Below are 56,372 nucleotides of genomic sequence, written 5' to 3' on the forward strand. Positions count from 1 at the left end.
TCGGTGGGCAGATAGCGGCCTTCGGTGGCGTTGCTCTGCACCAGATAAGCCTGCGCCACGCGCTGTACGTCCGCCAGCTTGGCCTCGCGCACGCGGTCGCGTTGCAGGAAGAACAGACGCCAGTCGCCCGATGCGATCGCCTCGGACAATGCGACGCCGACTTTCTCGGGATCGCTGTATGTCTGTTGCCAGCCGGTGAGCCACTTGTTGCGGGCGCGCTCGAGTTCTTCGGCGGTGAAGGGCTTTTTGTCGAGCGTATGCAGCGTGGTGGTGAGGGCCTCGAGTGCCTTGTCGGTGTCCATGCCGGGCTGCAGCTGCGCGCCGAACATGGCGACGCCCGGATCGAGCTGATCCATGGTGAAGCCGAAGACGCCGGCGGCGAGCTTGTTGGGGACGAGCGCGTGATAGAGGCGACCCGACGGCGTATCGGCCAGGATGGTGGCGGCCAGATCCATCGACACGAAGTCGGCGCTGCCGGCGGGCGGGACGTGATACATCGCGGCGACCAGCGGCGTGCCGCCCGCGCGGCGCAGCGTCACGGCGCGCTCGCCGTCCTGCGCGGGCTCGACGGTGTATTCGTTGCGCAGGGTGCGTTTGGGCTTGGGCAGCTTGCCCAGCGTGGCCTGGATATCGGACAGCGCGACCTTGGGATCGAATTTGCCGGCCACGATCAGCACGGCGTTATCGGGCTGGTAATACTCGTGATAGAAGGCGCGCAGTTGGCCGACGTCGACATTCTCGACATCGGAGCGGGCGCCGATGGTGCTCTTGCCGTAGTTGTGCCACTGGAAGGCAGCGGCCAGCATCTTCTGCATGAGCACGCGGAACGGATTGTTCTCGCCGCTCTCCATTTCGTTGCGCACCACCGTCATCTCGGAATCGAGATCTTCTTTGGCGATCAGCGAGTTGACCATCGCGTCGGCCTGCCAGCCGAGATACCAGCGCAGGGTGTCGGGATTGGCGGCGAAGCTGGCGAAGTAATTGGTGCGGTCGGCCGACGTCGAACCGTTGGCCTGCAGGCCGCGCCGCGAGAATTCGCCCAGCGCGTTGCGAATGGAGGGCGTGCCCTTGAAGAGCATGTGCTCGAGCAGGTGAGCCATGCCGGTCTGGCCGTAGTTTTCGTTGCGCGAGCCGACGAGGTAGGTCATGTTGACCGTGGTCGTGGGCTTGGATGCATCGGGAACCAGCAGCACGCGCAGCCCGTTGGCCAGGCGGTACTCGGTAATGCCCTCGACCGAGCTGACCTCGGACACGCCACTGGGCAACGCGGCACCTGCCTGGAAGGCAAGGAACGACGTAACAACGAGCGTGCCCAGCCTGCCGGACCACCTCATGAGCGAAAGTCGCATGGTGAAAATTCCCGTGATAGCGAAAGTTTTTGGAGTGTATCCGCAGTGATAGGTTCCGCCCACCGAACTGTTCAACAGACCGTATCAGTCCAATTCACTGTTTCACTGACGGTACCTTTAAAGCCCGCCGATTTGATATCGGGTAAAGGGCGGAGGTACCATGGTCATGTGGCTGCGCGCCACCGGGCAAGCCCTCCTGCGGCTGCCCTCGTTACGGGGATGCGCGAGCGCTCCGGCCTCCTGACCGCGAGTTTTCCCGTTCTATACCCGGCCTCGCCTGGGAAGCCCAGGCCCTGCCAGGTAAAGTCTGCCCGCGCCTTCGACGCCGGCCTCCTGTCGGCGTACCTACCCGGAGGAACGATCCATGCTGACCCATACCGTCACGCGCGCCTTGACCCATCTGCTTGGCCGCCCCCTGGCCGAAGACCGCATCAAGGGACATTTCCGTTATGCCTATGCCAGTGACGATGGCCGTTACGTCGCCATCTACGGACACGACACCACCACTTATGTCGTCGACGTCGAAGACGGCCGCTATTGTGCCGAGCGCGGGGTGCAACCCTGCGGATTCGCCGGTCACATCCTCGAAGTAGAAGCACAGCGCCGCGCCAGCGCCAAGGCGGCGAACGAGCAGTTCGACCTGGACCTCGATGCCGGCGAAGTCCGCTGGCAAGGCTGCCCCGGACCCGGCGGCTTGCTCGAGCGCTCTGCGTAATGCGCAGCACCCGGAATCGGTGAGGGCGCCGCGCCCCTCCTGATTCCGCGCCGGCGTCGTGTGCCGCTCGCTACAATGCGGCGCATGACGCCCGCCCACACTCCCCACGAAATCACGTCCGAAGTCAGCCTGCCACCCGGCGTGCGCCTGGTGGCCTGCACGCATGCGCTTCATGCCCAGGCGATTCTCGACATCCTGAACGACGCGATCATCAACACCACCGCGCTCTACGACTATCAGCCGCGACCGTTGACGGCCATGGAGCCGTGGTTCGCGACCAAAGTGTCGAACGGTTTTCCGGTCGTGGGCCTCGAGGATGACGAGGGGCGGCTGCTCGGGTTCGCCAGCTACGGCACGTTCCGCAACTTCCCCGCCTTTAAATACTCGGTCGAGCATTCGGTGTATGTCGCGCCGGCCGCGCGCGGCAGGGGACTGGGAGAGCTGCTGCTGCGACTCATCGTGGAGCAGGCCCGGGCGCGCCAGGTGCATGTGGTGATCGGCGCGATCGACGCGAGCAACGCGGCCAGTATCGCCTTGCATCGCAAGGTCGGATTCGAGGCATCCGGTCTCATCCGGCAGGCGGGATTCAAGTTCGGCCGCTGGCTCGATCTGGCGTTTTATCAGCGCACGCTGGACACGCCGGCCGACCCGGTGGACGGCTGACGGCCGCAGCGTACCGTTTACTTCGCGAGCAGGCGCATCGCCTGTTCGAGGCCCGCCACGGTCACCGGGAACATGCGCTCCTGCATGATGTCGCGCATGAGGGCGATGGACTGCCGGTATTGCCAATATGCCGAAGGCTCGGGGTTGAGCCACACGGCCTTGGGCCAGGCGTCGAGCAGGCGCCGCATCCACACGGCGCCCGTCTCCTTGTTGTAGTGCTCGACGGAGCCGCCTGGCTGCAGGATTTCGTAGGGGCTCATGGTGGCGTCGCCCACGATGATGAGACGCCAGTCGGCATTGAAGCGGCGCAACACATCCCAGGTGTCGAAGCGCTCGTCACGCCGGCGCCGGTTGTTCTGCCAGAGGCTTTCGTACGGGCAGTTGTGGAAGTAATACACCTCGAGATGGCGGAACTCGCTGCGTGCCGCGGAGAACAGCTCTTCGACGCGTGAGATGTGGTCGTCCATGCTGCCGCCGACATCGAGCAGCATCAGCACCTTCACGGTGTTGCGCCGCTCGGGCACCATGCGCAGATCGAGGTGGCCGGCGTTGCGCGCGGTGCTCGTGATGGTGTCGTCGAGATCGAGTTCGAGGTCGGCGCCCTGGCGCGCGAAGCGGCGCAGGCGCCGCAACGCCACCTTGAAGTTGCGCGTGCCGAGTTCGAGCTGATCGTCGTAGTCGCGGAACTGCCGCATGTCCCACACCTTCACGCCGGTGCGGTTGCCGGCCGACTCGCCGCCGACCCGGATACCTTCGGGGTGAAAGCCGCCATTGCCGAAGGCCGAGCTGCCGCCCGTGCCGATCCATTTGTTGCCGCCGGCGTGGCGCTCCTTCTGCTCTTCCAGCCGTTGCTTGAATAGCTCCATGAGCTTGTCCCAGCCGTGCGCCTTGATGGCGGCGCGCTCTTCGTCGCTCAGGGTTTTTTCGAACTCTTTGATGAGCCAGTCCAGCGGCAGCTCCTTGCCCTCGGGTAGTTGCACCTGCAACTTTTTATAGTAGGCGCCGAAAGCCTGGTCATAGCGGTCGTAGAGCGTCTCGTCCTTGATGAGCGTGGCGCGCGCGAGGAAATAGAAGTCGTCGAGCGTGGGGGCCATGACCTGCGTGCGCAGCGCATCGAGCAGGGTCAGGTACTCGTTGACCGAGACCGGCAGGCGGTGCGCGCGCAGGTGATAGAAGAAGCCCGTGAGCATGGCAGGCTCAACGCTTGCCGCGCGTCATGGACGAGAGGCGTTCGAGCAGATGCACGTCCTGCTCGTTTTTCAAGAGCGCGCCGGCCAGGATCGGCACGGCGGTCGCCGCGTGCGCTTCGATCTCGGCGGCGCTGATGTCTTCGGCCAGCAGCAGGCGCAGCCAGTCGAGCAGCTCCGAGGTCGACGGCTTTTTCTTAAGGCCCGGCGCGTCGCGCAGGGCAAAGAAGGTGTCGAGCGCGGCGCGCAGCACGTCGGCGCGCAGCTCGGGGAAGTGCACGCCAACGATGTCGCGCATCGTTTCGCGTTCGGGGAAGCGGATGTAGTGGAAGAAGCAGCGCCGCAGGAAGGCGTCGGGCAGATCCTTCTCGTTGTTCGACGTGATGATGACCAGCGGGCGATGACGCGCGGCGATGGTCTGGCGCGTCTCGTACACATGGAACTCCATGCGGTCGATCTCGCGCAGCAGGTCGTTCGGGAATTCGATGTCGGCCTTGTCGATCTCGTCGATCAGAAGCACCACCGGCTCGTCGCTTTCGAAGGCCTGCCACAGCGTGCCCTGCACGATGTAGTTGCGGATGTCGCGGACCTTTTCGTCGCCGAGCTGCGAGTCGCGCAGGCGCGAAACGGCATCGTATTCGTAGAGCCCCTGATGCGCCTTGGTGGTCGACTTGATGTGCCACTGCAGCAGCGGGCGGCCCAGGGCGCGCGCCACTTCTTCGGCCAGCATGGTCTTGCCCGTGCCGGGCTCGCCCTTGATGAGCAGCGGACGCTGCAGCGTCAGCGCGGCGTTCACGGCGAGCTTGAGGTCGTCGGTGGCGACGTAGCGGTCAGTGCCCTCGAAACGGGCGGGTGAACGATCGGCTTGCGTGGAAAATGACATGGAAAATCCGATGCAAGCGCCCGATGCGGACGCGGTTCATGAGGGTAAGCACCCCCGCAGTGCAGCATAAAAGCGGGGTCGGCGTTGAAACAATTATCGTACAATCGCAGGGTTTTGCGGCCCGGCCTGGCCCGGAGCCTTCCACAGCGTCGTTTCAGCCACCAAGAGTCACTCCAATGAAGTTTCATACCTCTATGAAGTGCAAGCTGTATGTGCTGTTTTACCTCCTGGCTTCCTGTTCGATCAGCGGCCAGGCCCTGGCCGCCGATGCCGCCGCCGGCAACGTGCAGAACGCCAGGGACAAGGTCTCGATGTGCATCGGGTGCCACGGCATTCCGGGCTACAAGGCCTCTTTCCCCGAGATGTATCACGTGCCCAAGATCGCGGGCCAGAACGCCAAGTATCTGGAAGCCGCGCTCAACGAATACAAGAAGGGTAGTCGCAGCCATCCCACGATGGACGCCATCGCCGGCAGTCTGTCCGACCAGGACATTGCCGACCTGGCGGCGTACTACGCCAATCTCAAATAAGCCCGGGGGCAAATCATGAATCGTTCGATGCTTGCCCTTGCGGGGGCTTCCCTGTTGCTGGCCGGTGCTGCACAGGCCCAGGACATCTCGGCCGGCAAGGCGCTGTTCGAGAAAACCTGCGTGTCGTGCCATGGCGCCGATGCCAAGACCTCCACCGAGCCCGCCTATCCCATTCTGGCGGGTCAGCATGCCGATTACCTGGCGCATGCGCTGAAGGCCTACCGCCGCGGCGCGAGCGGCAGCGCGGCTACGGCAAACGTGCGCAAGAACCCCATCATGGGCGCGTTTGCCGCGCAGCTGTCGGATCAGGATATCGCCAACGTGTCCGCCTGGCTGGCCACCTTGCCCAGCGATCTGGGCACGCGGCGTTAAGGCCGCGGCGCGGGGCGCAAGCGGCATCAGGCAGGGGCAGGGCGCTGGTCGCGGGTCGTCGGTTCGCCGCCCGTCGGCCCGCCCGTGGCGCGGGCTCAGCGCAGGGCGCGCTGGCGGATGAGGTCGATGTAGACGTCGCTGTCGAGCGGGGTGCCCAGTCGCTGAGCTTCCCACACCACCTGTCCCAGGCATTCCATGATCTCGTGCGCGGCGTGGTGCGCATCGCTGCGGCTCACCATGCGCTGGTAGGCGTCCCGGATCCCGCGCGGATGGTCGATCGACAGCTGCTCGGCGATGGCGAGGTGCATCGACATGTGCAGAAAGGGATTGGTGCGACCGTTCTCCACGGAATATTCCGCGGTCATGGCATCCGGGCTTTCGAGGTCGCCGTGGTATTCGGGGTGCTCGATCATCCAGTCCAGCGCCATCGATTCGAGCGGCGTCAGGACTTCGTTGGCGCGATGCTTGCGCCAGGTTTCGATGAAGAATTCGCGAACTTGGTCGCGCGAGGGGTTGAACATGCGAGAGCGCCAGGAGTGCAGCGGAAAACCCTATTTTACCGCTCTCGCAGGCGCTGGCCGCCGTGGCTTGGGGCCGGCGGGATAGAATGGCTCGTATCCGGCCCCGACTGGCCGCCGCGCGGCTGTCCGCGCGGGTCACGGCGGGGCACGACGCAAGAACAATGGCCGCATCGCGGGCGGCCGTCCGGACCGCATCGGCCCGGGCGGAGACGCGGCGCGCCGCAAGAATCCACCCGGAGTCATCGGAGCAGTCATGTCCTACCAACACATCAAGGTGCCCCCCGAGGGTCAGAAGATCACGGTCAACGCCGATCACACGCTCAACGTGCCCGATCAGGTGGTGATTCCCTATATCGAGGGTGACGGGACCGGCGCGGACATCACGCCCGTGATGATCCGCGTCGTGGATGCGGCGGTCGAGAAGGCCTACGAGGGCAAGCGCAAGATCCACTGGATGGAAGTCTACGGCGGCGAGAAGGCCACGCGCGTGTACGGCCCGGATGTCTGGCTGCCCGACGAGACCCTCGATGTCGTGAAGGACTACGTGGTGTCGATCAAGGGGCCCATGACCACGCCGGTGGGCGGCGGCATGCGCTCGCTGAACGTGGCGCTGCGCCAGAAGCTCGACCTGTATGTGTGCCTGCGTCCGGTGCGCTATTTCAAGGGGGTGCCGTCGCCGGTGCGCGAGCCCGAGAAGACCGACATGGTCATCTTCCGCGAAAACTCCGAAGACATCTACGCCGGCATCGAGTATCCGGCCGAGTCGTCCGAGGCGCGCGAGCTCATCGACTTTCTGCAGAACCGCCTGGGCGTGAACAAGATCCGCTTCCCGGCGACGTCGGCCATCGGCATCAAGCCGGTGTCGCGCGAGGGCACCGAGCGGCTGGTGCGCAAGGCGATCCAATACGCGATCGACAACGACCGCGCCTCGGTCACCCTGGTGCACAAGGGCAACATCATGAAGTTCACCGAAGGGGGCTTCCGTGATTGGGGCTACGCGCTGGCGCGCAATGAGTTTGGCGCCCAGCAGATCGACGGCGGCCCGTGGTGCAAGATCAAAAACCCGCGCACCGGCCGCGACATCGTGGTCAAGGATTCGATCGCCGATTCCTTCCTGCAGCAGGTGCTGCTGCGGCCGGCCGAATACGACGTGATCGCCACGCTCAACCTGAACGGCGATTACATCTCCGACGCCGTGTCGGCGCAGGTGGGTGGCATCGGCATCGCGCCGGGCGGCAACATCTCCGACTCGGTGGCGATGTTCGAGGCGACGCACGGTTCGGCGCCGAAGTACGCGGGCAAGGACTACGTCAATCCCGGGTCCGAAATTCTTTCGGCCGAGATGATGTTGCGCCACATGGGCTGGGTCGAGGCGGCCGACCGCATCGTGGCCAGCATGGAAAAGTCGATCCAGTCCAAGAAGGTGACGTACGACTTCGCGCGCCTGCTGCCGGGCGCCGAGCAGGTGTCCTGCTCCGGCTTCGGTCAGGTCATGATCGACAACATGTAGCCTCGCCGCCACGCGCAGGCGTCCTATAAAAGCCGGCCCTCGGGCCGGCTTTTTTGCATCTCGCGCTTTGCTTGATCTCGATCAAGGTGCGGCGCCGAGACGGTCGTCTCGGTGCCGCGAATCCCGATACGCTGACGACTATACAAAAAGAAATATTAAGTTGTTTGTGGAAGCGTTTGGCGGCTCGAGCCTTCGTGCCAGCGCTTCGGGTTTCTTGCGAAAGAGGTGTCTTGTGCGATTGTCGAGTCTGCGTACGCAGTTGTGGTTGTTCATGGCGGCAACGGGGTTGCTGCTGGTGGCGTTGGGAAGCTGGGATGCCGTCATGCGGCGCGCGGATCTGCTCCACGAGCGGGAGGCGGCGCTGCATCACGCGCTGCAACTGGCGCAATCCACCATCGATCGGGCCCGCGCGGATGTGGCGGCCGGCATGCCGCTCGCGCAGGCGCGCGCCGACGCGGCCAGGCGGCTGGCGGCGCTGCGCTTCGGCGAGGATGGCTACGTCGGCGTCATGGACGATCGCTACGTGGTGCAGGCGCACCCCGACGCCGCGCTCGTCGGTCGCGAGGTGCGCTCGGTGACCGACGCCGACGGCGTGCCGATCTTCGAGGCGCTGCTGCGTGCCGGCAAGGCGGGCGGTGGCGCCGTGAGCTACCGTTTCCCGCGGCCGGGCAGCGACCTGCCGCTGGCCAAGGTGAGTTATGCGACGTACGACCCGCAATGGAACTGGCTGCTTTACACCGGGCTGTATGTCGACGACGTGAATCAGGCCTTCTACGCCACGCTGCTGCGCCAGGGTCTGGTGGCGGGGGGCTTGTTGCTGCTGCTGGCCTGCGGTGCGCTGCGGTTCTTCAACCGGCGCATCCTCACACCGATCGATGCCCTGGTCGAGGTGTGCGAGCGGGTGGCGAGCGGCGATCTCGGGGTGTCGATCCCCGTGGGGCAGCGCAGCGAAATCGGCCGTCTGTTCGAGGCGATGGAGCGCATGCGCCACCGGCTCGAAGACGCGGTCAGCGGCATCGTGCAGGCCACGGGTTCGATCGCCTCGGCCGCGCGGCAGATCGCGGCGGGCAGCATGGACCTGTCCGACCGCACCGAAAAGCAGGCGGCGGCGCTGGAACAGACCGCCGCGAGCGTTGAGCAGATCGCCGCGACCGTGAAGGAGAGCGCGGACTCGGTGGCCGAGGTGAGCCGGCTCGCGCATGACGCGGCGCAACTGGCATCCCAGGGTGGCACGCAGGCCGATCAGGCGCGCGACGCGATGCGCGATATCGCGGCCGGATCGCGCCGCATCAGCGAGATCACCACGCTGATCGACGCGATCGCGTTTCAGACCAATATTCTCGCGCTCAACGCCGCGGTCGAAGCGGCCCGCGCCGGGGAAGAAGGCCGGGGATTCGCCGTGGTGGCGGGCGAGGTGCGGGCCCTGGCCCAACGCTCGGCGAGCGCCGCGCGCGAGATCACGCAACTGATCGAGGCGAACACGGCCTCCATCGATAGCGGCAGCGCGCGCGTGGAAGAAGCGAGCGAGACCATGGCGCGCGTGTCCGACTCCGCCGGCACGAGCGCGCCGCTGATGAGCGAGATCGCGACGGCGTCCGTGGAGCAGAGCCAGGGCATCGAGCAGATCAACCGCGCCGTCACGCACCTGGATGGCGTGACCCAGCAGAATGCCTCGCTCGTCGAGGAGTTCGCCGCGTCGGCCGGCATGCTGCAGGATCAGGCCCAGACCCTGGCGCGGCTGGTGTCGACGTTCAGGCTGCGGGGCGCAGTCTAGGATTGCGCTGCAGGCCGTGCGGGGTGCGCCTCGGCCGCGCAGCGAGTCCTGGGGCGGTCCCGCGCGCCGCGCGGGACGAGACGTTGGCGGAAAGAGGCATCCTTCCGGGGGATCTCGTAAACGTTCCGCCAACGCGTGCGATCAGAAGGTGCGCGTCAGGGTGGCCAGCACGGCGCCCCGGCCCATGTCGCGGCCGTCGGAGTTGGTGTAGACCCGGGGCTCGGCGTTTGTGTCGATGTAGGAAACCGTGGCGGTCCAGCCCGTGCCGAAGGTTTTGGTCACGCCCGCTTTCCAGTCCCAGTACGAGGCGTCTTCCACGTTGCGCACGTACTGATAGCCAGCGTGCAGATTGAGCGTGAGACCCCACACGCCCGTGTCGAAGTTGCCGCTGAGGTCGTAGTACTGGCTGTTGCGGCTGTGGGCAAAGCCGAACAGATTCGTCAGGCTGTGCGACACCTTGAACATGAGAGGGCCATGGCCCAGGCCGGCGTAGACCTCGGTGGTGTGCGGGCGCGTGTAGTCGGAAGGATAGTCACCGGGGTAGTAGTACTGCAGCACGCCCAGGTCGAGGTCGAGATGTTCGCCGAGCGTGCGCTTGTAGCCGGCGTAGAAGTCCATCTCGAGCGGTGCGGACACGGCGTCGTTCCCGTCGCCCAGCCAGCTGATGCTGGAGTTCCAGTTGCCGAGATAGAGCCCGCTCGGATGGACGTAGTCGAAGCCGCCCTGCAGCGCGGGCTTATTGTTGGTCTGCATGAGGCCGCGGTAGCGGTATTGGCTCGCGACGGTCAGGTTTGCGCTCACGGCGCCGGCCTGGTCGGCCTCCTGTGCAGCCGCGGGCAAGGCGCCCGTGGCTGCTCCGATAAGCATCGTGATACCGAGGGCGGGGATGAGGGCATGGCGGGAGTTCATGGTGCTCCTGAAGAATGAGATCCGGGGAGCGCCAAGATAGGAGAAGCGGCATAAGGGCCGCGTAAAGACTGCGGGGGTGCGTGTAAAGGCAACGCAAAAGTCGTCTCACCCCGCCGGCGGACGGGACTCGTTCAGCCCGCGAAGCGATATCCCACGCCGACTTCGGTCACGAGGTAGACGGGCTGGGCCGGGTCGGCCTCGAGCTTCTGGCGCAGGTGGCCCATGTAAATGCGCAGGTAATGACTGCTCTCGACGTGCGACGGCCCCCACACTTCGCGCAGCAGCTCGCGATGGGTCATGACCTTGCCGCGCCGCGACAGCAGCGCGGTGAGCAGGCGGTACTCCATGGGCGTGAGATGCACGGGGTCGCCCGAGCGCGTGACCAGGCGCCGCGCCATGTCCACCACGACGTCGCCGAACTGAATCTCGGCGGCGCTGCCGGCGCCGCCGCGCGCATGCCGGCGCAGCAGCACGCGCAGACGCGCCAGCAACTCGCCTACGCCGAACGGCTTGGTGAGGTAGTCGTCGGCGCCGGCATCGAGCGCGGCGATCTTATCGGCCTCGCCGGTGCGCGCGGACAGCACCAGCACGGGCACTTCGGTCCAGCCGCGCAGGTCGCGGATCAGGGTCATGCCGTCGGCATCGGGCAGGCCCAGGTCGAGCACGAGCGCATCGGGCTGGCGTGTGCCGGCCTCGATCAGGCCGCGGCGCACGGTATCGCTTTCGTGGACCACGCAACCCTCGGCCTCGAGCGCGTCGCGCACGAAGCGACGGATGTGCGGATCATCTTCGATGAGCAGGATGGCGGGCTGATACTCAAACACGATAGGTTCCATCGGCGGCCGGGGCGTCGCCGTTCAGGGGTTCGTCGGGCATCGCGGGCGCGCGGCCCAGCGGCAGCGCGAAGATGAAGGAGGCGCCGTGTGCTGGGCGCCCGTCTGCACGGCGCTCGTCATTATTTGCGGCGTCGCGTGGCACGCCCGGCTCGACCCAGATGCGGCCCTGATGCGCGGCGATGATCGCCTCGCACACCGCGAGTCCCAGGCCCACGCCGGGCGTGGCCGACTCGCTGTCGCCGCGCGTGAACTTCTGGAAGATGCGCGCCTCGCTGCCCGCCGGCACGCCGGGGCCCTCGTCGCTCACGCACACGCGCAGCTCGCCCTCGCGGGCCTCGGCGGACACGGTAATGGCGCTGCCGGCGGGCGTGTATTTGGCGGCGTTCTCGAGCAGGTTGCACAGCACGCGCTCGATGAGGACTGCATCGCACTCGATCAGCGGTAGGGCGGAGAGCGGTTCGACCCGCACGGTGTGGCCGGCAAGCGCTTCGCGGGTGCCGGCCAGCGCCGCGCCGACGAGCTCTTCGATCGACTGCCATTCGCGCTGGATTGGGGTGTGGTGCTGCAGACGCGCCATGTCGAGCAGATTGACCACCATGGTGTGCATGCGGCGCGCCTGATCGCGGATGGCGAGCGCCTGACTGGCGGCATGGCCGCTGCCGCGCGACAGCGCTTCGGCCATGCCCATCAGGCTGGTGAGCGGCGTGCGCAGGTCGTGCGACACGGCGGCGAGCAACGAGCCGCGCAGCTTCTCGGACTCGACGTTCACGAGGGCCTGCTGCGCGACCTCGACGTAGTGCTGACGTTCGAGCGCGATCGCGATCAGCGTGGCGTAGGCCTCGGCCTGCCGGCGCGCCTCGGGCCGCGCATACAGCGGTTCGCCGGCCGCCTGCAGCACGAGCACCCCGCGCACGCGCATCGGGCCCTCGAGCGGCAGATACAGCAGCGGGCTGTTGGAGAGCGTGCCGGTGCCCGCGCCGGCAGGTTTGCCGTGGTCGTAGACCCACTGCGCCAGCGCCGGTTCGAGCGTGCCCATCGCGGCGTCCGGCGCGGCGGCCAGATGCAGCCGGTCATCGAGCTTGAGCACGTAGAGCGCGCAGCGCGCGCCGAAGGCGGCGTGCAGAAAGGTGATGGCTGCCTGGAGAATCTGTTCGGGCAGCAGGGCCGACGACAGCTCGCGCGCAAATTCATAAAGACCCCGCGCGTCGGCTTCGCGGCGCGTGGAGGTTTCGGCCTGGGCGCGCAGGCCGGCCGTGAGCTGCCCGATCAGCAGGCCGACGCCGAGCAGGACGGCGAAGGTCAGCAGATACTGCACATCGGTCACGGCGAACGAGCTGTACGGCTGCACGAAAAAGAAGTCGAAAAGGCCCACGCTGACGACCGACGCCAGCGCGGCCGGTCCGCGGCCATGACGCAACGCCACGCCCACGACCGCGAGCAGAAACAGCATCACGATGTTGGTCTGATGCAGCGCCGGAAACGCCAGCATGGACACGCCGGTGGCGACGGCGCAGTACAGCGAGGCCCACACGTAAGGCATGAGGCTACGTGGAGCCGTGTGCGCGGCGTTGTCGCGCCTGCGCGAATCCTGCGCGGGCGCGACGGCCGACGCGGCCGGCGCGGCCACGCGCAGCACGTCCACCTCGGGACAGGCGGCCGCCAGCCGGTCGGCGAAGCTGTGACGATGCCAGAGCCAGCCCGGGGCGAGCATCCGGCCCAGCCAGGCCGCGGCCGAGCCGCCCAGCCGCGCCAGGCCGGCACCTCTGCCACGGCCCAGCACGGCCTTGGTGATGTTGTGACGCCGCAGATAGCGCGTGGCCGCATCGACCATGTCCGGGCCGGCGAGGATTTCGGTGCGCACGGCGAGCTCGTCCGCGAGGGCCATGGCACGTGCCAGGCGCTCGCGCGCGGCCGGCGTCACCGCGCTCACCCGCAACGGTTCCACGCTGATCACATGCAGATCGCAATCGAGCTGCTGCGCCAGGCGAGCGGCCGCGCGCAGGACATGCTGCGCGTCGGGGCCGTCGCCGATGCAGGCGGCCACCGCTTCGCGGGTGCGCCAGACGGGCTCGATGGCGGCGTCGCGGCGGTATTCCTGCACGTCGTCGTCGACATGCTCGGCGGTGCGCCGCAAGGCCAGCTCGCGCAGCGCGATCAGATTGCCCTTGCGAAAGAAGTGGCGCGTGGCGTGGCGCGCCTGCTCGGGCACATAGACTTTTCCGTCCTTGAGCCGGCGCAGCAATTCGTCGGCCGACAGATCGACCAGGATCACCTCGTCCGCGGCATCGAACACGGCGTCGGGCACGGTCTCCCAGACCCGCACGCCGGTGATGCCGCCCACCGCGTCGTTCAGGCTGTCCAGATGCTGCACGTTGAGCGTGGTCCAGACGTCGATGCCGGCGCGCAGCAGCTCCTGCACGTCCTGCCAGCGCTTGGCATGCCGGGCGCCGGGCGCATTCGAATGCGCCAGCTCATCGAGCAGCAGCAGGGCGGGCCGGCGCGCCAGCGCGGCATCGAGATCGAACTCGGCGAGCGTGTGGCCGCGATACGCGAGGCTGGCCCGGGGCAGCGTCTCCAGACCCTGCAGCAGCGCGGCGGTTTCCTTGCGGCCATGGGTCTCGATCAGACCCGCCACGACGGCGACGCCTTGCGCCTGCTGGGCGCGGGCGCCGGCCAGCATGGCGTAGGTCTTGCCCACACCGGCGGAGGCGCCGAAGTAGATGCGCAGCCGGCCCTGGCGGGCCTGGGCCTCGGCCTGGTTCAGCCGCTGCAGAAGTTGGTCCGGGTCGGGGCGCAAGGGGTGGGTGTCGGCCATGGGGCACGGATGAAAGCGTGGGCGGGCGCGTAAGGGCACGCCGCAAAGCCACGGTCCAGACGGCCCCGCAGGGACGGCTGGACTGGGCAGATACTATACGCCCGCGGCAACGCGCGGGGCATACGGGCGGTGGCGTGCCTCAGCGCGTGGTCGTCGCGGCATCCAGCGCGAGGTTCAGCGTCAGCACGTTCACGGCCGGCTCGCCCAGCACGGCGGGCCAGGGCGTGTGCGTGTGCTCGGTCACGAGCGCGCGCACACGTTCAGGCGCAAGCCCGCGTGCACGGGCCACCCGTTCGACCTGATAGGCGGCCGCCGCCGGGCTGATGTGCGGATCCAGACCGCTGCCCGACGCCGTGACCAGGTCCGCCGGAACGGGGGCGCGGTTGTCCGGATCGGCCGCGCGCAACGCCTGCGCGCGCTGCGTGACAGCCTCGCTCAGCGCGGGGTTCGTCGGGCCGAGGTTCGAGCCGCCCGAGGCGGCGGCGTTGTAGGCCATCGGCGCCGTCGCCGACGGCCGGCCCCAGAAATAACCGGGTTCAGAGAAGTGTTGGCCGATCAGGCGCGAGCCCACGGGCTGGCCGTCGCGCGCGATCAGCGAGCCGCTGGCCTGGTCCGGGAACAGCCATCCCGACAGTCCGGTGCTGGCGAGCGGATAAAGCAGGCCGGTCAGCACGGACAAGGCGACGAACAGCGTCAGGGCAGGGCGTAGCAGGCCGCCGCGCGAAGAGGGGTTGGGGAGTACGGGGTTCATGTCGGTTTCCTTGCGGTTGTCGGGTCGGCTCAGACCCAGCCCAGGGCGGCCAGCACCATATCGATCAGCTTGATGCCGGCGAACGGCACGAGCAGTCCGCCCAGGCCATAGATCAGCAGATTGCGCCGCAGCAGCGCGGCCGCGCCGAGCGGGCGATAACGCACGCCGCGCAGGGCCAGCGGGATCAACGCCACGATGATGAGCGCATTGAAGATGACGGCCGACAGGATGGCGGACGCCGGCGTGGTCAGCCCCATCACATTGAGCAGGTTCAGTTGCGGGTACACCGTGGCGAACGCGGCCGGAATGATGGCGAAGTACTTCGCCACGTCGTTGGCCACGCTGAACGTCGTCAGCGCGCCGCGCGTCATCAGCATCTGCTTGCCGATTCCGACGATCTCGATGAGCTTGGTTGGGTTGGAATCCAGGTCGACCATGTTGCCGGCCTCTTTGGCGGCCTGGGTGCCGGAGTTCATCGCCACGGCCACGTCGGCCTGCGCCAGCGCCGGGGCGTCGTTCGTGCCGTCTCCGGTCATCGCGACCAGCCGGCCTTCGGCCTGGTAGGCGCGGATCAGCTTGAGCTTGGCCTCGGGCGTGGCCTGCGCGAGGAAGTCATCGACACCGGCCTCGGCGGCGATCGAGGCCGCGGTGAGGGCGTTGTCGCCGGTAATCATGACGGTCTTGATGCCCATGCGGCGCAGCTCGGCGAAGCGCGGCTGGATCTCGGGCTTGACGATGTCCTTGAGCTCGACGATGCCCAGCGCGCGCGTGCCTTCGCTCACGGCGAGCGGGGTGCTGCCGCGTCGCGCCACATCGTCGCCCGCCCGTTTGACCGAGGCCGGCAGTTCGCCCACCCAGGCCGCCACCGCGTCCAGCGCTCCCTTGCGCAGCCGGACGCCGTGGCTGAGATCCACGCCGCTCATGCGCGTCTGTGCCGTGAAGCCGATGCTGACGCTGCCGCCGTCCAGCGTCGCGGTGTCGCCGAGCACCCGGTCGGCGAGCGCCACGATGCTGCGGCCTTCTGGCGTTTCGTCGGCGAGCGACGCCAGACGCGCGGCGCGCGCCAGCTCGGCTTCGGACACGCCGGTGGCCGGCAGGAACGTCGCCGCCTGGCGGTTGCCGAAGGTGATCGTGCCGGTCTTGTCGAGCAACAGGACGTCCACGTCGCCCGCGGCCTCCACCGCGCGGCCCGAGGTGGCGATCACGTTGGCCTGCATCATGCGGCTCATGCCGGCCACGCCGATCGCGGACAGCAGACCGCCGATCGTGGTCGGGATCAGGCAGACCAGCAGGGCGACCAGCACGGTGACGGACACGACCTCACCGCTGCCCAGCGAAACCGCATAAAGCGAGAAAGGCAGCAGCGTCACGGTGACCAGCAGGAACACGACGGTCAGGCCGACCAGCAGGATCGTGAGCGCGAGTTCGTTGGGCGTTTTCTGACGGCGCGCGCCTTCGACCATGGAGATCATGCGGTCGAGGAAGCTCTCGCCGGGATTGGCGGCGATGCGGACCACGATCCAGTCGGAGAGCACGCGCGTGCCGCCCGTCACGGAGGAGAAGTCGCCACCGGACTCGCGGATCACGGGCGCGGATTCTCCGGTGATGGCGCTCTCGTCGACCGAGGCGATGCCCGCGATCACCTGGCCGTCGCCCGGCACGGTGTCGCCCGGCAGCACCAGCACCACATCGCCCTTGCGCAATGCGCCGGCGGGCCGGGCCTCGGCACGCTCGCGCGCGGCCTGCGGCGTGACGGTGACCAGGTCGGCGTCGCGCCAGTCCGCGAGCAGGCGCGCCGTGATGGTGGTGCGCAGGCCGCGCAGCGCGGCGGCCTGTTGCTTGCCGCGGCCTTCGGCGAGTGCTTCGGCGAAGTTGGCGAACAGCACGGTGAACCAGAGCCAGGCCGCAATGGCGAGCACGAAGCCGGCGGGCGCGTCCGCGACGCCGCCCAGGGCCATCAACCACAGCACGGTGGTCAGGATGCTGCCCGCGTAGACGACGAACATCACGGGGTTGCGCAGCTGTGCCCGCGGCGACAGTTTGCGCACGCACTCGATCAGGGCGGAGCGCAGCAGCGTGGCTGAGCGAGGGCCGGCGGCAGCGGAGAGGCCGGCGCCGGTATCCACGCCGGCGGCCAGGGGTAGGGTTGTCTTGTTCATCACATCCATCCTGCGATCACAGGTGCGCCTGCAGGTGTTCGGCCACGGGGCCAAGCGCCAGCGCGGGTACGTAGGTCAGGGCGCCCACCAGCAGCACGGCGCCGATCAGCAGCACGACGAAGAGCGGGCCGGCGGTGGGCATGGTGCCGGGCCCGTCGGGCAGACGCGGCTTCGCGCCGAGCGAACCCGCCAGGCCGAGGATGGCCACGATCACGGCGAAACGGCCGAACCACATCGCCAGACCCAGCGCCGCGTTGTAGAACGGCGTGTTGGCCGAGAGGCCGGCGAATGCGCTGCCGTTGTTGTTGGCGGCGGAAGAGAAGGCGTAGAGGATTTCCGAGAAGCCGTGCGTGCCGGGATTGAGCACGCCGGCCTGGCCTGCGCCCAGGCTCACCGCCAGCGCGGTGCCCAGCAGCACGAGCAGCGGCGTCGCCAGGATCACGATGGCCACCATCTTCATGTCGTATGCCTCGATCTTCTTGCCGAGATACTCGGGCGTGCGGCCGATCATCAGGCCCGCCAGAAACACCGCCAGCACGGCGAAGGCCAGCATGCCGTACAGGCCCGAGCCCACGCCGCCGAACACCACCTCGCCCAACTGCATCAGCAGCATGGGCGGCAGGCCGCCGAGCGCGGAGAACGAGTCGTGCATGCCGTTCACGGCGCCGCACGACGCGGCGGTGGTGATCGTGGCGAACAAGGTGGTGGCGGCAAGGCCGAAGCGAACCTCCTTGCCCTCGAGATTGCCCGCCAGCGCCAGCGGTACCTGCTGCGCGCTGGCGGCCAGCGCCTGCGTATCGCGCTGCTCCGCATACTGGGTGAGCAGCGCGAACGCGACGAACAGCAGGGTCATGGCCGCCAGTACCGCGATGCCCTGTCTGCGATTGCCGACCATCTCGCCGAAGCTGAAGCACAGCGCGGCCGGGATCAGAAAGATCGCCAGCATTTCGAGAAAGTTGCTGAGCGCGGTGGGGTTCTCGTACGGGTGGGACGAGTTGGCGTTGAAGAAGCCGCCGCCGTTGGTGCCGAGCAGCTTGATCGCTTCTTGCGATGCCACCGGTCCCATTGCGATCGTTTGCCGCTGCGTGGTGACCGAGTCGGTCAGCGGCTTGCCGGCCGCGTCGAGCAGAGGCTGGCCTCGTTCGTCGAGACGCGGCGCGTCGTACTGCTGCGCCTGCAGCGTCTGCACCTCGGCATAGGGCGACAGGTTCTGAATCACGCCCTGGCTTACCAGCGCGAGCGTGAACACCAGCGCGAGCGGCATCAGCACATACAGCGTGCCCCGCACCATATCGGTCCAGAAATTGCCCAGCGTGGCGCTGTTGTGCCGTGCGAGGCCGCGGATGAGCGCGAACAGCACGGCGATGCCCGTCGCGGCCGACAGGAAGTTCTGGACGGTGAGCGCCAGAATCTGCGTCAGATAGCTCATCGTGGCTTCGCCGGCGTAGCCCTGCCAGTTGGTGTTGGAGACGAAGCTGATGGCCGTGTTGAAAGCGGAGTCCGGCGCCACGGCGTCCAGGCCCGCCGGGTTCAGCCCCAGCCCGCCCTGCAGCCGCTGCAGCCCGTACACCGCGATCAGCCCCAGCACGTTGAACAGCACCACGGCGCTGGCATAGCGCCGCCAGCCCATTCCGGCCGCCGGGTCGATGCCGGCGACGCGATAGAGCAGGCGTTCGAGCGGGCGGCCCCACGCGGTGCCCCGGTAGGCGCCGTCCTCGATCGCACGGTGGATATAGCGCCCGAGAAAGGGCGCCAGGCACAGCAGGGCGGCCAGATAGAGCCCCAGCAATCCCAGAAATCCGTTGTCCATCAGAATTTCTCCGGTTTGAAGAGGGCGACCAGCAAGTAGACGAAGAGCAGCGCCGCCACGATGCCGCTCAGGAGGTAGAGCAGGTTCATGGCCGGGCTCCCTCGCGGAGGGCGTCGCAGAAACGGATCAGGCCCCAGGTCAGACCGGCAAGCAGGGCGAGAAGGGCGATATAAAAAATATCCATGCGTTTTCTCCGGGGCCGAGCCCCAACACGGGGTCGGCCGCACAGGCTCGACCCGATGCCGCGCAGCTTAGAAAACGGGGCGTAAAAACGGGATAAACCTTGGCGTGCCGGATATAAACGCCGTATAAAGACGCCGCCTGCGCGGGGCGCGCAGCCTGCGGGTTAAGGGCGGGGCTAGGGGAGGTTTTGCCCCATTTTGGTGCGCCAGCCGGCGGACAGGACTGGGCGAGTCGGCCGCGCGATTTCGGGCCGGTTGTCCCGATAAATGGGGCGGGAGCCGTGTTTTAAGGCGTAAATCACGGACGATTTCAGCGATTTGCCATGAAATGCACCATATCAGTGCAGGCAATAAGTAAATAAATGCGCCGTCTTAGGGCATTCCCCTAGTGTGACAGGCCCGTAGTTGGTGCAGAATCTCTTCCCATGCAGGTGAGGAGACAAACGCTCTGCATGAGCAACACCGGCGGCACCGGTATATAAAAATGAGCAGTACCCAAAAATAAAAAGCAAAACGCACAACGGCTGGCACATCGTGCCAGCCGTTGTCGCTTGCAGATCCGGTAAAGGCGTAGTCCGGCACAGCCCGGCAAAGCATTTCCGGAAGCGCAGGCGGCAAACGCTGCGTTTTCGCGCTATTCAGGTCCTTCATGCCGGAATTTCGCGTCTCGACACAAGCGACTCCCTATTGGCGCCGTAACGTGCGCCTGATCGCGTTGCTGCTCGCGGTCTGGGCCCTCGTCACCTTCGTGCCGGCCTACTTCGCCCGCGAACTCACCTTCTCTTTCATCGGCTGGCCGTTCTCGTTCTGGATGGCCGCTTACGGCGCACCGCTGGCCTACCTGATTCTTATCGGCATCTACGCCTGGGTCATGCGGCGCCAGGACGAGCGTGCCGATGACGAAGCCGCTCAGATCGACGTGCCGGAGGCCTCGCACGGGCCGTTCGACCCACGCACTGCCTCGCGGGAGCGCTGATGCCATTTAGCGGCAACACGCCCAAGGAATTCGAGCGCCGGCTGCGCAGCATCTACGTCCTCTATACGGCAGGGTTTCTGCTGCTGGTGCTGTTTCTCGCCCTGTTCGAAGTGATGGGCATGCCGCGCAACTGGATCGGCTATGTCTTTCTGCTGGTCACGGTGAGCCTCTATGCGGGCATCGGCATTGTGTGCCGCACCTCGGATCAGGTCGAGTACTACGTGGCGGGCCGGCGCGTGCCGGCCTTCTACAACGGCATGGCCACCGCGGCCGACTGGATGTCGGTCGCCTCGTTCATCGGCGTGGCCGGTACGCTCTATCTGTCCGGCTACGGCGGGCTGGCCTACATCATGGGCTGGACCGGCGGCTACGTGCTCGTGGCCTTGCTGCTCGCGCCATATCTGCGCAAGTTCGGCCAGTACACGATCCCGGATTTCATGGGGGTGCGCTACGGCGGCAATCTGCCCCGTCTCGCGGGCGTGGCCTGCGCCATTTTGTGTTCGTTCACGTATCTGGTCGCGCAGATCTACGGCGTGGGCATCATCACCACGCGGCTCACCGGCATCTCGTTCGAGCTCGGCATTTTCGTGGCGCTGGGCGGCATGCTCGTATGTTCATTTCTGGGCGGCATGCGCGCGGTCACCTGGACCCAGGTGGGGCAATACATCATTCTCGTGATCGCTTACCTGGTCCCGGTGATCTGGTTATCGGTCAAGCACACCGATACGCCGGTGCCGCAGATGTCGGCCGGGGTGATCCTGCAGGAGATCACCGAAAAAGAGGTCTATCTGCGCAACGACCTGTCCGAGCTCGAAGTGCGCAGGCTCTGGCGCGAGCGGGCCGCCGAAATGACGCAGCGGCTCGAGGCCCTGCCGGACTCGCTCGGCCGCGAACGCGACCGGCTGCGCAAGCGGCTGGCCGAGCTCACGGCCAGCGACGCGCCGATGGTCGAGATCCGTTCGCTCGAGCGCGAGCTGGCGGGTTATCCAGCCACGGCCGAGGACGCCCGCGTGCTGTGGTCGCAGGCGCGCGCCGCCTACGAGGCGCGCGGGTCGCCCCCCGTGCCGCATGCCGAGCCGTATCCCGCGGCCGATCCGCGCGAGCGCGAGGCCATGCGGACCAACTTCCTGGCACTGGTGCTGTGCCTGATGCTGGGCACGGCGGGCATGCCGCATATCCTGATGCGCTCGTACACCACGCCCTCGGTCGGCGACGCGCGCCGTTCGGTCTGCTGGTCGCTGCTGTTCATTCTGCTGCTCTACTTCATGGCGCCCGCGCTCGCGGTGTTGGTGAAGTACGAGGTCTATACCCAGGTCGTGGGCACCAGCTTTCTGAGTCTGCCGAATTGGGTCCACGCCTGGAGTGCCGTCGACACCAATCTGCTCGAGGTGCTCGACGTCAACCGCGACGGCATCGTGCAGCTGGGCGAAATCAATATGGGCGCCGACGTGGTGGTGCTCGCCATGCCGGAGATCGGCGGGCTGCCCTACGTGATTTCCGGCCTGGTCGCGGCCGGCGGGCTGGCCGCCGCGCTCTCCACCGCCGACGGCCTGCTGCTCACGCTATCGAACTCGCTGTCGCACGATATGGGCTACCGGGTGCTGGCGCCGCGCATGTCGGCCGCGCGCCGGGTGATGGCCTCGAAGATCCTGCTGCTGCTGGTGGCGTTCGGCGCGGCCTGGGTGGCGGCCCGTAAACCGGCCGACATTCTGTTCATGGTGTCCGCGGCATTCTCGTTCGCCGCGTCGTCGTTCTTTCCGGCGCTGGTGATGGGAATCTTCTGGCGCCGGGCCAACAAATGGGGCGCAACGCTGGGCATGGCCGCCGGCCTGCTCACGACCTTCGCCTATATGGCGCACACCCAGCCCTGGCTGCGCGAATGGGTCTTCGGCGTGTCGCGGGCGCAGCCCGTGGAGCTGTGGTGGGGCATTCAGCCGATCGCGGCCGGGGTGTTCGGCGCGCCGGTGGCGTTCCTCACGATCATCGTCGTGTCGCTGCTCACGCCCGCGCCCGACCGGGCCACGCTGGCCCTGGTGGATTATCTGCGCGAGCCGGGCAACGGACGTCCGCCGCGGTGAGGCAGGCCGGCCTTCGAACGCGAAGGCCGGGGCTCAGTGGCCCGCCGTTTTCGAGAACAGGTTGATCACGACCACACCGGCCACGATCAATGCCATGCCGACGATGGCGGCGGCATCGAGCGTCTGGCGAAACAGCACCAGCCCGACCAGCGAGATCAGCACGATGCCCACGCCCGACCAGATCGCGTAGGCCACGCCGACCGGTATTTCGCGCAGCGTGAGCGACAGGAAATAAAAGGCCACCCCGTAGCCGGCCACGGTGAGCACGGACGGCCACAGGCGCGTGAAGCCCTCGGAGGACTTCAGCGCGCTGGTGGCGATGATCTCGGCGATGATGGCCACGCCCAGGTAGACCCACTTCATTGCAATCATCGCTTTCTGCCTAGGCGCGGGGCGCTTCGCCCGACAGGCGCATCAGCACGAGCAGGGCGCCGGCGCCGCCTTCGCGCTCCATGGCCTCGGAGAAGGCCATCACTTCTTTTTTCTGGACCAGCCAGGTGCGGACCTTGTCCTTGAGCACGGGCTCCAGCCCCGACCCATAGCCCTTGCCGTGCACGATGCGCACGCAGCGGATTTCGTGCTCGAGGCATTCGTCGAGGAAGGACAGCACCGCGTGGCGGGCCTGTTCGACGCGCAGGCCGTGCAGGTCGAGCTCGGCGCCGACGCGCCACTGGCCCCGCTTCAGGTTGCGCGCCGTATCGGGGGCGGCGTCGTGCCGCACGAAGGCCGTGCCGTTTTCGCTCAGCAGATGCGCCACGTCGCCGCCGTCGGACACGCCCTGATCGGCCCGCCGCGGGGTTTCGCCCTGGGCATGGGCACGGCGCGAAGCCACGGCCTCGCTCAGCGCATCGGGCTTGCGCTCCGGCGCGGCGCGCCGGCCGCCGTCCTTGATGGGCGTGACCGACTGCATCGCGCGGCGGAACGACGCGAGGTCGTCGGGGGAGGAGAGCCTGGCGCGCTCGGCGGCGGCCACTTTCTCGGCGGCCTCCTTGCGCTGGCGTTCGTCGTTGAGCTGGGTCTGGAGCCGTTTGAGATCGGCCAGCCCAGCCTTATTCCCCCGCATTCTCCAGCCACCGTTGGGCGTCGAGCGCGGCCATGCAGCCGGTGCCGGCGCTGGTGATGGCCTGGCGGTAGACGTGGTCCTGGACGTCGCCGGCGGCGAACACGCCCGGCACGGAGGTCATGGTGGCCATGCCCTGCAGGCCGCTCTTGGTGACGATGTAGCCGTCCTTCATCTCGAGCTGGCCTTCGAAGATGCCGGTGTTGGGCTGGTGGCCGATCGCGATGAAGGCGCCGGTGACGGCCAGGTCTTCGGTTTCGCCGGTGTCGGTGTGGCGCACGCGCACGCCGGTCACGCCGGAGGCGTCGCCGAGCACTTCGTCGAGGGTATGGAACAGCTTGAGCTCCATGTTGCCGTTGGCGACCTTGTCCATCATCTTGTCGACCAGGATCGGCTCGGCGCGGAATTTGTCGCGGCGATGGATCACGGTGACCTTGCGGCAGATATTGGACAGGTACAGGGCTTCTTCGACGGCGGTGTTGCCGCCACCCACCACGACGACGTCCTGGTTGCGGTAGAAGAAGCCGTCGCAGGTGGCGCAGCCGGACACGCCACGGCCCATGAAGCTCTCTTCGGAGGGCAGGCCCAGGTACTTGGCCGAGGCGCCGGTGGAGATGATCAGGGCGTCGCAGGTGTATTGGTTGCCGGTATCGCCCGTGAGGGTGAACGGACGCTTGGAAAAGTCCACGCTGGCGATGTGGTCGAAAATGATCTCGGTGTTGAAGCGCTCGGCGTGCTGCTGGAAGCGCTGCATCAGCTCCGGACCCTGGACGCCGGCCACGTCGGCGGGCCAGTTGTCGACTTCGGTCGTGGTCATGAGCTGGCCGCCTTGGGCCAGGCCGGTGACCAGCACGGGGTTGAGATTGGCGCGGGCGGCGTAGACGGCGGCGGTGTAGCCGGCGGGGCCGGAACCGAGAATCAGTACTTTGGCGTGTTTGGGCGTGGACATGACGAGTATCTTTAGAAGGATGCCCAATTATAATGAGGCGCATGCCCCGTATTTCCAATGCCTCCCCACGCGCCTCGCGCAACACCCGTAACGGGCCCTCTCCCTTGCAGACGCGTATTTCGGCGTTGCTGCGCGAGGCTCGCTGGATCCTGTTCGCCGCGCTGGCCGCCTGGCTCACGCTGGTTCTGGCCACCTGGAACGCCGCCGATCCCGGCTGGTCGCACTCGGTCTCCACCGGCTCGATCCACAACAAGGGCGGCACATTAGGCGCCTATCTCGCCGACATCCTCCTCTATCTGTTCGGATTTTCCGCCTGGTGGTGGGTCGTTCTGCTGCTGCACCGGGTGCGCGCGGGCTACCGGCGCCTGGCGTCGCAGCTGCGCGTGCCGGCCACCGGCAGCGGTCGTCAGCCCGAGGTCCTGCCCCGGGTGCACTGGGAAGAGGGCATCGGTTTCGTGCTGCTGCTGGTGGGTTCGCTGGGCATCGAGGCCCTCCGCTTGTACAGCTGGGGCATGCATCTGCCCGGCGGTACCGACGGCGAGAGCGGCGCGGGCGGCGTGATCGGGCAGATGCTGGCCGGCGCCCTGGCGCGCGGCGTGGGCTTCACCGGCGGCACCCTGGTGCTGCTGGTGATGGTGGCCGTGGGCATGAGCCTCTTTTTCTCGTTCTCCTGGCTGCAGGTCGCCGAACGCGTCGGCGCCTGGATCGAAGGGCTGGTGCGCCAGGCGCGCGAGGCGATCTCGGCACGCCAGGACCGCAAGGTGGGTGAGGTCGCCCAGGCGGAGCGCACCGAGCAGGTCGTGGCTAAACAGGAAAAGCTGGTGCACGAGCAGCCGGTGCGTATCGAGCCCGCCATCACCGTGGTGCCGCGCTCCGACCGGGTCGAAAAAGAAAAGCAGCAAAGCCTCTTCGCCCCGCCGGCGGGCGAGGGCGATCTGCCGACCATCAGCCTGCTCGATCCCCCGCTCGACCAGCAGGAGACGGTGTCGGCCGAGACCATCGAGTTCACCTCGCGCCTCATCGAAAAGAAGCTGGCCGACTTCGGCGTGTCGGTCACGGTGGTGGCGGCGCAGGCCGGTCCGGTCATCACGCGCTACGAGATCGAGCCCGCCACGGGCGTGAAGGGCAGCCAGATCGTGAACCTCGCCAAGGATCTGGCGCGGGCGCTGAGCCTGGTGAGCATCCGCGTGGTCGAGACCATCCCGGGCAAAAACCTGATGGGCCTGGAGCTGCCGAACCCGCGGCGCCAGATGGTGCGGCTCTCCGAGATCCTGGGCTCGCAAACTTATCATTCGAGCCACTCGCCGCTCACGATGGCGCTGGGCAAAGACATCGCCGGCAATCCGGTCGTGGCCGATCTGGCCAAGATGCCGCACGTGCTGGTCGCCGGTACGACCGGCTCGGGCAAGTCGGTCGGGATCAACGCCATGATCCTGTCGCTGCTCTACAAGGCCGATGCCAATCACACCCGCGTGATCCTGATCGACCCCAAGATGCTCGAAATGAGCGTCTACGAGGGCATCCCGCATTTGCTGGCGCCGGTGGTCACCGACATGCGCCACGCCGCCAACGCGCTCAACTGGTGCGTGGGCGAAATGGAAAAGCGCTACCGCCTCATGAGCAAGATGGGCGTGCGCAACCTGGCCGGCTACAACACCAAGATCCGCGACGCCATCAAGCGCGAAGAGCCTATCCCCAACCCATTCTCGCTCACGCCCGACGCGCCCGAGCCGCTCAACACGCTGCCGCACATCGTGGTGGTGATCGACGAGCTGGCCGACCTGATGATGGTGGTCGGCAAGAAGATCGAAGAGCTGATCGCGCGCCTGGCCCAGAAGGCCCGCGCGGCGGGGATCCACCTGGTGCTCGCCACCCAGCGTCCCAGCGTCGACGTGATCACCGGCCTGATCAAGGCCAACATCCCGACCCGGATCGCGTTCCAGGTGTCGTCCAAGATCGACTCGCGCACCATTCTCGATCAGATGGGCGCCGAAACCCTGCTCGGCCAGGGCGACATGCTTTACATGCCGCCCGGCACCGGCCTGCCGGTGCGCGTCCACGGCGCCTTCGTCCACGACGACGAAGTCCATCGCGTGGTCGAGTACCTGAAGGCGCAGGGCGAGCCCAACTATGTCGACGGTCTGCTCGAGGGCGCCGAAGGCGAGACCGGCGAGGGCATGAGTTCGGTCACCGGCATGGGCGACGCCGAGTCGGATCCCATGTATGACCAGGCCTGCGAAGTGGTGCTCAAGCACCGCCGTGCATCCATCTCGCTCGTTCAGCGTCACCTGCGGATTGGTTACAACCGTGCCGCACGGTTACTCGAGCAAATGGAGCAGGCAGGTATGGTGTCTCCCATGCAGTCAAACGGCAACCGGGAGATCCTGGTGCCGGCCCGAGAGGAAGCCTGATGCGCAATCGTATGTCCGCCGCCCTGCGCGGCACCCGTTTCGGCCTGGCGGCGCTGCTCGCCAGCGCAGCCCTGCTGCCGGGCGTCAGCCTGGCCGCCGACGCCCAGGCGCAGTTGCGCGCCTTCGTCGACACCGTCAAGACCGCGACCGGCAACTTTACCCAGTCCACCGTGGGTGCGCAGGGCCGCACGCAGCCTGCCCAGTCGGGCACGTTCGCGTTCCAGCGACCCGGCAAGTTCCGCTGGGCGGTCAAGCAGCCGTACGAGCAACTTATCGTGTCGGATGGCAAGCAGGTCTACCAGTACGACCCCGATCTCGCGCAGGTCACCGAGCGCAAGGTCGACCAGGCCATCGGCACGTCGCCGGCGGCGATTCTGTTCGGGTCGGGCAATCTGGAGCAGGCGTTCAACGTCACGCCGATGCCGGACCGCGATGGCATGCAATGGCTGCGTGCCAAGCCGCGCAACGCCGATGCGGGTTTTTCGCAGGTCGATATCGGCCTGAAAAACAACCTGCCGGCGCGCGTGGAGTTGCTGGATTCGTTCGGCCAGACCACCCGGGTCGAGCTCTCGGGGATTCAGTCCAACGCCACGATTTCGGCGGATACCTTCGCCTTCACCGCGCCCAAGGGCGTGGACGTCGTGAAGATGTGATCTGACCTGCGCGCGCATGCCAGAGGCATGCGCGCCGGGGCTGGCGCGGCCAGCCTCCACCTGCCGGGCGCCGTGTCGATCACGCGCCCGGTTTTTTATACGCCACGCATTCCACTTCAACCTTGGCGTCGATTACCAGGCGCGACTCCACGCAGGCACGCGCGGGGGGATGGTCGCCGAAGTACTCGCGGAACACCTTGTTGAACGCCGCGAAATCGCGCGGATCGTCGAGCCAGACGCCGCAGCGGATCACGTTCTCCGGGCCGTAGCCGGCTTCCTGCAGGATGGCCAGAAGGTTGCGGATGGCCACGTGCGACTGCGTGACCACGCCGCCTTCGACCACCTCGCCGTTTTCCATGGGCACCTGGCCCGACACGTACAGCCAGCCGTCGGCCTGAACCGCGCGTGCGAACGGCATGTTCTGGCCGCCCTGGCCGGTGCCGCCGGACACGCCGTAGCGGATGATGCCGTTGGCGTCGGCGGCGGGAGGGGTATTGCTCATGGAATTCTCCTTCAGGATAAGTCGGGGGCGGCAAAGCCCGCGCGCAGGTCGCCCGCGCGCGGCAGCCAGCGTCCGGCGCGTCGCGGGCCGGGCTGGCCATCACGATACGACAGGACGCCGTTGACCCACACGCCGGCGATGCCGGCGGCGGGCTGCACCGGGGCGCGGAAGGTGGCGGTGTCGCGGATGGTGGCCGGGTCGAACAGCACCAGATCGGCGTGCCAGCCCGCGCGGAGCTCGCCCCGCTCGGCCAGGCCGAAGCGGCGGGCGGACAGGCCCGTCATCTTGTGCACGGCTTCCTCGAGCGGAAACAGGCCGAGGTCGCGGCTGTAATGGCCGAGTACCCGCGGAAATGCGCCCCACAGGCGCGGATGGGGCAACGGATCGTTCGGCAGGCCGTCGGAGCCGACCATGGTCAGGCGGTGGCGCAGGATGCGCTGCACGTCGTCTTCGTGCATGCCGTGGTAGACGGCGCCGGCGGGCTGCAGGCGCCGCGCCGCGTCGAGCAGCGGCAGATCCCACGCGGCTGCGATGTCGGCGAGCGTGCGGCCGGCCATCTCGGGATGCGGCGTCGACCAGGTGATATCGATCTCGAAATCGGTCGTGACCTGTTTGAGGTCCAGCGTGGACGAGCTGGCCGAGTAGGGGTAGCAGTCGCAGCCCACCGCCTGCATCTTGCCGGCGGTGTCCAACAGGGACAGCACTTCCGAGCTGCGGCCCCAGTTGCCCGCCCCGGCGCATTTCAGATGCGACACGATGACGGGCACGCGGGCGTGCACCGCGATGTCGAAGGCCTCCTGCATGGCCTCGAGAATCTCGGCGAACTCGGAGCGCAGATGGGTGGTGTACAGCGCCCCGTGCGCGTCCAGCTCCGTCGCCAGCGCCTTGACCTCGTCGGTGCTCGCTTCGAAGGCCGACGCGTAGGCCAGACCGGTGGAGAGACCGATGGCGCCGTGCTCCAGGGCCTCGCGCAGCTGCGCGCGCATGGCGTCGACCTCGGCGGCGGTGGCGCCCCGGTCGAGGCGATCCATGTGGTTGCTGCGCAGCGCGGTGTGCCCGACCAGCGCGGCCACGTTCACGGCGGGCTGGGCGGCATTCACCGCTTCGGTATAGGCCTTGAAGGTGGGGTAGCGGAAATCCTGCGCGCCGCCCAGCAGATTCATCGGGTCGGGTGGCTCGCCCTTGAGCGTGACGGGCGAGGCGCTGATGCCGCAGTTGCCCACGATCACGGTCGTGACGCCCTGCGTCAGCTTGGGCAGCATCTGCGGCGCGCGGATGACGTTGGTGTCGTCGTGGGTGTGCACATCGATGAAGCCGGGGGCGAGCACGAGGCCCGCCGCGTCGATCTCGTCGCGGGCACGGGCGCCCGATAGATCGCCGATGGCGGCGATACGCCCATCCGCCAGCGCCACGTCGGCGTGGATCGCGGGCGCGCCGGTGCCGTCGAGCACGCGCGCGCCGCGAATCAGGGTGTCGTACATCGTGTCAATCTCCCAGCGGCAGCCGGTTGGGGCCGCCGCGGTATTCGTCGAGCGCCAGCTTGATGCGGCGCAGCCGCTCCTGCGTTTCGTCCTGGCGGGCCAGCGCGAGCTCGGTGGCGAGCAGGTCGATCGCGAGCAGCATGGCGTAGCGCGAGGCGGAAGGCTTGTAGATGAAATCGGTCTCGTCGGCGCGCACCGGCAGTACCACGTCGGCCATGCCTGCCAGCGTGGAGTCGGGGTCGGTCAGCGCCACGACGCGGGCGCGGTACTGCTGCACGATGCGGGCGGCCGCCAGGATCTCGGGCGTGACACCCGATACCGACAGAAAGATCACCGTGTCGCGCTCATCGAGCGTGGACGCGACCATGCGCATCAGCACCGCGTCGCTATAGGCGGCGATCGGATAGCCGAGCCGCACCAGGCGCGACTGCATTTCCTGCGCCAGCACGGCGGACGCGCCGCCCATGCCGAACACGTAGGTCATGCGCGCCGCGCCGATGTGGGCCGCGGCGCGTTCGAACAGCGCTTCGCTGAAGAGCGAGAGATGCGCGCGCAGGGTGGACTCGATGTCGGCGCACAGGCGCGCGTAGAAGGTGCTCTCTTCTTCGGGCGCGGCGCGATCGAGAAAGCGTTCGCCGATGGCGCTCGCCTGCGCGAGCCGCAGCTTCAGGTCGCGGGTGTCGTCGCAGCCGGCGGAGCGCGCGAACCGCGAAATGGTGGCGATGCTCACGCCGGACTTCTGGGCCAACTGGTCTACCGTGGCCGAGGCGGCCCAGGCAATGTCTCCCAGGATCGCGTCGGCCACTTTGCGTTCGGTGGCGCTCAGGCCGTCGCGGCAGCTGCGGATTTGATAGACGATGTCGCGGTGGGAGTTCATGCGTGGGTTTCCGTAATCTTGCGGGCGAGGCTCAGGCACCGATCTGGTCGAGGCGAACGCAGGCCGCATAATGACCCGCGCCCAGATCCTGATCGGGCGGGGGCGCGCTGGCACAGACGTCGGCGGCGTGCGGGCAGCGCGTGCGAAACACGCAACCCGACGGCGGATTGACCGGACTCGGAATTTCGCCCTTCAGGAGAATACGCGAACGCGGTGCGCGGGGATCGGGCACGGGCGCGGCCGACAGCAGGGCCTGGGTGTAGGGATGGCGCGGATTCGCATAGACCTGGCGGGTCGGGCCGCGCTCCATCACATGCCCCAGGTACATCACCACCACCTCGTCGCAGAGGTAGTCGACGACGGCCAGGTCGTGCGCGACGAACAGCATGGTGAGGCCGAGGTCGCGTTGCAGATCTTGCAGCAGATTCAGCACCTGCGCCTGCACCGAGACATCGAGCGCGGACACCGGTTCGTCGGCCACGATGAAGTCGGGTTGCACCGCCAGGGCGCGGGCGATGCCGATGCGCTGACGCTGGCCGCCCGAGAACTCGTGCGGATAGCGGCGGCGGTGCTCGCCGTTCAGGCCCACGCGTTCGAGCAGTTCGCGGATGCGCTCGTCGCGGCGTTCGCGCGCCAGGCCGTGCGTGTCGAGCGCCTCGCCCAGAATCTCGGCCACCGTCATGCGCGGATTCAGACTGGCATACGGATCCTGAAACACGATCTGCATGCGCTTGCGCCACGGCAGCATCTGCTTTTCGGAGAGCTGGGTGATGTCGTGGCCGTCGAACACGATGCGGCCGGCGGTGGGGGCGAACAGCCGCAGCAGCGCGCGGCCGGTCGTGGTCTTGCCCGAGCCGGACTCGCCGACCAGGCCCACGATGCTGTTGCGCGGCACGGAGAAGCTCACGTCGTCGACCGCGCGCACGACCGGGGCGTTGCGGCCCGAACCGGTCGGGAAATGGACCTTCAGGCCCTCGACGCGCAGCAGCGGTTCCTGCGCCTTGGGAGCGTGCGTATCGTTCATGCGGCGGTTACCTTGATGCAGCGGGCGCGGTGCTCGCCCTGAACGCGGATGAGTTCGGGCACGTGCTGCGTGCATTCGCTCGAGGCCAGCGGGCAGCGCGGCGCGAAGGTACAGCCGTCGGGCAGCGCCAGCACGCTGGGCACGTTGCCCGGAATCGGCGCCAGCCGCTGGCGCGAGGCCAGCAAGGCGGCCGTGGGAATGCAGGACAGCAGGCCGCGCGTGTACGGATGGCTGGGGCGGTCGAAGAGCTCGTGCACGCCGGCGTCTTCGACGACGCGGCCGGCATACATCACGGCCACGCGATGCGCGATCTCGGCCACCACGCCGAGGTTGTGCGTGACGAACAGAATGCTCATGCCCGTCTCGGCCTGCAGGCGGCGCAGCAGGTCCAGGATCTGCGCCTGCACCGTCACGTCGAGCGCGGTGGTCGGCTCGTCCGCGATCAGCACCGCCGGATTGCAGGCCAGGGCCAGCGCGATCATCACGCGCTGGCGCATGCCGCCCGACATCTGGTGGGGATACTCGTGCACGCGGCGCGCGGCGGCGGGGATCTCGACCCGCTCCAGCATCTCCTGCGCGCGTGCCATCGCGGCGGCGCGCGTGCCGCCTTCGTGCAGCAGCACGGCCTCGGCGATCTGATCGCCCACCGTGTACAGCGGATTGAGACTGGTCATCGGCTCCTGGAAGATCATGGCGATCTCCGCGCCGCGGATGCGTTGCAGGGTGGCCGCGCTGGCGTGCGCGAGGTCGTGCTCCACGCCGCGCCGATCACGGAAGCGGATCGAACCTCCCTCGATCCGGCCGGCCGGCTTGGGCAGCAGACCCATGATGGACAGGCTGGTCACCGACTTGCCGGAGCCCGATTCGCCCACGATGGCGAGGGTCTCGCCACGGGCGAGGTCGAAGGTCACGCCGTCGACCGACTTGGCCACGCCGTCGCGGCTGTGGAACCAGGTTTGCAGTCCTTGCACGGACAGCACGATATCTCGTTGGCTGGCGCTCATGCTTACAGCTCCTTGCGCAGACGCGGATCCAGCACATCGCGCAGCCCGTCGCCGACGAGTTGCAGCGACAGCACGGACAGCACGATGGCCACGCCGGGGAAGATCATGATCCAGTCGGCCGAGCCCATGTATTGCTGGCCGGCGTTGATCATGGTGCCCCAGGTGGGAATGTCGGGCGAGACGCCCACGCCCAGAAACGACAGACCGGCTTCGGCCAGGATGGCGTAGGCGAAGATGAACGTGCCCTGCACCAGGATGGGCGACACCAGGTTGCGCAGCACGTGCACGGTCACGATGCGCCAGGTCGGCACACCCAGGGCGCGCGCCGCCTCCACGAACGGCAGTTCGCGAATCACCAGTGTGGATGCCCGCACGATACGCGCCAGGCGCGGCGTGTAGACGATGCCCAGCGCGATGACCACGTTGATGAGCGAGGGGCCGAGCGCCGCGACCAGCGCGATGGCCAGCAGGATGTCGGGAAAGGCCATCATGGCGTCGATGAGCCGCGACACGAACTTGTCGGCGCCGCGGAAGAACCCGGCGATCAGGCCCAGCGCGATGCCGAGCACGCTGGACAGCACCACGACCGCGAAGCCCACCGACAGCGAGAGGCGGCCACCGTGCACCACGCGACTGAACACATCGCGGCCGAAGTCGTCGGTGCCGAACCAGTTCGTGGCGCTCGGCGCCTTGAGCCGGTTCATGATCGACAGCTTGAACGGGTCGTGCGGGCTGATCCAGGGCGCGAGCAGGGCGGCCGCGACCAGCACGATCAGTACGATCAGGCTGATGAGCACGGTCTTGCGCGCCACCAGCAGTTTGAGCAGTTGCCAGCGATCGTGACCGGCATCCATGGTTTGCGTTGCGATTGCCATATCAGTAGCGCACCCGGGGGTCGACCACGAGGTACAGCAGGTCGATGAACAAGTTGATGAGCACGTAGATCGCGGCGATCACGAGCAGGGCGCCCTGGATCACCGGGTAGTCGCGGCGCAGCACCGCGGACACCACCAGATTGCCCACGCCCGGCAGGCCGAACACCGTCTCGGTGACCACCGCGCCGCTGATGAGCAGCGCGGTGGTCAGGCCCAGCACGGTGAGGATCGGAATCAGGGCGTTGCGCACGGCGTGCTTTAGCACGACGCGATGCTCGGGCAGGCCCTTGGCGCGCGCCGTGCGCACGTAATCGTCGCGCAGCACGTCGAGCATGCTGGCGCGGATGAAACGGGTGATGAGCGCCGAATTGACCAGGCCCAGCACCACGGCGGGCAGGATCAGGTGCGACAGACGGGTGCCGATCGAGGCATCGGGGCCGCCATAGCCCGCCACCGGCAGCCAGCCCAGTTTGACCGAGAAGATCTGCATCAGGATCAGCCCCAGCCAGAAGCTCGGCACGCTGGAGGTGAACATCGAGAACGTCAGGACCGACTGGTCGAGCGCCGTCCCTCGCTTCACCGCCGAAAGAATGCCCACCGGCAACGCGATGGCGCTGGCGATGAGTAGCGACATCAGCGTGAGCCAGAAGGTCGGCTCGGCGCGGTCGGTCAGTGCCGACAGCACGGGCTTGTTCAGAAAGATCGATTGGCCGAGATCGCCCTGCGCGAGTTGGCCGAGCCAATGCACGTACTGGACCGGCAGCGGCTGATCGAGGCCCAGGCGCGCGCGCAGGGCCGAGATGTCGGCCTGGCTGGCTTCGGGGCCGAGCATCACGGCGGCGGGATCCCCCGGCGTGACCCGGATGATGATGAACACGATGGTGGCCACGATGAACATCACCGCGACCAGGCCCACCAGCCGGTTCAAGAGATAACGCAACACGGAAACTTCCTCATTCGGTCGACGCGCGTAGCGGGGGACTGCGGGGCGAGGCGCCGGTCCGGAGACCGGCGCCGCCGTTCACGACGGCTTTTGCGACAGGGCGCGCGCCTTACTTGCCGGCGGCCTTCCAGGCATTCCAGAAGTATGGCCACGGCGCGGGACGGGTGCCTTGCAGGGCGGGCGAGCGCGCCGACTGCGCGTTGAAATCGCCGACCTTGATGAAGGGCACTTCGTCATACACGGCCTGCTGCACATCCGCCCAGCGCTTCACGCGCTCTTCCTGCGTGCCGGCCTGGTTGAAGGCGTCGAGCACCTGATTGCGGCGCGGCGTGTCCCACCAGCCCGGGGCGTCCTTCGACGGGAAGTCGATCAGCGCGGGTTCGGGCAGGAAGGGGCTGTGCGTAATGAAGATGTCCCACAGGGCGGGATCCTGACGGCGCTGCGTGAGCGTGGCCCAGTCGACCACCTGCATGTCGACCTTGAAGCCGGCGGCCTTCAGATACTCGGCCGCGACCAGCGCCATCTTGTAATGGAACTCGTACTGCTGGCTGGTGAGGATGCGGATGGTGCGATCGGACACATTGGCGCCGTCCACGAGCTTCTTCGCGCCGGCGGCGTCGCCCTTGTTGTAGAACTTGTCGCCCAGCTTGGTGGCCCAGGGGTAGCCTTCCGGATAGAGGTCGCCATTCAGACGGTAGAACTCTTTTTTGCCGAACGCCGCGAACAACATGTCTTCTTCGTTCAGCGCGAGCTGCACGGCCTGGCGCACCGCCAGGTTCGACATGATGCCCTGCTTGGTGTTGAGCACCAGGCGCGGCCAGCCGAACGGCCGCAGCATCACCGGATCGGAGCGGCCGCTCTTGAGCTTGTCGATCGACTCGACCGGCAGCGAATCCACATAATCGAACTGGCCCGCGACGGCGGCCTCGACCCGCGTGTTCGCATTGCTCACCGGTACGAAACGGATCTCGTCGAGATACTGCTTGCGTGCGCCGCCGTAGCCATCGGGCTCGCCCGGGCGCGATTGATAACCGTCGAAGCGCGTGAGCTGGATGTATTGATCGGGCAGGCGCGCCTTCAACTGATAGGGGCCGGTGCCGACGAACTCGGTGAGTTGCGGCGCGATCTTGCCCTTGGGCAGCACGATGGCCGCGCTATTGTTCATGGCCAGCAGCGCGGTGAGCGGCGCGTAGGGCTGCTTGAGCGTGATCTTGATCGTGTTGGCGTCCGGTGCCTCGATCGCGCTGATGAGCTTGGCGGCCGACTTGCCGCGCGAAGCCACTTCGGTCCAGCGCTTGAGCGAGGCCAGCACGTCGGCGGAATCCATCTTCGCGCCATCATGGAACGTGATGCCCTGACGCAGCGCGATGGTGTAGGTCAGACCATCCGCGCTGATCTCGGGCATCTTCTCGGCCAGCAGCGGCGTGAGGTTCCACTTGCCATCGAAGGTGTAGAGCGTCTCGAAGATATGCTGCGAGACGATGCCGACCAGATCGGCCGTGCTGGTCATCGGATCGAGCGTGGGCGGCTCGCCGATGGTGGCGACCGAGATGGTGCCGCCTTTGACGGGATCGGCCGCGAGGGCCGGCGTGGCATGCAGCGACAGGCCGAGCAGGCCGGCCAGCAACAGGCGGCCAAAGCCGCCCGCGGGGCGGGTGGTGCGCAGATTCATGGGTGGTCTCCAGGGAGGGACTACAACAAACTGCCAGGGTCAGAAATAGGTCTCGGCGACACCGGTGACGTTGTGGTCGTCGTCGATCATCAGGATCTGGCGCCACTTGTCGAATGTGAGGCAGGGGTGCGAAATGTCGAAGGCGATCATGTCGCCGACCACGATGTCATCGCCGGCTTCGATCTCCATGAAGGCGTGCTGATCCATCATGGCGGTGAGTTTCCAGTGCGCCGGCGCGGCGCGCGGTTTGTCGGGCGTCGCGCCGGGGCGATACACCGTGGCGGGCACCGGCAGGCCCGCGTCGAAGGCGGCATCGCGCTTGCCCAGCGCCACGATCGCGCGGCGAGCCTCGGGCACCGACTGGACATAGGCCCATACCTGCAGCGCGGGCTGCAACCCGGGGGCGAGCCGTTGCGCCACCGGGTTGTGCGCGCCGATGCGCTCGGCGGCGCTGCGGTAAATGCCCACGTCATGGCTGAGATAGCAGCCGGGGCGCAGCACGATATCCAGCGGCTGGCCGATCTCCAGGCCCGACCATGCCTCGGCGACCACGTCGAACCAGGCCGAGCCGGCGCCGGTGAGCAGGGCCGGGCCCGCCTGATGCAGGCGGCCCGCGTCGGCCAACGCGCGCAGCGTGGACGCGGCCCGCGCGAGAAACGCGCGGATGGCGCTCTCTTCCTGCAGCACGCCTTCGTAGACCTCCACGCCTGCCAGGGCCAATGCACCGGGCCACTTGGCGAGCTCGTCGAGCACGGCCTGCAACTGCGCGTCGTCGCGCACGCCGTTGCGCCCGCCCGTCACGCCGAGCTCGATGAGCACGGGCAGCGTCTGCCCCGCGGCCTCGAAAAAGGCCCCAAGCTGGGCGACATTGGCCGGCGAATCGACGAGGCAATAGAAACTGAATTCGGGATCGCGCAGCAGGCGGGCGATGATGGCCATGTTGGCCCGGCCGACCAGCTGGTTGGCCATCAGGACGCGGCGCACACCGTGGCGGTAGGCGGCCTGCGTCTGCGGCGCGGTGGCCAGCGTGATGCCCCAGGCGCCGCTGTCGATCTGGCGGCGAAACAAGGTCGGGCTCATGGTGGTCTTGCCGTGCGGCGCCAGCTTGACGCGGTACGCTTCCATGAACTGCTGCATCCACTGCAGGTTGTGCCGCACGCGGCTCTCGGACAGCACGGCGACCGGCAGGCTCACGTCTTCCGCCAGCAGATTCCAGCCCAGGTCGGCGACCTGGGCGTTGGTACAGGCGGGGTCGAACAGTCCCAGGCCTTTGCCGTCGGCGTCGAGGGGGAGCGGGGTCGGCAGGGAAGTCGCCATGGGATGCGTCCTTGAAAACTTTTACCAATAAATGGCCTGAATAAAATTATCCTGAAAATAATTTACAGGCGGGAGCTGGGATTTTCCCTAGGACCGGTTGGGGCTCATGGTGTAATGAGGGGCTACGGCTGCGGCCGGGTTTTCTCGTTTTTCTGCTGTCGCCCATGAGCAACGATCTGTTCGATGCCGATCCCACCCATCGGCCCTATGTGCCGCTGGCCGAACGCCTGCGGCCGCGTACGCTGGCCGACGTGGTCGGGCAATCGCATCTGCTCGGTCCGGGCAAGCCGCTGCGCGTGGCCTTCGACTCGGGCCGGCCTCACTCGATGATTTTCTGGGGACCACCGGGGGTGGGCAAGACGACCCTGGCGCGCCTCATGGCGGATGGTTTCGACGCGCAGTTCATCGCGATTTCCGCGGTGCTGGGTGGCGTGAAAGACATCCGCGACGCCGTCGTCACCGCCCAGGTGGCGCAGGGGCAGGGCCGCCGCACCATCCTGTTCGTGGATGAGGTGCACCGCTTCAACAAATCGCAGCAGGACGCCTTCCTGCCGTATGTCGAGAGCGGCCTGTTCACCTTCATCGGCGCCACCACCGAAAACCCATCCTTCGAGGTGAACTCGGCACTGCTGTCGCGAGCGCGCGTCTACGTGCTGCAATCGCTCAACGTCGAAGAGCTCACGCAGCTGGTCGAGCGCGCCGTGGCGTCGTTCAACCAGAGCCGCGAAGAGGCGCCCGTCACGTTCGACGCCGAAGCCGTGCAACAGCTGGCCGCGTGGGCCGATGGCGACGCCCGCCGCGTGATCAGCGCGGTCGAGGTGGTGGCCGAATCCGCCGAGTCCGCCGGCCATCGCCTCGTCGATCCGGCCTGGCTCGAAACGGCGCTCTCGCAGAACCTGCGTCGGTTCGACAAGGGCGGAGACGCGTTCTACGACCAGATCAGCGCGCTGCACAAGTCGGTGCGCGGCTCGGCGCCCGACGCGGCGCTTTATTGGCTGGCACGCATGCTCGATGGCGGCGCCGATCCCAAGTATCTGGGCCGGCGCATCGTACGCATGGCGATCGAAGACATCGGTCTGGCCGATCCGCGTGCCACCGAGCTGGCCGTGAGCGGTGCCGACATCTACGAACGCCTGGGCTCGCCCGAGGGCGAGCTGGCGCTGGCGCAGGCGGTGGTCTACATGGCCTGTGCGGCCAAGTCGAACGCCGTCTACAACGCCTACAACACGGCGCGCAAGTTCGCCGCCGAGCATGGCAGCGCGCCGGTGCCCATGCATCTGCGCAATGCGCCCACCAAGCTCATGAAGCAACTGGGCCATGGCCACGCCTATCGCTACGCCCACGACGAGCCGCACGGCTACGCCGCGGGCGAGAACTATTTCCCCGATGGCCTCAATCCGCGCTTCTATCGGCCGACCGATCGCGGGCTGGAGGCTAAAATCCAGCAGAAGCTGGCGTTCCTGCGCGAGCTCGACGCGCAAGAGCGCGACAAGAAGCGCTGAAGCACCCGCTTTCGCGCCCAATCAACCTAAGACCCAAACCATGCTAGATCCGATACTGCTGCGCAAAGACCTGCAAACCGTCGTGGACCGTCTCCAAAGCCGAGGCGTCTCTTTCGACACGGAACGGTTCAACGACCTGGAGTCTCGCCGCAAGGCCGTCCAGACCGAAACCGAATCCCTGCAGGCCCGGCGCAACGCATTGGCCAAGCAGATCGGCCAGCTCAAGGCCAAGGGTGAAGACGCCTCCGCCGTGATGGCCGAGTCGCAAGCCGTGCCGGCCCGCCTGAAGCAGCTCGAAGAAGAGCTGAGCCTGCTGCAGCAACAGATCAACGAGCTGCTGATGTCGGTGCCCAACCTGCCGCACGCGAGCGTGCCGGTCGGCAAGTCCAGCGACGACAACGTCGAAGTGCGCCGCTGGCTGCCCGCGGCCGCCGGCCCCGACGGCAATCCGGCGCCGCTGGGTTTTGCGCCGCAAGACCACGTTGCGCTGGGCGAGCCGCTCGGTCTGGATTTCGACACGGCCGCCAAGCTGTCGGGTGCCCGTTTTTCGTTCATGCGCGGCCCGATCGCCCGCCTGCATCGCGCCCTGGCGCAGTTCATGCTCGACCTGCAAACCGGCGAGCACGGCTACACCGAGTGCTATACCCCTTACATCGTCAACAGCTCCACGCTCTACGGCACCGGCCAGCTGCCCAAGTTCAAGGACGACATGTTCGCGGTCTCGAAGGGCGGCGGCGATGACGATCCCAAGGTCGACGAGCACGGCAATGCCTTCGTGCGCGAAGACCAATACCTCATCTCCACCTCCGAGATCACGCTCACCAGCGTGGTTCGCGACAGCATCGTGGCCGGCAACGATCTGCCGATCCGCATGACCGCGCATACGCCGTGCTTCCGCTCCGAAGCGGGTAGCGGCGGCCGCGACACGCGCGGCATGATCCGCCAGCATCAGTTCGACAAGGTCGAAATGGTCCAGATCGTGGCGCCCGATCAGTCGTACGACGCGCTCGAGCAGATGTGCGGCCACGCCGAACAGGTGCTCCAACGCCTGGGCCTGCCGTACCGCGTCATGCTGCTGTGTACCGGTGATATGGGCTTCGGCGCCACCAAGACCTACGACCTGGAGGTCTGGCTGCCGGCACAGAACACCTGGCGTGAGATTTCGTCCATCTCGAACTGCGAAAACTTCCAGGCTCGCCGGATGCAGGCGCGCTACCGTCCGACGCCGCAGGCCAAGCCGGAGTTCGTGCATACGCTCAACGGCTCCGGCCTGGCCGTGGGTCGTGCGCTGGTGGCGGTGCTCGAAAACTACCAGCAGGCCGACGGCAGCGTGGTGGTGCCCGAGGCGCTGCGTCCGTACGTGGGTGGTCTGACCGTGCTCAAGACCTGATCCGCTCAGCACCCGCAGCACCCGCAGCACCACGCAGCACCATGCAGAGCCCGGAGAATTTTCTCCGGGCTTTGTCGTTTTGGCACGCCGCGAGGGCAGGGCGCGGCACGCGGCGTGCGTATCGGGCGATGCAGCGCGCACGATTTCACCGATTTGTACTGATTTTCGTCAGGGAAAACGCGGTCAGGCACGGCACTTGCTGTATGGGCTTCGCCTAAAGAGTGGTAGTCTGGAGGCGGGGGATAGCCATAATTCTGTCTTATGGCTCCGCTAGACTCTCAGTACTGCTGCTATTGATGTGACAAATATGTACAAGCGATTAAAAGGGCCGTATCTTGCGGCACAATAGCTCGCTAGGCAGGTATGTCCCCTTCATTTCAATAGAGGAAGCTAACCATGACTTCACGAATGATTGGCGATTTTCGAGTCCGTTGCAGCGTAGTGCCGCAAGATGGTCACGGATTTAGTGTCCGTGTCTGGACGCGCCGAGTTGGCGGTACCGCCCCCGAAAAAGGGTGGGAAATCCCCGGCCTGGCAGCCTACGCGAGCCAAGGTGAAGCCGAACAGGAAAGCCAGCAGATTTTCCAAAAAATCAATGGTGTACGTTTCAATGGTGAACCGGAGTTTGCACATGCGACCGCATAACGGCTGGTGGAAAACCACCAGCACCCCGCGCCGTTGGATCGAAGCGATCCGCGCCCAAGATCCGCGCCAGGCCGAAGTGGCCGACGTCGAATCCCAAGTGCAGAAGCTCGAACCCCAACCGGTCCAGGCTGCCGCCTGAACCAGGCGCTTGATGCAAAAGCCGCTCCGAAGAGCGGCTTTTTTCATACCTGGCGCTGCCGTGAGAGAACACTGGGTCTGCCAAGACGGGCGAGTCTCGGGCCAAGGGCTATACCAGCGGTACACGGAGTCGGCTGCGCGAGGCTTCGCCGGTGAGGCCGCCGGCTGGGCTTCCGTTGTCGGGCGCCCCTCGCCGGGCGCCCCTCGCCGGGCGCCCCTGGCCGGGCACCCAGCTAGAGGCGCCCCGAACCGGGCTGGCCGCCTCAGCGGCGCCAGCCGTCGCCGTGGCCATGACCATGACCGTGGCCCTTGCCGCGGTAGTGTCCCGGAGGACCGCCGTGGCGCCAGTGGCCGCGCGGGCCGCCGTAGTAGACCGGCGCCGGATAGACGACGGGCGGGGCCACGTACACGGGCGGCGGACGGTAGTAGACCGGGGGCGGGGCGTAGACGGGCGGCGGGGCCACATACACCGGCGCCGGGGCATAGACCGGCGGGGCGACGATGACGCCGGGGACCCCGATCGAGATGCCAACGTCCACCCGCGCCATCGCTGCACTCGAGAGAAGGAGGGCGGCGGCACCGAAACCGGCAATGAGCGCTTTTTTCATTTTTTCCTACCTTGCTGTCCAGGACAGCATCGTTCAGAGATTCGTTGGTTCTATTTTCCCGCGTTCGGGCCTCGTATTTGTACGAGCCCTTGCGGCAATGGCGACATTCCGCAACCAACACCCCTGTCCGCCACGGTGACATTGTCGCAATGCAGCAGGCCCGCCTCCAAGGAGGCGGGCCTGCATTGAAACCGACTGAAATCGACTGGAATAAGGTGGAATCGACGGCAGAAATTACATTCCCTCACCACCGTCCGGGCGCGCCAGCCGGAAGTCGAGCGCCCACACCCACGGATTGGCGCCCCAGGCCGCCTGACCGTAGCGTTCCGACCACGTTCCGGCGAAGTCCTGCACCGACGTGCAGGCCTCGGCGAGCGCGTCGGCCAGGCTGATCGACTGCAGGCGCTGCACCCGGATGCCCAGCAGAAACGCGTGCGCGAAGGGTGTGCCATCGAGCGCCGTGAGCGCGACCAGGGTGCCGGGCCGGCCGTAGGGGCACACGATCCAGTTGGACGGATCCGGCGCACGCGCGCCCGCCGCCGTTTCCTGGGCGAGCGCGAGCCAGCGCTCGGGGCTGCGCGGATCGCTGTACCAGCGGCGGGTGTGGGGGGGAGGTTGGGGTTTGAGGATGCGGCGCGTCTGGCGCCGGGTCCCTGCCAGAATGGCGGGTACGGAAGTCTGGGCGAACGGTAGCGCTTGCGCTTTCATCCGGGCTCCTGGGTGTCGGGGCAGTATGCCCCAATCGCGGCCGGATTGTCAGGGTGGCGTTTCCCCGAAGATTGCGGCGGGCGCCGTGGCAAGACGACGGCTTATTTGTATACTCGACGCATGACTACGCAACTGCCGCACGATCTCAAGCCCGGGTACTACTGGTACACCATGGAGAAGGACCCGCTGGCCATCATCCACATTCACGCCGATGGGGGCGCGACCCTCATGGGCACGGACTTCCGCATGGAGCCCGAAGGCGTCGCCGGCATGATCCGTCAGGGCGAACGCTTCTACTGGATCGAACCGCCGATCGTCTGACCCCGCGGGCCGCGGCGCTGCCGCATCCGTCCCGGCTCCTGGCGCATCCTCTACTACGCTGGCCGGTCCTGTTGGACCGGCCAGTTTGCCATCACGATGTCGTTTTTGCCGGCCTGCTTCGCGCGATACAGCGCGTGGTCCGAGGCCGCGTAGATGTCCCGCCACGCCGGTTGCAGACCGGGCGCGATCCATACCAGCCCGAAGGTCGCCGTCATGGCGGGCAGGCCGCGTCCCAGCTCGGCCGGGTCCAGTGCCCGGATCGCGAGCATCAGTTGCCGCGCCTGCCACATGGCGTCGGTCGGCGAGCGCGCCGAACAGATCGCCGCGAATTCGTCGCCACCCAGCCGACAGAGGCTGTCGCCGGTGCGACGCAGGACGCTGTTCGCGGCGCGCGCGACGAGGCGCAGCACCCGATCGCCGACGTGGTGGCCGTGCTGATCGTTGATGCGCTTGAAGTCGTCCAGATCGAACAGGATGAGCGCCACACCCTGCGCGCGTGCGTTCGCCTGCAGCGCGCGGCGCAGATGGGTCGAGAAATAGCGGCGGTTGTATGCGCCGGTCAGGTCGTCCGTGTGCGCCAGCGCGCGCAGCCGGGCATTCTCGTCGCGCAGCGCCTGCATGCGCGCCTGTATTGCCGGGGTCAGGCCGGACAGCCGCGGGCCAGTGGGACGGCCGCGCACGCCACCACGCCGGCGCGGGGCCGGCGGCGGTTCCACGGCAAGGGTGGGAAGGAGAAATCTGCGAGCGTCGATCATGGTCCTCTGCGAGTGCGGGCGCCAGGTCGCAAGACTAATGCGAATCGCGTGCTCGCCGGCGCTTGGCATGGTCAACAATTGCAAAGGGTGCGCCGAGGTGCGAACCACCGCACATGCGCGATTACGCCCACGCCGCCTCTACAATGCGCTTTCCCCCTGATTCGAGGAGCAAGGCACGATGGACGCCGAATTCTGGCTCGAGCGCTGGCGCGATGGCCGTACTCACTTTCACCAGAGCCGGGTCACCCCGCTGCTGCAGAAATACTGGCCTGCCCTCGAGCTCGGCCCCGGTAGCCGGGTGCTGGTGCCGCTGGCCGGCAAATCGCTCGACATGGTGTGGCTGGCAGGGCAGGGGATGCAGGTCCTGGGCGTGGAGCTCGCGCGGCAGGCCGTCGAGCAGTTCTTCGACGAAAACACGCTCACCCCGGTCATCAGCCAGACCCCGGCGGGAGACCTTTATACGGCGGGCGATGTGGCGCTGTTGTGCGCCGATATCTTCGACCTGGACGCGGCCCTGCTGGGTTCGTGTCACGGCGTATACGACCGCGCCGCGCTGGTCGCCCTGCCCGCCGACATGCGGGCCCGCTACGCCCGCCATGTGTACGGCCAGCTCGCGCCCGACTACCGCGGCATTCTGATCACGCTCGACTACCCGCAGGCGCAGATGGACGGGCCGCCGTTCTCCGTCAACGACGAAGAGGTGCAGCGGATCTACGCCGGCCACAGCCGCGCGACCCTGATCGATCGTCGCGACATACTCGAAAAAGAGCCGAAGTTTCTGGACCGCGGCGTCGCGAGCCTGGACACGCTGGTCTATCGACTCGACGGCGCGCGCTGAGCGATCACCCGACCGGGTGGCTGGGGTGCGACCGGCGAGGTGCGGCCGGCCAGGTGCGGCCGGGCCGCCCCCGGTGCGCACCGGGTCGGCTGATCCCGGCCGGCGTATCCCGGCCGGCGTATCCCGGCCGGCGTATCCCGGCCGGCGTATCACCCGTGCAACGGGGCGGCTCTGCCTCGCGTCCCGCGGTTGCCAAACCGCCGGGGGGCGGGCAATAATTCCGGCTGAAAAGCAATTGATAACCGTTCGTATTCAACGGGCGGTGAGCGAGAACGCCACCGTGAGTGGACACAATCAGCCGTCCCAGGATTTCGAGCATCTGTATGGCAGCCACCACGGCTGGCTCTACAAGTGGCTGCATCGCCGACTGGGCAATGCGGCCGATGCCGCCGACCTCGCGCAGGATGCCTTCCTGCGCGTGCTGACCGGCAAATGCCGTTTCGACAACGACCCGCAGGCCCGCGTCTATCTTCGTACGATGGCCTCGGGCATGTGTGTCGACCTCTGGCGTCGGCGCGAGCTCGAACAGGCCTGGCTCGACACCCTGGCCGCCCGTCCCGAACCCACCGCGCCGTCCGCCGAACATCAGGCCATGGTGCTCGAGGCCCTCGGCGAAATCGACGCCATGCTGCGCGGATTGCCGCCGAAGGCCGCGCAGGCGTTCGTCATGGCCGTGGTCTGCGAAGCCACCGATGCCGAGGTGGCCGCTGCGCTGGACGTGTCGACGCGCATGGTGCGCAAGTATGTCGCCCAAGCCATGTTGCGCTGCATGTTGCTCGAAGCCCGGCTCGGACTCGATCCCGCGTCCTCGGCTGCGCGCCCGGCGCACATGCCGCCGCTGGCGGGCGCGCTGTGAGCGCCACCTCGCACCGCGTCAGGACCGACCCGCCCGTTCAGGAACCCTCTCACCGGGCCATGGAGCAGGCCGCCGACTGGTATGCCCTGCTGCGTTCGGGCGAGGCCAGCGCACAGGATCATGCCGCGTGGCGGCTCTGGCTGGAGGGCGCCGCCGAGCATCAACAGGCGTGGCACTACGTCGAACGGATCGGCATGCGCTTCGCCCCGCTGCAGGCCAGCGCAGACCGCGATGCCGCCGTCGCGGCCTACCGCCGCGCCTCGGCCGGCGGCGGACGCACGCGACGCCAGGTGGTCCTGGGACTGTTCGGCGCGATCGGCGCCGGATGGCTCGGCTGGGCAAGCTGGCGCCATACCCCCCTGCCCGCGCTCGCGGCGGGGTGGGGCGCCGATCACCGTGCAGGCATCGGCGAGACGCGCCAGATCTCGCTGCCGGACGGCACGCGGGTCTGGTTGCGCGCGCTCAGCGCCTTCAACGTCGACTACGGCGCATCGCTGCGCAGGCTGGAACTGGTCGAGGGCGAAATGCTGATCGACACGGCGCCCGATGCCGCCCGGCCGTTTGTCGTCGATACCGGCGCGGGGCGGCTGCAGGCGCTCGGAACGCGCTTCACCGTGCGGCAGGAGCATGACGCCGTGCTGGTCGCCGTGTTCGATGGGGCGGTGAGGGTGGCGCCGTCGCGAGGCGGCGCCACGGGTGTGGTGTCGGCGGGCGAACAAGCCTATTTCGGCGAAGACGGCCTGCGGCCGCGGGTCGCGGCCAACCCCGGGCACGAGGCCTGGACACGCGGCGTGCTGGTGGCCGACGGCCTCACGTTGGGTGAGGTGGTGGGCGAACTTCGCCGCTACCACCTGGGTCACCTCGGCCTTGCGCCCGAGATCGCGCATCTGCGCGTGTTCGGCAGCTTCCCGATCGACGACGTGCCGCGTGCGCTGGCCATGCTGGCCTCCGTCATGCCGATCCGGGTGCGCCAGCCGCTGGCCTTCTGGATCAGCGTCGACGCGCGCGCATAGCCGCGCGGCCTGTCGTTACAAATTCGGGTTCCGCATTTTCATGCCTCGTTCGATGAGGGAGGTAGAGAGCCAGTCATGCTCGCGCCGTGAGTTCCGCGGCGCCGGCGCGGCCAGGCTCGCACAGACCCATACATCGATTGAGAGCCCAGGTTCATCATGCCCGTTCGTTTTCCTCGCTCCGCGTCCGCGATTCGACGCTCCCCCGCTGCGCGCGCATCCACTGCTGGTTTCGGCCGTACCCGTGCCTTGAGCCTCGCGCTGGCTTTGGCCGGTACCGCGCTGTGGGCCGCGCCCGCCGCCGCGCAGTCCGGCGCGGGCCAGGCCGAGGTGCAACGGCAATTCAACGTGCCGGCCGGCCCGCTGAATCAGGTGCTGGCACGGCTCGCGAACGAAACCGGCATTCTGCTGATCGCCACGCCTGAGCTGGTGGCGGGCCGGCAAAGTGCCGGCGTCCAGGGCAGCTTCACGCGGCAGGCGGCCCTGTCGCGGGCGCTGGCCGGCACCGGCCTGCGTGCCTCGCAGGATGCGCCGAATCAATATCGCCTGAGCCCCGTGCCTGCCGGTTCCGCGACCGAGCTCGAGACCGTGACGGTCACCGGCACCGCGACCACGGGCCTGTCGCCCGTCTACGCCGGCGGTCAGGTCGCCACGGGTGGCGCCCTCGGCCTGCTGGGCAATCGCGACGACATGGACACGCCGTTCAGCGTGACGCAGTACACCTCCAAGCTGATCGAAGATCAGCAGGCGCAGAACATCGGCGACGTGCTGGTCAACGATCCCTCGGTGCGCAATACCTACTCGCGCGGCGCCGGCCGCGACGAGTTCAACATCCGTGGCTTCACGCTCTACAACTACGACGTGTCGTTCAACGGCCTGTACGGCGTGTCGCCGCGCAACTCGAGCTCGCTGATCGGGGTGGAACGCGTGGAAGTGCTGCGCGGTCCGAACGCGCTGCTCAACGGCATGTCGCCCTACGGCTCGGTGGGCGGCTCGATCAACCTCGTGCCCAAACGTGCGGGCGCCGAGCCGCTCAATCGCTACACGCTCTCGTACATCAGCGACAGCCAGTTGGGCCTGCACGCCGACCTCGCGCGCCGCTACGGCGACGCGCAGGAGTTCGGCGTGCGCCTGAACGTGGCGGGCAGCGGCGGCGATCTGGCCATGGACGGTGCCAACGAAGATCTGGGCGCCGTCGCCCTCGGCCTGGATTTCAAGGGCGATCGCTTCCGCATCGAGGGCGACATCAACTATCAGAATCGCGTCACCGACGCGCGCAGCGGGCTGCTGTTCCCTCCTGCGGCCGGTACCGACATCGGCCGCGCACCGGATGCGCGCCGCAACTTGTTCCCGTCGTGGACGTACTGGAAGACGAAGGAATGGTCGGGCGCGGTGCGTGCCGAGTACGACGTGGCCTCGGACTGGACGGTGTACGGCGCGCTCGGCGCGCGCAAGCATGATTTCGAAAGCATGCAGACCTCGTGGCTGATGCAGGATGGCAACGGCAGCATCGCGTCCATCCCGGCGCGCCTGGACGAGTCGCTCATCAGCAAGACGGGCGAGATCGGCGTGCGCGGCCTGTTCCACACCGGCCCGATCAAGCACCAGCCCGCGCTGAGCGCGAGCTTCATGGACATCGATTATTCGTCGGCCCGCGTCCGTTCGAGCATCGTCACGTCCAACATCTACCACCCCGCCGATCTGGCCAAGCCCAACATCGCGCGGCCGGGCGATCTGCCGCGCACGAGCGACACGCGCCTCTACAGCGTGGCCGCGGCCGACACGATGTCGTTCATGGATGACCGCGTGCAGTTCATCGCGGGCGTGCGCAATCAGCGCGTGCAGTCGACCAACTTCAGCGCGACCACGGGCGACGCCACCTCCAACTACGGCAAGTCGAAGCTCTCGCCGGCCTTTGCCCTGACGGTGCGCCCGGTGCGTCAGCTGTCGCTCTACACCAACTACATCCAGGGCCTGAGCCAGGGCGCCACCGCGCCGGCCGGCACGGCGAACGCCGGCGAGACGTTCGCGCCGGAAGTGGCCAAGCAGTTCGAGGTGGGCGCGAAGTACGACTTCGGTGATTTCACCACCACGCTCAGCGCGTTCCAGATCGAGCGCCCCAGCGGCTTCGTCGATCCCGGCTCCAACCGTTACGTCGTCAACGGTGAGCAGCGCAATCGCGGCATCGAGCTGCTGGGCGAGGGCGAACTCAGCCGCAGCGTGCGCGTGCTGGGTGGCGTGGCCTACACCGACGCCCGCCTCACGCGCACCGTCGGCGGGCTGAACGATGGCAATCGCGCGCCTGCCGTGCCGCGCTATCAGTTCAATGCCGCCGTCGAGTGGGACACGCCGTTCGCGCAGGGCCTGACGCTCACGGCGCGCATGCTGCGCACCACCGATCAATACGTGGACGTCGGCAACACGCAGACCATCCCGGGCTGGACCCGCTTCGACGTGGGTGCGCGCTACGCGTTCAAGGCCGGCGGCACGCCGATGGTCATGCGCGCGACGGTCGAGAACGTGTTCAACAAGAACTACTGGCAATCCGCCGCACGCGAGGGCCTGACCGTGGGCGCGCCGCTGACCGTGCTGCTGTCGCTGAGCGCGGAATTCTGACGCGCGCGGCATGAGCGGGCGCGGTACGGCGCAGGGGCACGAAAGCCTGCGCCAGGCGATGAGTTGGCTGCACACCTGGGCCGGGCTGCTGCTCGGCTGGGTGCTGTACGCCGTGCTCTGGACCGGCACGCTCGCCTACTACCGGGCCGAAATCACGGCCTGGATGCAGCCCGAGCTGCCGGTGGTCGCCGCCTTGCCCGAGGCCGGGCAGGCCGCGGCGGTGGCGCAGGCGTACATGACCCGGCACCACGCGGATTCGCCGCGCTGGACGCTGGTGCTGCCCACGCCGCGCGAGCCGCGGATCACGCTTGCCTACGAGGAGGCCGCGCCGGTAGCGGGTCAGCCGGGCTTTGGCACCGCGCTGCTGCATCCGGTCACGGGCGCGCTGCTCACGCCGCGTTCGACGCGCGGGGGCGACTTCTTCTATCGCTTTCATTACGAACTTCAGCTGGCCTATCCATGGGGCCGCTGGATCGCCGGCGTTGCCGCGATGTTCATGCTGGTCGCGGTCGTGAGCGGCGTCATCGTGCATCGCAAGCTGTTCCAGGATTTCTTTGTGTTTAGGCCGAGCCGCGTCAGGCCGGGCCGCGTTAGGCCGGGCCGCGGCGGTTCTGACGGCTCCCGTCAGCTCGTTGCGAGTCTGCGCGGCGCGACTTCGAGCGGAAGCGGGACTAAGGTGGGCGATGCAGGGAGGCGTGAGGCCACCCGACGCGGCGGCGGCGCGCGCGCGTGGATGGACGGTCACAACGTGCTGGCGGTACTCGGCCTGCCGTTCCACCTCATGATCTCGTTCACGGGATTGATCCTGCTGATGAGCATGCTGATGCCGGCCGGCATCCTCGCGGCCTATGACGACACGCGCCATTTCACCGCGCAACTCGTGCCGGGACATCGGGCGCCGCCGGCGTCGGGCGTGGCCTCGCCGCTGATGCCGCTGCAATCGATGGTGGAGCGAGCCGAGGCGCAGTGGGACGGTCGGGCAGGGCGCGTGACGGTGCTGCACGCCGGCGACGCGGCCGCCACGGTGGTCGTGCAGCGCCTCGCCGCCGAGCGCGTGTCGCACAGCCTCGTGCCGCCCGCGCTCGCCTACGAGGGCGCCACCGGCAGGCCGATCGGAGACCCCAAAGATCGCAGCCCGGCGCTCGTCGCGGTCGGCGGTCTCATCGGCCTGCATCTCGGCTGGTTCGCCGAGCCCATGTTGCGCGCGCTGTACTTCCTGATCGGCATGGCCAGCACGGCCATGGTCGCGACGGGCCTGATCCTGTGGCTGGCCAAGCGCCGCCAGAAAGGCGCGCGGGCAAGCCCGACAAGCTTGCCCGATGCCAGCCCGTCGCTACGCCTCGTCAACGCCCTGAACATCGCCACGATCGCGGGCCTGCCCCTCGCCACCGCGGCCTATTTCTGGGCCAATCGTCTGTTGCCGGCCGACCTGCCGACGCGTGCGGCCTGGGAGGTGCGGGCGTTCTTCATCGCGTGGCTGGCGGCCTGTGCCTGGACCCTGATTGCGCGCCGCAATCGCTGGCGTGACCTGCTCGGTGCGTCCGCGCTGCTGCTCATGGGCCTGCCGCTGCTCAACGCGTTCACGGCCTCGCACCTAATCGCCACGATGGCGCAGGGCGATGGCGTGCGTGCCGGCTTCGAGATGATCTGCATCGGCGGCGGGGCGGTGCTGGGCTGGATCGGGTATCGCAGCGGGCAAACCTGACGCAGCGTTCTCCGGCGTGCGGGTCCTGCCCGCGCATGTGGGCCACGCCCGCGGCGCGGCATCGGGCGCCGGTGTGGAACCGAAGCGCGGCGGGCGTTACTCATCCGGCAATATGCCCATCCGATGAATCGCCTTAGGAGCCGAATGTGACCGCGCAGCTCATCCATGACAGACTTCCCGGCCTGGTTGCCCTGGTGTCGGATAAAGACGTGGCGAAGGCCACCACGGAAATTCATCAGGCGCGCGTGGCGAATCTCGAAAACAAGATGGCCGACCTGATCGGCAAGATTCAAGGCAATAAGGCGCTCGCCAGCCTGCTGCAAGGCGTGCTGACGCAGATAAACGCCCTCGTTGCACTTCTCCCGGCCGAAAGCAACCATCCGGATGACCGCGTGCCCGATACGCGTGAAATCCGCCAGGCCGCTTATGACGCCGCCTATGCGGCCCTGCCCGCGGAGTTGCTTTTGCCCATGTCGGCGAATGACCTGCCCGCGCCTACGCGCGAAGAGTTGGCGGAATCAACCCGCATGGTCGAGTACAAGCTCTTGACGGCGGCCAGAGAGCTGGCCTCCGACATGGTCGACCTGAAGTTCACCATGGGCAAGCACGAAGAGGCCAGCGCACTGCGGGCCAAGTTCTACGAAGCGTTGGGAACCGAGCTGTACTACTAGGGAGGGATTGCGCCTCGCCGTGGGACGAGACGTCGTGGCAGTGCCCGGCATTGCCGTGCCGGCACGCGGGCGAAATTGCGCGGCGCGGTGTTTTGCGCAGCGGGCTCGACGGTGACGAGTGACCGGGCCGGTAGTCGGAAAACAAAAAGGCCCCGAAAGATCGGGGCCTGTAGCGCAGCACTGAGTGCTTGAATCCTGGCGGAGAGGGTGGGATTCGAACCCACGATACGCCTAAACGTATACCGGATTTCGAGTCCGGCGCATTCGACCACTCTGCCACCTCTCCGTGACGGGTACTGCTGCAAGGAAGCTCCGTGATGCGTCTTGTGGTCTTAAGCTCGCATCAGGGCGGATAACGATGCATCCGCAAGGCCTTGCCTTTTACTTCTGGTTTTCACTTCGCTGGGTTCAGGAGCATTTCTGTTCTTGAGCAGCGAAGCCCGCCATTCTACACAAAAAAATCCGCTTGTGTGAACGTTGCTCAAATTTTTTTGAATTCTTGCATCGCGCGGCGGTGCGGCATGCGCCGCGACGCGCCGAATTTTGCCAGAATGCGGCCAAGAGTGCTGGCGCGGGCCGGCACCTTCTCGAGCGGGCCGGCCTCCCGGGCATGCCCCGTCATGGATCATGGACCTCATCACGCTGCTGTTGTTGGCCGCCGTCATCTGCGTACCCCTGGCGCACCGCCTCGGCCTGGGCGCCATTCCGGGCTATCTGCTGGCCGGCATGGCGATCGGGCCGTCCGGCCTGAGCATGGTCACCGACGTGCCGCAGATCCTCAACGTCTCCGAATGGGGCGTGGTGATGATGCTGTTCGTGATCGGACTCGAGCTCGCGCCCAGGCGCCTGTGGGGCATGCGGCGCGAGGTCTTCGGCGCCGGGACACTGCAGGTGCTGGCGTGCGGCCTGGTGCTGGGGCTGGTGTTCGGGGCCGGGCTGCGGCACCTGGCCGGGATGTCCTGGGTCGCGGCGGTGCTGTGCGGTCTGTCGCTCTCGCTTTCTTCCACGGCAGTGGCGTTGCGGCTGCTCGAAGAGCGCGGTTTGTTGAAGACGCCGGTGGGCTACTCGGCGCTCGGTGTCTTGCTGTTCCAGGACATGGCGGCGATTCCCATGCTGGTCGCGGCAGGGCTCTTGGGCTCGGGCGGGGCGAGTGCGCCGTCGTTCGGGGTGGCCCTCGCCGGGGTCGCCGTGGTGCTCGTCATGCGGCGCGTACGGCTGCTGAGCCTGGTGGTGCGCACGAAGGTCCGTGAGCTGTTCACGGCGGCCACCTTGCTGATCGTGCTGGGCTCGGCGCAGTTGTTCGACTACGCCGGTCTGTCGGCGGGCCTGGGTGGCTTTCTGGTAGGCGTGCTGCTGGCCGAGTCGTCGTATCGCGAGGAGCTCGAGCGCACCATCGAACCGTTCAAGGGTCTGTTGCTGGGGCTATTCTTCCTCGCGGTGGGCATGTCCGTGAACGTGCGCGAGGCCTGGACATTCTGGCCGTATGTGCTCGCGGGCGTGGCGGCGCTGTTGCTCATCAAGCTCGCCCTCATCTACGTGCTGGCGCGCATCGTGGGCCTGCCGCACTACCATCGGCTGCTCTACGCACTGGTGCTGGCGCAGGGCGGCGAGTTCAGCTTCGTGATCTTCAACGAGGCCTGGGACAACAACCTCATGACGCTGGCGCAGCGCGACCTGCTGGCCGTGGTGGTGGCGATATCGATGGGCCTGGTGCCGTGCCTGATCCGTTTGCTCGAGCGGCTCCCCGCGCGGTATGGCGGGATCGCGGGCATGGACGTGACGCCTGTGGGCTTCGAGGGGCCCGCCGCCCAGACCGAGGGCGCGAGCGGCGAGGCCCGGATCCGGGCCGCGGACGCCGCGGCGATCGCTGCGGGCGCAACGGTCGACGGCGACGGCCCCGACGCACGCCGCCCCTGACAGCGCCATGAACGCCTTGTCGATAGCGCGGCGGTGGTCGGCTGTGCCATGATAGATCGATGCGGCGCGGCTACACTCATGGCCGTCGTCCCACCCGATCCATCAGGAGAAAGCACATGCTCAAAGGTAAAGTCGCTGTCGTCACCGGTTCCACCAGCGGGATCGGCCTGGGTATCGCCACCGCATTCGCGCAGCAAGGCGCCGATGTGGTGCTCAACGGGTTCGGCGATGCCGGCGAGATCGAGGCGCTGCGCGCCCGTCTGGCCGAGGAGCATGGCGTCAAGGTGCTGTACGACGGCGCCGACCTGTCCAAGGGCGAGGCCGTGCGCCAGATGGTGGCCAACACCGTGCAGACCTTCGGTCGCATCGACATCCTCGTCAACAACGCCGGCATCCAGCACACCGCGCTGATCGAAGACTTCCCCATCGACAAGTGGGATGCCGTCATCGCGCTCAATCTCTCGGCCGTGTTCCACGGCTCGGCCGCCGCGCTGCCCCACATGAAAAAGCAGGGCTGGGGCCGCATTATCAATATCGCGTCGGCGCACGGCCTCGTGGGCTCGGCGCAAAAATCCGCCTATGTGGCGGCCAAGCACGGGGTGGTGGGCCTGACCAAGGTCACCGCGCTCGAGACGGCCGGCCAGGGCATCACCGCCAACGCGATCTGCCCGGGCTGGGTCCGCACGCCGCTCGTCGAAAAGCAGATCACGGCACTGGCCGAACGCGGCCACACCGACCAGGAAGCGGCCGCGCGCGAGCTGCTCGGCGAGAAGCAGCCCTCGCTGCAGTTCGTCACGCCCGAACAACTCGGCGGCACCGCCGTCTATCTTGCTTCCGAAGCAGCCGCGCAGGTTACCGGCACCACCATTTCCGTCGATGGCGGCTGGACCGCCCGCTGAACCACCAGGACTCTCTTACATGCTGTTCTTGCTCTCTCCGGCCAAAAAGCTCGACTACGACACGCCGGTCAAGACCGAGTTGCACACGCAACCGTTGTTCGTCGATCAGGCGGCCGCCCTGATCAGGGTGCTCAAGACCAAGTCCGCCGAGGATATCGGCGAGCTCATGAGCCTGTCGCCGGCGCTGTCCGAGCTCAACGTGGCGCGCTACGGCGCATGGAAGAAGACCTTCACGCTCGATAACGCGCGCCAGGCCGTGCTGGCCTTCAATGGCGACGTGTACGAGGGTCTCGAGGCTCCCAGTCTGTCCGAGCGCCAGCTCGAATGGGCGCAGGATCACGTCGTGATCCTGTCGGGCCTCTACGGCGCGTTGCGGCCGCTCGACCTGATGCAGCCGTATCGCCTCGAGATGGGCACGCGGCTGGAGAGCCCCAAGGGCAAGAACCTGTACGAGTACTGGGGCTCGAGCGTGGCCGACTATCTCAATACGCGCCAGGAAAGCCAGAAGGCGCCCGTGGTCATCAACCTCGCCTCCGAAGAGTATTTCAAGGTGGTCGACAAGAAGGTGCTCAAGGCGCGCGTGGTGCAGTGCGTGTTCCAGGACTGGAAGGGCGGCGACTGGAAGGTCATCAGCTTCCATGCCAAGCGCGCGCGCGGCCTGATGGCGCGCTACGCCATCACGCACAAGATCGCCAAGCCCGAAGGCCTGCAGGCGTTCGACAGCGAAGGCTATGCCTTCGCCGCCGACGTCTCCAGCGCCGACAAGCTGGTGTTCCGCCGCAAGCAGGCCTGAGCCGGTCATGCCGGCCGGCCTGCGCGTCTTTCTGTTTTTCTCGCTCGGCTATCTGATCTCGTATGTGTTCCGCGGCCTGAACATCGGCTTCGGACCCTACCTGACCCAGGAGCTGAGCCTGTCGGCGGCCGACCTCGGCACGCTCACGAGCCTGTACTTCCTCGGGTTTGCGCTGCTGCAGATTCCGGCGGGCCTGATGCTCGACACCTGGGGCCCGCGCCGCGTCAACGCGGCGATGCTCGTGGTGGCCGCCATCGGCACGCTGATCTATGGCATGGCGACCACCCTGGGCGGCCTGATGGTCGGACGCCTCCTGATCGGCGCCGGCGTCTGCGTGTGCCTGGGCGCCACCTTCCAGGCCCTGGCCCATACGTTCCCGCTGTCGCGCCTGCCGAGCATCAATGGCCTGGTGATGGCCGTGGGCGGCATGGGCGGCGTGCTGGTCGGCTCACCGTTGTCCGAGCTGCTGCAGCACACCACCTGGCGCACCGTCAGCATCGGCATGGCCGCGGCCACGCTGATCGTCGCCGCGCTGATCTGGTTCGGTTCGCCGCGCGAAACCGGACCCGCGCGCGCGCCCGTCACGCTGGGCCAGCAATGGCGCGGCACCTGGACGCTGCTCACGTCCGCGCATTACTGGCGGCTCGTCTCGCTGCCCGTGATGACCGGGGGCGTGTTCTACGGTGTGCAGTCGCTGTGGGTGCGGCCCTACCTGATCGAGGTCAACGGGCTGGACGCGGTGCCCGCCGCCTGGCTGGTGTCGTTGCTGGGTCTGGCGATGATGGCCGGCAATATCGGGCTGGGCGTGGCCGCGCGCCGTGTCGAACGCATGGGGCTCGGCCTGTACGGCTTCGGCGGCCTGTGCATGGTGCTGTTCCTCGTGATCCAGCTGCTCATCGTGCTGCGTGTGCCGCTGCCGCTGGCGGCCCTGTGGGCCGGCTATGGCATCTTCGGCTCGGCCAACATTCTGGTCTACGCGCTGCTGGCGGGCGAGTTCCCGCGCGAGCTGCTGGGCCGCGTGGCCTCGACCACCAACCTGCTGATGTTCCTGATGATCTTCCTGTGCCAGGTCGGCGTGGGCTGGGTCGTCGATCTCTGGCCGCGTGTCGCCGGTGGCTTCAACGCCGACGGGCATCTGGCCGCATGGGCGGTGTTGTTGGTGGCGCAGGTGGCGGCAGCGGTCTGGTACTTCTGGCCGCGGCGTCAGGCGGTGGCGTCGGCCTGAGCCGGCGCTTAGCCCGCGGGAGTCCCTGCCCGCGGGCGCCCCTTCACGCCGCCCGCACCGCCACCGGGCGATGTTCGCCCGGGTCCGCCACGGCTTCGAGTTCCTGGCGGATCAGCGCGGTGGCGCGCAGCATCTGCTTGATGGGGTAGGCCAGCGTCGCCAGTTCGCCGGTGGTGTCGAACTGGGTCGGCAGCTGGCCGGGATCCGGCGCCTGCGGATCGAGCTGCTGCACCATGCCGTTCAGCGCCTCCTGGATCGGCGCCGGTGTCTGCGGCAGCGCGGCCAGGATCGGCATGGCCGCGGTGATCTGCGAGGCCAGGATGTGATTCTGGATCAGCAGGTTGTTGAACTCGGGCACGCTCACCTGATGCTGACGCGGCTCGCTCATCATGCGATAGAAGGCCTCGGCATAGTTGCTGAACGCGATATGCACGTTCTTGCGCGCGAGGCGCCAGTGCAGGTCGGCCTCGGCCACGGCGGGCTCGTCGTCGGTCTTGCCGGGGTGGGCCTGCATCACTTCCACATAGCCCAGGCCCGCGCGCAGGTATTCGCGATTGGCGCGCGACGCGGCCTGCGCCAGCGGCTTCATGTAGCGCGCTTCCCACCACGGCAGGATGTAGCTGCACACCAGCGCCAGCACGCAGCCCAGCAGCGTGTCGAGCGCGCGCTCGCCGATCACATCGAGCGAGACCGTGCCGGGCGCCACGAAGTGGAACACCAGCACCACGAACAGCGTGTTGAAGATCGCGCTGCCCATGTAATTGAGCTGGATCAGGCTGTTGCCCATGATGCAGGCGCCCAGCAACACCGCGAACAGCACTTCGGGGCGCTGGGTGATGGCGAACAGCGCCAGCGCGGCCACGCAGCCGATCAGCGTGCCCATCAGGCGCCAGACGTTGCGCTGGCGGGTGAGGGCGAAGCCGGGCTTCATGATGATGACGATGGTCAGCAGCACCCAGTAGCTGTGCGCGGCCATGTTGTTCGACA

At 67.3% G+C, this 56,372-nt stretch carries 52 protein-coding genes and 1 tRNA gene (2 of these 53 cut by a window edge); 25 read left to right on the forward strand and 28 right to left on the reverse strand.

All coding sequences use genetic code 11. The features are described 5' to 3' along the window. Window positions 1-1,349 carry the 5' end (the start) of a M16 family metallopeptidase gene (locus CEK29_RS05160; protein WP_094857495.1) on the reverse strand. The gene continues 1,408 nt to the left of window position 1, outside the view, so only the first 1,349 of its 2,757 coding nucleotides appear in the window; it begins with the start codon at window positions 1,347-1,349; its stop codon lies beyond the left edge, outside the window. Window positions 1,350-1,713: 364 nt separating this feature from the next. On the opposite strand from CEK29_RS05160, the gene CEK29_RS05165 reads away from it, so the two are divergent. Then, window positions 1,714-2,064: a hypothetical protein gene (locus CEK29_RS05165; protein ID WP_094799707.1), complete on the forward strand. Its 351-nt coding sequence runs from the start codon at window positions 1,714-1,716 to the stop codon at window positions 2,062-2,064. Window positions 2,065-2,148: 84 nt separating this feature from the next. Continuing rightward, window positions 2,149-2,727: a GNAT family N-acetyltransferase gene (locus CEK29_RS05170; RefSeq protein ID WP_094857496.1), complete on the forward strand. Its 579-nt coding sequence runs from the start codon at window positions 2,149-2,151 to the stop codon at window positions 2,725-2,727. Window positions 2,728-2,744: 17 nt separating this feature from the next. Here CEK29_RS05170 and CEK29_RS05175 read toward each other — a convergent pair whose 3' ends face one another. Both CEK29_RS05175 and CEK29_RS05180 read right to left on the reverse strand, forming a co-directional pair. After that, complete coding sequence (locus CEK29_RS05175; RefSeq protein WP_094799706.1) at window positions 2,745-3,917, reverse strand: vWA domain-containing protein; 1,173 nt, start codon at window positions 3,915-3,917, stop codon at window positions 2,745-2,747. A 7-nt stretch (window positions 3,918-3,924) separates the two neighbouring features. After that, entirely contained in the window at window positions 3,925-4,797 is an 873-nt protein-coding gene (locus CEK29_RS05180; RefSeq protein ID WP_094799705.1) for an AAA family ATPase, read from the reverse strand. Window positions 4,798-4,973: 176 nt separating this feature from the next. Here CEK29_RS05180 and CEK29_RS05185 point away from each other — a divergent pair, with 176 nt between their 5' ends. After that, entirely contained in the window at window positions 4,974-5,327 is a 354-nt protein-coding gene (locus CEK29_RS05185) for a c-type cytochrome (protein WP_255176075.1), read from the forward strand. A gap of 15 nt (window positions 5,328-5,342) precedes the next feature. Further along, window positions 5,343-5,699 (forward strand): c-type cytochrome, encoded by a 357-nt coding sequence (locus tag CEK29_RS05190; protein WP_094799703.1) that lies wholly within the window; start codon window positions 5,343-5,345, stop codon window positions 5,697-5,699. A gap of 95 nt (window positions 5,700-5,794) precedes the next feature. On the opposite strand, the gene CEK29_RS05195 is transcribed toward CEK29_RS05190, so the two are convergent. Beyond that, a complete protein-coding gene (locus CEK29_RS05195) occupies window positions 5,795-6,220 on the reverse strand; it encodes a DUF1841 family protein (RefSeq protein ID WP_094857498.1) in 426 nt (141 codons plus the stop codon). A gap of 253 nt (window positions 6,221-6,473) precedes the next feature. Here CEK29_RS05195 and icd point away from each other — a divergent pair, with 253 nt between their 5' ends. Next, on the forward strand, window positions 6,474-7,730 hold the full coding sequence (gene icd, locus CEK29_RS05200) for an NADP-dependent isocitrate dehydrogenase (RefSeq protein ID WP_094799701.1): 1,257 nt from the start codon (window positions 6,474-6,476) through the stop codon (window positions 7,728-7,730). 232 nt (window positions 7,731-7,962) lie between these two features. Next, the gene (locus tag CEK29_RS05205; protein WP_094857499.1) at window positions 7,963-9,504 is read left to right on the forward strand and encodes a methyl-accepting chemotaxis protein; all 1,542 of its coding nucleotides are present in this window, start codon (window positions 7,963-7,965) and stop codon (window positions 9,502-9,504) included. 141 nt (window positions 9,505-9,645) lie between these two features. Here CEK29_RS05205 and CEK29_RS05210 read toward each other — a convergent pair whose 3' ends face one another. From CEK29_RS05210 to kdpF, 7 genes are all read right to left on the reverse strand, one after another. Further along, entirely contained in the window at window positions 9,646-10,413 is a 768-nt protein-coding gene (locus tag CEK29_RS05210; RefSeq protein ID WP_094799699.1) for a TorF family putative porin, read from the reverse strand. A gap of 131 nt (window positions 10,414-10,544) precedes the next feature. Then, a complete protein-coding gene (gene kdpE, locus CEK29_RS05215; protein ID WP_440588303.1) occupies window positions 10,545-11,249 on the reverse strand; it encodes a two-component system response regulator KdpE in 705 nt (234 codons plus the stop codon). After that, window positions 11,230-14,064 (reverse strand): sensor histidine kinase, encoded by a 2,835-nt coding sequence (locus CEK29_RS05220; RefSeq protein ID WP_094857501.1) that lies wholly within the window; start codon window positions 14,062-14,064, stop codon window positions 11,230-11,232. The genes kdpE and CEK29_RS05220 overlap by 20 nt, the downstream gene beginning before the upstream one ends. A gap of 139 nt (window positions 14,065-14,203) precedes the next feature. Next, entirely contained in the window at window positions 14,204-14,815 is a 612-nt protein-coding gene (kdpC, locus tag CEK29_RS05225; RefSeq protein WP_094857502.1) for a potassium-transporting ATPase subunit KdpC, read from the reverse strand. 29 nt (window positions 14,816-14,844) lie between these two features. After that, entirely contained in the window at window positions 14,845-16,974 is a 2,130-nt protein-coding gene (gene kdpB / locus CEK29_RS05230; protein WP_094857588.1) for a potassium-transporting ATPase subunit KdpB, read from the reverse strand. Between the two features lie 16 nt (window positions 16,975-16,990). Continuing rightward, entirely contained in the window at window positions 16,991-18,784 is a 1,794-nt protein-coding gene (kdpA, locus tag CEK29_RS05235; RefSeq protein WP_094857503.1) for a potassium-transporting ATPase subunit KdpA, read from the reverse strand. Next, on the reverse strand, window positions 18,784-18,873 hold the full coding sequence (gene kdpF, locus CEK29_RS05240) for a K(+)-transporting ATPase subunit F (RefSeq protein WP_094799693.1): 90 nt from the start codon (window positions 18,871-18,873) through the stop codon (window positions 18,784-18,786). The genes kdpA and kdpF overlap by 1 nt, the downstream gene beginning before the upstream one ends. 742 nt (window positions 18,874-19,615) lie before the next feature. Between kdpF and CEK29_RS05245 the strand changes: the two genes are divergently transcribed. Both CEK29_RS05245 and CEK29_RS05250 read left to right on the forward strand, forming a co-directional pair. Next, window positions 19,616-19,942, forward strand: a complete 327-nt coding sequence (locus CEK29_RS05245) for a DUF4212 domain-containing protein (protein ID WP_094857504.1) — start codon at window positions 19,616-19,618, stop codon at window positions 19,940-19,942. Next, window positions 19,942-22,020: a sodium:solute symporter family protein gene (locus tag CEK29_RS05250; protein ID WP_094857505.1), complete on the forward strand. Its 2,079-nt coding sequence runs from the start codon at window positions 19,942-19,944 to the stop codon at window positions 22,018-22,020. Before CEK29_RS05245 ends, CEK29_RS05250 begins: the two co-directional genes overlap by 1 nt. Before the next feature lie 33 nt (window positions 22,021-22,053). Here the strand turns inward: CEK29_RS05250 and CEK29_RS05255 are convergent, their stop codons facing one another. From CEK29_RS05255 to trxB, 3 genes are read right to left on the reverse strand one after another with little or no spacing between them, the layout of a single operon-like run. Next, window positions 22,054-22,383 (reverse strand): DMT family transporter, encoded by a 330-nt coding sequence (locus CEK29_RS05255; protein WP_094799690.1) that lies wholly within the window; start codon window positions 22,381-22,383, stop codon window positions 22,054-22,056. A 19-nt stretch (window positions 22,384-22,402) separates the two neighbouring features. Beyond that, entirely contained in the window at window positions 22,403-23,083 is a 681-nt protein-coding gene (locus CEK29_RS05260) for a Smr/MutS family protein (protein WP_094799689.1), read from the reverse strand. Then, on the reverse strand, window positions 23,070-24,029 hold the full coding sequence (gene trxB, locus CEK29_RS05265; protein WP_094799688.1) for a thioredoxin-disulfide reductase: 960 nt from the start codon (window positions 24,027-24,029) through the stop codon (window positions 23,070-23,072). The genes CEK29_RS05260 and trxB overlap by 14 nt, the downstream gene beginning before the upstream one ends. A 41-nt stretch (window positions 24,030-24,070) precedes the next feature. On the opposite strand from trxB, the gene CEK29_RS05270 reads away from it, so the two are divergent. Both CEK29_RS05270 and lolA read left to right on the forward strand, forming a co-directional pair. Continuing rightward, entirely contained in the window at window positions 24,071-26,440 is a 2,370-nt protein-coding gene (locus tag CEK29_RS05270) for a DNA translocase FtsK (RefSeq protein WP_094857506.1), read from the forward strand. Then, window positions 26,440-27,093, forward strand: coding sequence for an outer membrane lipoprotein chaperone LolA (gene lolA, locus CEK29_RS05275; RefSeq protein WP_255176076.1), 654 nt, complete (start codon window positions 26,440-26,442; stop codon window positions 27,091-27,093). The genes CEK29_RS05270 and lolA overlap by 1 nt, the downstream gene beginning before the upstream one ends. Window positions 27,094-27,172: 79 nt before the next feature. Here lolA and CEK29_RS05280 read toward each other — a convergent pair whose 3' ends face one another. The 9 genes from CEK29_RS05280 to CEK29_RS05320 form a co-directional block, all read right to left on the reverse strand. Continuing rightward, the gene (locus CEK29_RS05280) at window positions 27,173-27,595 is read right to left on the reverse strand and encodes a RidA family protein (RefSeq protein ID WP_094799686.1); all 423 of its coding nucleotides are present in this window, start codon (window positions 27,593-27,595) and stop codon (window positions 27,173-27,175) included. Window positions 27,596-27,606: 11 nt separating this feature from the next. Next, entirely contained in the window at window positions 27,607-29,076 is a 1,470-nt protein-coding gene (locus CEK29_RS05285) for an N-acyl-D-amino-acid deacylase family protein (RefSeq protein WP_094857507.1), read from the reverse strand. A gap of 4 nt (window positions 29,077-29,080) precedes the next feature. Then, the gene (locus CEK29_RS05290; RefSeq protein ID WP_094799684.1) at window positions 29,081-29,953 is read right to left on the reverse strand and encodes a MurR/RpiR family transcriptional regulator; all 873 of its coding nucleotides are present in this window, start codon (window positions 29,951-29,953) and stop codon (window positions 29,081-29,083) included. Window positions 29,954-29,984: 31 nt separating this feature from the next. Further along, window positions 29,985-30,977 carry an ABC transporter ATP-binding protein gene (locus tag CEK29_RS05295; RefSeq protein WP_094857508.1) on the reverse strand — a complete coding sequence of 331 codons (993 nt, stop codon included), beginning with the start codon at window positions 30,975-30,977 and terminating at the stop codon, window positions 29,985-29,987. Next, the gene (locus CEK29_RS05300) at window positions 30,974-31,981 is read right to left on the reverse strand and encodes an ABC transporter ATP-binding protein (protein WP_094857509.1); all 1,008 of its coding nucleotides are present in this window, start codon (window positions 31,979-31,981) and stop codon (window positions 30,974-30,976) included. Before CEK29_RS05300 ends, CEK29_RS05295 begins: the two co-directional genes overlap by 4 nt. 2 nt (window positions 31,982-31,983) lie before the next feature. Continuing rightward, a complete protein-coding gene (locus CEK29_RS05305) occupies window positions 31,984-32,856 on the reverse strand; it encodes an ABC transporter permease (protein ID WP_094857510.1) in 873 nt (290 codons plus the stop codon). A gap of 1 nt (window position 32,857) precedes the next feature. Beyond that, window positions 32,858-33,799: an ABC transporter permease gene (locus CEK29_RS05310; protein ID WP_094857511.1), complete on the reverse strand. Its 942-nt coding sequence runs from the start codon at window positions 33,797-33,799 to the stop codon at window positions 32,858-32,860. 109 nt (window positions 33,800-33,908) lie between these two features. Continuing rightward, the gene (locus CEK29_RS05315) at window positions 33,909-35,471 is read right to left on the reverse strand and encodes an ABC transporter substrate-binding protein (protein ID WP_094799679.1); all 1,563 of its coding nucleotides are present in this window, start codon (window positions 35,469-35,471) and stop codon (window positions 33,909-33,911) included. Between the two features lie 39 nt (window positions 35,472-35,510). Continuing rightward, window positions 35,511-36,788 (reverse strand): amino acid deaminase, encoded by a 1,278-nt coding sequence (locus tag CEK29_RS05320; protein WP_094857512.1) that lies wholly within the window; start codon window positions 36,786-36,788, stop codon window positions 35,511-35,513. Window positions 36,789-36,952: 164 nt separating this feature from the next. Between CEK29_RS05320 and CEK29_RS05325 the strand changes: the two genes are divergently transcribed. The 4 genes from CEK29_RS05325 to CEK29_RS23805 all read left to right on the forward strand — a co-directional run bounded on the left by CEK29_RS05325 (window position 36,953) and on the right by CEK29_RS23805 (window position 40,464). Then, the gene (locus tag CEK29_RS05325) at window positions 36,953-38,290 is read left to right on the forward strand and encodes a replication-associated recombination protein A (RefSeq protein ID WP_094800191.1); all 1,338 of its coding nucleotides are present in this window, start codon (window positions 36,953-36,955) and stop codon (window positions 38,288-38,290) included. A gap of 40 nt (window positions 38,291-38,330) precedes the next feature. Next, window positions 38,331-39,680, forward strand: a complete 1,350-nt coding sequence (gene serS, locus CEK29_RS05330; protein WP_094857513.1) for a serine--tRNA ligase — start codon at window positions 38,331-38,333, stop codon at window positions 39,678-39,680. 396 nt (window positions 39,681-40,076) lie between these two features. Further along, complete coding sequence (locus CEK29_RS05335; protein WP_094799676.1) at window positions 40,077-40,325, forward strand: hypothetical protein; 249 nt, start codon at window positions 40,077-40,079, stop codon at window positions 40,323-40,325. Continuing rightward, complete coding sequence (locus tag CEK29_RS23805) at window positions 40,312-40,464, forward strand: hypothetical protein (protein WP_170948450.1); 153 nt, start codon at window positions 40,312-40,314, stop codon at window positions 40,462-40,464. Before CEK29_RS05335 ends, CEK29_RS23805 begins: the two co-directional genes overlap by 14 nt. Before the next feature lie 262 nt (window positions 40,465-40,726). On the opposite strand, the gene CEK29_RS05340 is transcribed toward CEK29_RS23805, so the two are convergent. Together CEK29_RS05340 and CEK29_RS05345 are read right to left on the reverse strand one after the other, a co-directional pair. Beyond that, window positions 40,727-41,071 (reverse strand): virulence factor, encoded by a 345-nt coding sequence (locus CEK29_RS05340; RefSeq protein ID WP_094857514.1) that lies wholly within the window; start codon window positions 41,069-41,071, stop codon window positions 40,727-40,729. Between the two features lie 234 nt (window positions 41,072-41,305). Continuing rightward, entirely contained in the window at window positions 41,306-41,779 is a 474-nt protein-coding gene (locus tag CEK29_RS05345; protein ID WP_094857515.1) for a hypothetical protein, read from the reverse strand. 120 nt (window positions 41,780-41,899) lie between these two features. On the opposite strand from CEK29_RS05345, the gene CEK29_RS05350 reads away from it, so the two are divergent. Continuing rightward, window positions 41,900-42,100: a hypothetical protein gene (locus tag CEK29_RS05350; protein WP_170948442.1), complete on the forward strand. Its 201-nt coding sequence runs from the start codon at window positions 41,900-41,902 to the stop codon at window positions 42,098-42,100. A 53-nt stretch (window positions 42,101-42,153) separates the two neighbouring features. Here the strand turns inward: CEK29_RS05350 and CEK29_RS05355 are convergent, their stop codons facing one another. Then, the gene (locus tag CEK29_RS05355; RefSeq protein ID WP_176456838.1) at window positions 42,154-42,855 is read right to left on the reverse strand and encodes a GGDEF domain-containing protein; all 702 of its coding nucleotides are present in this window, start codon (window positions 42,853-42,855) and stop codon (window positions 42,154-42,156) included. Between the two features lie 178 nt (window positions 42,856-43,033). Here CEK29_RS05355 and CEK29_RS05360 point away from each other — a divergent pair, with 178 nt between their 5' ends. From CEK29_RS05360 to CEK29_RS05385, 6 genes are all read left to right on the forward strand, one after another. Next, entirely contained in the window at window positions 43,034-43,693 is a 660-nt protein-coding gene (locus tag CEK29_RS05360; protein WP_094857517.1) for a thiopurine S-methyltransferase, read from the forward strand. A 280-nt stretch (window positions 43,694-43,973) separates the two neighbouring features. Next, window positions 43,974-44,549 carry a sigma-70 family RNA polymerase sigma factor gene (locus CEK29_RS05365; protein WP_094800187.1) on the forward strand — a complete coding sequence of 192 codons (576 nt, stop codon included), beginning with the start codon at window positions 43,974-43,976 and terminating at the stop codon, window positions 44,547-44,549. 59 nt (window positions 44,550-44,608) lie between these two features. Next, window positions 44,609-45,562 (forward strand): FecR domain-containing protein, encoded by a 954-nt coding sequence (locus CEK29_RS05370; RefSeq protein WP_094857518.1) that lies wholly within the window; start codon window positions 44,609-44,611, stop codon window positions 45,560-45,562. Window positions 45,563-45,808: 246 nt separating this feature from the next. Beyond that, window positions 45,809-48,175 carry a TonB-dependent receptor gene (locus tag CEK29_RS05375; RefSeq protein WP_255176077.1) on the forward strand — a complete coding sequence of 789 codons (2,367 nt, stop codon included), beginning with the start codon at window positions 45,809-45,811 and terminating at the stop codon, window positions 48,173-48,175. A gap of 10 nt (window positions 48,176-48,185) precedes the next feature. Beyond that, window positions 48,186-49,880, forward strand: coding sequence for a PepSY-associated TM helix domain-containing protein (locus CEK29_RS05380; protein WP_094857520.1), 1,695 nt, complete (start codon window positions 48,186-48,188; stop codon window positions 49,878-49,880). A 146-nt stretch (window positions 49,881-50,026) separates the two neighbouring features. After that, the gene (locus tag CEK29_RS05385; protein WP_094799668.1) at window positions 50,027-50,551 is read left to right on the forward strand and encodes a hypothetical protein; all 525 of its coding nucleotides are present in this window, start codon (window positions 50,027-50,029) and stop codon (window positions 50,549-50,551) included. A gap of 196 nt (window positions 50,552-50,747) precedes the next feature. Here CEK29_RS05385 and CEK29_RS05390 read toward each other — a convergent pair. Continuing rightward, window positions 50,748-50,837, reverse strand: a tRNA-Ser gene (locus CEK29_RS05390). 341 nt (window positions 50,838-51,178) lie between these two features. Between CEK29_RS05390 and CEK29_RS05395 the strand changes: the two genes are divergently transcribed. From CEK29_RS05395 to CEK29_RS05410, 4 genes are all read left to right on the forward strand, one after another. Next, a complete protein-coding gene (locus CEK29_RS05395; RefSeq protein WP_094857521.1) occupies window positions 51,179-52,468 on the forward strand; it encodes a cation:proton antiporter domain-containing protein in 1,290 nt (429 codons plus the stop codon). A gap of 116 nt (window positions 52,469-52,584) precedes the next feature. Beyond that, window positions 52,585-53,367, forward strand: a complete 783-nt coding sequence (locus CEK29_RS05400; protein ID WP_094799666.1) for a 3-hydroxybutyrate dehydrogenase — start codon at window positions 52,585-52,587, stop codon at window positions 53,365-53,367. Between the two features lie 19 nt (window positions 53,368-53,386). Continuing rightward, window positions 53,387-54,160 (forward strand): peroxide stress protein YaaA, encoded by a 774-nt coding sequence (gene yaaA / locus CEK29_RS05405; protein WP_094857522.1) that lies wholly within the window; start codon window positions 53,387-53,389, stop codon window positions 54,158-54,160. A 7-nt stretch (window positions 54,161-54,167) separates the two neighbouring features. After that, entirely contained in the window at window positions 54,168-55,385 is a 1,218-nt protein-coding gene (locus CEK29_RS05410) for an MFS transporter (RefSeq protein WP_094857523.1), read from the forward strand. A gap of 43 nt (window positions 55,386-55,428) precedes the next feature. Here CEK29_RS05410 and CEK29_RS05415 read toward each other — a convergent pair whose 3' ends face one another. Continuing rightward, window positions 55,429-56,372: the 3' portion of an FUSC family protein gene (locus CEK29_RS05415; RefSeq protein WP_094799663.1), read on the reverse strand. The gene runs 1,267 nt beyond the window's last position; the window shows 944 of its 2,211 coding nt (coding positions 1,268-2,211); its start codon lies off the right edge, out of view; its stop codon occupies window positions 55,429-55,431.

This window comes from Bordetella genomosp. 5 (assembly GCF_002261475.1).
Taxonomy (GTDB): Bacteria; Pseudomonadota; Gammaproteobacteria; order Burkholderiales; family Burkholderiaceae_B; genus Bordetella.

Bases quoted from the DNA above. Each gene is read 5' to 3' on its own strand.
- CEK29_RS05165 (WP_094799707.1), top strand. From the start codon at position 1,714: ATGCTGACCCATACCGTCACGCGCGCCTTGACCCATCTGCTTGGCCGC.
- CEK29_RS05170 (WP_094857496.1), top strand. From the start codon at position 2,149: ATGACGCCCGCCCACACTCCCCACGAAATCACGTCCGAAGTCAGCCTG.
- CEK29_RS05175 (WP_094799706.1), bottom strand. From the start codon at position 3,917: ATGCTCACGGGCTTCTTCTATCACCTGCGCGCGCACCGCCTGCCGGTC.
- CEK29_RS05180 (WP_094799705.1), bottom strand. From the start codon at position 4,797: ATGTCATTTTCCACGCAAGCCGATCGTTCACCCGCCCGTTTCGAGGGC.
- CEK29_RS05185 (WP_255176075.1), top strand. From the start codon at position 4,974: ATGAAGTTTCATACCTCTATGAAGTGCAAGCTGTATGTGCTGTTTTAC.
- CEK29_RS05190 (WP_094799703.1), top strand. From the start codon at position 5,343: ATGAATCGTTCGATGCTTGCCCTTGCGGGGGCTTCCCTGTTGCTGGCC.
- CEK29_RS05195 (WP_094857498.1), bottom strand. From the start codon at position 6,220: ATGTTCAACCCCTCGCGCGACCAAGTTCGCGAATTCTTCATCGAAACC.
- icd (WP_094799701.1), top strand. From the start codon at position 6,474: ATGTCCTACCAACACATCAAGGTGCCCCCCGAGGGTCAGAAGATCACG.
- CEK29_RS05210 (WP_094799699.1), bottom strand. From the start codon at position 10,413: ATGAACTCCCGCCATGCCCTCATCCCCGCCCTCGGTATCACGATGCTT.
- kdpE (WP_440588303.1), bottom strand. From the start codon at position 11,249: ATGGAACCTATCGTGTTTGAGTATCAGCCCGCCATCCTGCTCATCGAA.
- CEK29_RS05220 (WP_094857501.1), bottom strand. From the start codon at position 14,064: ATGGCCGACACCCACCCCTTGCGCCCCGACCCGGACCAACTTCTGCAG.
- kdpC (WP_094857502.1), bottom strand. From the start codon at position 14,815: ATGAACCCCGTACTCCCCAACCCCTCTTCGCGCGGCGGCCTGCTACGC.
- kdpB (WP_094857588.1), bottom strand. From the start codon at position 16,974: ATGAACAAGACAACCCTACCCCTGGCCGCCGGCGTGGATACCGGCGCC.
- kdpA (WP_094857503.1), bottom strand. From the start codon at position 18,784: ATGGACAACGGATTTCTGGGATTGCTGGGGCTCTATCTGGCCGCCCTG.
- kdpF (WP_094799693.1), bottom strand. From the start codon at position 18,873: ATGAACCTGCTCTACCTCCTGAGCGGCATCGTGGCGGCGCTGCTCTTC.
- CEK29_RS05245 (WP_094857504.1), top strand. From the start codon at position 19,616: ATGCCGGAATTTCGCGTCTCGACACAAGCGACTCCCTATTGGCGCCGT.
- CEK29_RS05250 (WP_094857505.1), top strand. From the start codon at position 19,942: ATGCCATTTAGCGGCAACACGCCCAAGGAATTCGAGCGCCGGCTGCGC.
- CEK29_RS05255 (WP_094799690.1), bottom strand. From the start codon at position 22,383: ATGAAGTGGGTCTACCTGGGCGTGGCCATCATCGCCGAGATCATCGCC.
- CEK29_RS05260 (WP_094799689.1), bottom strand. From the start codon at position 23,083: ATGCGGGGGAATAAGGCTGGGCTGGCCGATCTCAAACGGCTCCAGACC.
- trxB (WP_094799688.1), bottom strand. From the start codon at position 24,029: ATGTCCACGCCCAAACACGCCAAAGTACTGATTCTCGGTTCCGGCCCC.
- CEK29_RS05270 (WP_094857506.1), top strand. From the start codon at position 24,071: ATGCCCCGTATTTCCAATGCCTCCCCACGCGCCTCGCGCAACACCCGT.
- lolA (WP_255176076.1), top strand. From the start codon at position 26,440: ATGCGCAATCGTATGTCCGCCGCCCTGCGCGGCACCCGTTTCGGCCTG.
- CEK29_RS05280 (WP_094799686.1), bottom strand. From the start codon at position 27,595: ATGAGCAATACCCCTCCCGCCGCCGACGCCAACGGCATCATCCGCTAC.
- CEK29_RS05285 (WP_094857507.1), bottom strand. From the start codon at position 29,076: ATGTACGACACCCTGATTCGCGGCGCGCGCGTGCTCGACGGCACCGGC.
- CEK29_RS05290 (WP_094799684.1), bottom strand. From the start codon at position 29,953: ATGAACTCCCACCGCGACATCGTCTATCAAATCCGCAGCTGCCGCGAC.
- CEK29_RS05295 (WP_094857508.1), bottom strand. From the start codon at position 30,977: ATGAACGATACGCACGCTCCCAAGGCGCAGGAACCGCTGCTGCGCGTC.
- CEK29_RS05300 (WP_094857509.1), bottom strand. From the start codon at position 31,981: ATGAGCGCCAGCCAACGAGATATCGTGCTGTCCGTGCAAGGACTGCAA.
- CEK29_RS05305 (WP_094857510.1), bottom strand. From the start codon at position 32,856: ATGGCAATCGCAACGCAAACCATGGATGCCGGTCACGATCGCTGGCAA.
- CEK29_RS05315 (WP_094799679.1), bottom strand. From the start codon at position 35,471: ATGAATCTGCGCACCACCCGCCCCGCGGGCGGCTTTGGCCGCCTGTTG.
- CEK29_RS05320 (WP_094857512.1), bottom strand. From the start codon at position 36,788: ATGGCGACTTCCCTGCCGACCCCGCTCCCCCTCGACGCCGACGGCAAA.
- CEK29_RS05325 (WP_094800191.1), top strand. From the start codon at position 36,953: ATGAGCAACGATCTGTTCGATGCCGATCCCACCCATCGGCCCTATGTG.
- serS (WP_094857513.1), top strand. From the start codon at position 38,331: ATGCTAGATCCGATACTGCTGCGCAAAGACCTGCAAACCGTCGTGGAC.
- CEK29_RS05335 (WP_094799676.1), top strand. From the start codon at position 40,077: ATGACTTCACGAATGATTGGCGATTTTCGAGTCCGTTGCAGCGTAGTG.
- CEK29_RS23805 (WP_170948450.1), top strand. From the start codon at position 40,312: ATGCGACCGCATAACGGCTGGTGGAAAACCACCAGCACCCCGCGCCGT.
- CEK29_RS05340 (WP_094857514.1), bottom strand. From the start codon at position 41,071: ATGAAAAAAGCGCTCATTGCCGGTTTCGGTGCCGCCGCCCTCCTTCTC.
- CEK29_RS05345 (WP_094857515.1), bottom strand. From the start codon at position 41,779: ATGAAAGCGCAAGCGCTACCGTTCGCCCAGACTTCCGTACCCGCCATT.
- CEK29_RS05350 (WP_170948442.1), top strand. From the start codon at position 41,900: ATGACTACGCAACTGCCGCACGATCTCAAGCCCGGGTACTACTGGTAC.
- CEK29_RS05355 (WP_176456838.1), bottom strand. From the start codon at position 42,855: ATGATCGACGCTCGCAGATTTCTCCTTCCCACCCTTGCCGTGGAACCG.
- CEK29_RS05360 (WP_094857517.1), top strand. From the start codon at position 43,034: ATGGACGCCGAATTCTGGCTCGAGCGCTGGCGCGATGGCCGTACTCAC.
- CEK29_RS05370 (WP_094857518.1), top strand. From the start codon at position 44,609: ATGGAGCAGGCCGCCGACTGGTATGCCCTGCTGCGTTCGGGCGAGGCC.
- CEK29_RS05380 (WP_094857520.1), top strand. From the start codon at position 48,186: ATGAGCGGGCGCGGTACGGCGCAGGGGCACGAAAGCCTGCGCCAGGCG.
- CEK29_RS05395 (WP_094857521.1), top strand. From the start codon at position 51,179: ATGGACCTCATCACGCTGCTGTTGTTGGCCGCCGTCATCTGCGTACCC.
- CEK29_RS05400 (WP_094799666.1), top strand. From the start codon at position 52,585: ATGCTCAAAGGTAAAGTCGCTGTCGTCACCGGTTCCACCAGCGGGATC.
- yaaA (WP_094857522.1), top strand. From the start codon at position 53,387: ATGCTGTTCTTGCTCTCTCCGGCCAAAAAGCTCGACTACGACACGCCG.
- CEK29_RS05410 (WP_094857523.1), top strand. From the start codon at position 54,168: ATGCCGGCCGGCCTGCGCGTCTTTCTGTTTTTCTCGCTCGGCTATCTG.